This window comes from Nocardioides alkalitolerans (assembly GCA_038184435.1).
GTDB classification, from domain to species: Bacteria; Actinomycetota; Actinomycetes; order Propionibacteriales; family Nocardioidaceae; genus Nocardioides; species Nocardioides alkalitolerans_A.
Genome location: CP116227.1, coordinates 2,149,326 through 2,205,155 on the forward strand (window position 1 = coordinate 2,149,326; position 55,830 = coordinate 2,205,155).

57 protein-coding genes and 1 pseudogene (1 of these 58 cut by a window edge) are annotated in these 55,830 nt (G+C 74.8%); 30 read left to right on the forward strand and 28 right to left on the reverse strand.

What is annotated here, in order from left to right; genetic code table 11:
- Positions 1–2 precede the first annotated feature (2 nt).
- Positions 3–1,604 carry a molybdopterin-dependent oxidoreductase gene (locus tag PIR53_10315; GenBank protein WZH54364.1) on the reverse strand — a complete coding sequence of 534 codons (1,602 nt, stop codon included), beginning with the start codon at positions 1,602–1,604 and terminating at the stop codon, positions 3–5.
- Positions 1,605–1,694: 90 nt separating this feature from the next.
- Between PIR53_10315 and ispF the strand changes: the two genes are divergently transcribed.
- Positions 1,695–2,159, forward strand: coding sequence for a 2-C-methyl-D-erythritol 2,4-cyclodiphosphate synthase (gene ispF / locus PIR53_10320; protein ID WZH54365.1), 465 nt, complete (start codon positions 1,695–1,697; stop codon positions 2,157–2,159).
- A 3-nt stretch (positions 2,160–2,162) separates the two neighbouring features.
- On the opposite strand, the gene PIR53_10325 is transcribed toward ispF, so the two are convergent.
- Entirely contained in the window at positions 2,163–2,945 is a 783-nt protein-coding gene (locus tag PIR53_10325; GenBank protein ID WZH54366.1) for a MerR family transcriptional regulator, read from the reverse strand.
- A gap of 55 nt (positions 2,946–3,000) precedes the next feature.
- Positions 3,001–3,384, reverse strand: coding sequence for a nitrite reductase small subunit NirD (nirD, locus tag PIR53_10330; protein ID WZH54367.1), 384 nt, complete (start codon positions 3,382–3,384; stop codon positions 3,001–3,003).
- A gap of 158 nt (positions 3,385–3,542) precedes the next feature.
- On the opposite strand from nirD, the gene PIR53_10335 reads away from it, so the two are divergent.
- A complete protein-coding gene (locus PIR53_10335) occupies positions 3,543–4,250 on the forward strand; it encodes a 2-C-methyl-D-erythritol 4-phosphate cytidylyltransferase (protein WZH54368.1) in 708 nt (235 codons plus the stop codon).
- A gap of 309 nt (positions 4,251–4,559) precedes the next feature.
- Complete coding sequence (locus PIR53_10340) at positions 4,560–4,742, forward strand: hypothetical protein (protein WZH54369.1); 183 nt, start codon at positions 4,560–4,562, stop codon at positions 4,740–4,742.
- Between the two features lie 15 nt (positions 4,743–4,757).
- On the opposite strand, the gene PIR53_10345 is transcribed toward PIR53_10340, so the two are convergent.
- Both PIR53_10345 and PIR53_10350 read right to left on the reverse strand, forming a co-directional pair.
- Positions 4,758–5,354, reverse strand: coding sequence for a 2-C-methyl-D-erythritol 4-phosphate cytidylyltransferase (locus tag PIR53_10345; GenBank protein WZH54370.1), 597 nt, complete (start codon positions 5,352–5,354; stop codon positions 4,758–4,760).
- Between the two features lie 75 nt (positions 5,355–5,429).
- Positions 5,430–5,915: a CarD family transcriptional regulator gene (locus PIR53_10350; protein WZH54371.1), complete on the reverse strand. Its 486-nt coding sequence runs from the start codon at positions 5,913–5,915 to the stop codon at positions 5,430–5,432.
- 251 nt (positions 5,916–6,166) lie between these two features.
- Here PIR53_10350 and PIR53_10355 point away from each other — a divergent pair, with 251 nt between their 5' ends.
- The 4 genes from PIR53_10355 (at position 6,167) to PIR53_10370 (ending at position 9,637) form a co-directional block, all read left to right on the forward strand.
- Positions 6,167–6,988, forward strand: coding sequence for a UbiA family prenyltransferase (locus PIR53_10355; GenBank protein WZH54372.1), 822 nt, complete (start codon positions 6,167–6,169; stop codon positions 6,986–6,988).
- Between the two features lie 124 nt (positions 6,989–7,112).
- Positions 7,113–7,802, forward strand: a complete 690-nt coding sequence (locus PIR53_10360) for a hypothetical protein (protein ID WZH54373.1) — start codon at positions 7,113–7,115, stop codon at positions 7,800–7,802.
- 4 nt (positions 7,803–7,806) lie between these two features.
- A complete protein-coding gene (locus PIR53_10365; GenBank protein WZH54374.1) occupies positions 7,807–8,550 on the forward strand; it encodes a phosphoglyceromutase in 744 nt (247 codons plus the stop codon).
- 142 nt (positions 8,551–8,692) lie between these two features.
- Positions 8,693–9,637 carry a hypothetical protein gene (locus PIR53_10370; GenBank protein ID WZH54375.1) on the forward strand — a complete coding sequence of 315 codons (945 nt, stop codon included), beginning with the start codon at positions 8,693–8,695 and terminating at the stop codon, positions 9,635–9,637.
- Here the strand turns inward: PIR53_10370 and phoU are convergent.
- A complete protein-coding gene (gene phoU / locus PIR53_10375; GenBank protein WZH54376.1) occupies positions 9,624–10,277 on the reverse strand; it encodes a phosphate signaling complex protein PhoU in 654 nt (217 codons plus the stop codon). The two genes, PIR53_10370 and phoU, sit on opposite strands and share 14 nt — an antisense overlap.
- Positions 10,278–10,399: 122 nt before the next feature.
- Between phoU and PIR53_10380 the strand changes: the two genes are divergently transcribed.
- From PIR53_10380 to PIR53_10390, 3 genes are all read left to right on the forward strand, one after another.
- A complete protein-coding gene (locus PIR53_10380) occupies positions 10,400–11,662 on the forward strand; it encodes an ATP-binding protein (GenBank protein WZH54377.1) in 1,263 nt (420 codons plus the stop codon).
- A complete protein-coding gene (locus PIR53_10385) occupies positions 11,659–12,336 on the forward strand; it encodes a response regulator transcription factor (protein ID WZH50435.1) in 678 nt (225 codons plus the stop codon). The genes PIR53_10380 and PIR53_10385 overlap by 4 nt, the downstream gene beginning before the upstream one ends.
- Before the next feature lie 122 nt (positions 12,337–12,458).
- Positions 12,459–13,445 (forward strand): DMT family transporter, encoded by a 987-nt coding sequence (locus PIR53_10390; protein ID WZH50436.1) that lies wholly within the window; start codon positions 12,459–12,461, stop codon positions 13,443–13,445.
- Between the two features lie 432 nt (positions 13,446–13,877).
- On the opposite strand, the gene PIR53_10395 is transcribed toward PIR53_10390, so the two are convergent.
- Both PIR53_10395 and mshA read right to left on the reverse strand, forming a co-directional pair.
- Complete coding sequence (locus PIR53_10395; GenBank protein ID WZH50437.1) at positions 13,878–14,432, reverse strand: YbjN domain-containing protein; 555 nt, start codon at positions 14,430–14,432, stop codon at positions 13,878–13,880.
- Complete coding sequence (mshA, locus tag PIR53_10400) at positions 14,429–15,691, reverse strand: D-inositol-3-phosphate glycosyltransferase (protein WZH50438.1); 1,263 nt, start codon at positions 15,689–15,691, stop codon at positions 14,429–14,431. Before mshA ends, PIR53_10395 begins: the two co-directional genes overlap by 4 nt.
- Before the next feature lie 143 nt (positions 15,692–15,834).
- Here mshA and PIR53_10405 point away from each other — a divergent pair, with 143 nt between their 5' ends.
- The 4 genes from PIR53_10405 to PIR53_10420 all read left to right on the forward strand — a co-directional run bounded on the left by PIR53_10405 (position 15,835) and on the right by PIR53_10420 (position 20,042).
- Complete coding sequence (locus PIR53_10405; protein WZH50439.1) at positions 15,835–16,599, forward strand: SDR family NAD(P)-dependent oxidoreductase; 765 nt, start codon at positions 15,835–15,837, stop codon at positions 16,597–16,599.
- 137 nt (positions 16,600–16,736) lie between these two features.
- Positions 16,737–17,933 carry an iron-containing alcohol dehydrogenase gene (locus tag PIR53_10410; protein WZH50440.1) on the forward strand — a complete coding sequence of 399 codons (1,197 nt, stop codon included), beginning with the start codon at positions 16,737–16,739 and terminating at the stop codon, positions 17,931–17,933.
- A 13-nt stretch (positions 17,934–17,946) separates the two neighbouring features.
- Positions 17,947–19,365 (forward strand): histidine kinase, encoded by a 1,419-nt coding sequence (locus PIR53_10415; protein ID WZH50441.1) that lies wholly within the window; start codon positions 17,947–17,949, stop codon positions 19,363–19,365.
- On the forward strand, positions 19,362–20,042 hold the full coding sequence (locus PIR53_10420; GenBank protein WZH50442.1) for a response regulator transcription factor: 681 nt from the start codon (positions 19,362–19,364) through the stop codon (positions 20,040–20,042). Before PIR53_10415 ends, PIR53_10420 begins: the two co-directional genes overlap by 4 nt.
- A gap of 61 nt (positions 20,043–20,103) precedes the next feature.
- Here the strand turns inward: PIR53_10420 and mftM are convergent, their stop codons facing one another.
- The 5 genes from mftM to PIR53_10445 all read right to left on the reverse strand — a co-directional run bounded on the left by mftM (position 20,104) and on the right by PIR53_10445 (position 26,191).
- The gene (gene mftM / locus PIR53_10425; GenBank protein WZH50443.1) at positions 20,104–21,039 is read right to left on the reverse strand and encodes a mycofactocin oligosaccharide methyltransferase MftM; all 936 of its coding nucleotides are present in this window, start codon (positions 21,037–21,039) and stop codon (positions 20,104–20,106) included.
- Entirely contained in the window at positions 21,036–22,577 is a 1,542-nt protein-coding gene (locus PIR53_10430; GenBank protein WZH50444.1) for a VWA domain-containing protein, read from the reverse strand. The genes mftM and PIR53_10430 overlap by 4 nt, the downstream gene beginning before the upstream one ends.
- Positions 22,578–22,580: 3 nt before the next feature.
- The gene (locus PIR53_10435) at positions 22,581–23,822 is read right to left on the reverse strand and encodes a MoxR family ATPase (GenBank protein WZH50445.1); all 1,242 of its coding nucleotides are present in this window, start codon (positions 23,820–23,822) and stop codon (positions 22,581–22,583) included.
- Between the two features lie 122 nt (positions 23,823–23,944).
- Positions 23,945–25,237, reverse strand: a complete 1,293-nt coding sequence (gene mdo, locus PIR53_10440) for an NDMA-dependent methanol dehydrogenase (protein WZH50446.1) — start codon at positions 25,235–25,237, stop codon at positions 23,945–23,947.
- A gap of 168 nt (positions 25,238–25,405) precedes the next feature.
- On the reverse strand, positions 25,406–26,191 hold the full coding sequence (locus PIR53_10445) for an IclR family transcriptional regulator (GenBank protein WZH50447.1): 786 nt from the start codon (positions 26,189–26,191) through the stop codon (positions 25,406–25,408).
- 148 nt (positions 26,192–26,339) lie between these two features.
- Here PIR53_10445 and PIR53_10450 point away from each other — a divergent pair, with 148 nt between their 5' ends.
- The 6 genes from PIR53_10450 (at position 26,340) to PIR53_10475 (ending at position 31,457) form a co-directional block, all read left to right on the forward strand.
- On the forward strand, positions 26,340–27,143 hold the full coding sequence (locus tag PIR53_10450) for a CoA transferase subunit A (GenBank protein WZH50448.1): 804 nt from the start codon (positions 26,340–26,342) through the stop codon (positions 27,141–27,143).
- A 1-nt stretch (position 27,144) separates the two neighbouring features.
- Positions 27,145–27,774 (forward strand): CoA transferase subunit B, encoded by a 630-nt coding sequence (locus tag PIR53_10455; GenBank protein ID WZH50449.1) that lies wholly within the window; start codon positions 27,145–27,147, stop codon positions 27,772–27,774.
- A gap of 70 nt (positions 27,775–27,844) precedes the next feature.
- Positions 27,845–28,030 (forward strand): hypothetical protein, encoded by a 186-nt coding sequence (locus PIR53_10460; protein WZH50450.1) that lies wholly within the window; start codon positions 27,845–27,847, stop codon positions 28,028–28,030.
- Complete coding sequence (locus tag PIR53_10465; protein ID WZH50451.1) at positions 28,027–28,338, forward strand: hypothetical protein; 312 nt, start codon at positions 28,027–28,029, stop codon at positions 28,336–28,338. The genes PIR53_10460 and PIR53_10465 overlap by 4 nt, the downstream gene beginning before the upstream one ends.
- Positions 28,339–28,424: 86 nt before the next feature.
- On the forward strand, positions 28,425–31,007 hold the full coding sequence (locus PIR53_10470; protein ID WZH54438.1) for a SpoIIE family protein phosphatase: 2,583 nt from the start codon (positions 28,425–28,427) through the stop codon (positions 31,005–31,007).
- A gap of 45 nt (positions 31,008–31,052) precedes the next feature.
- Positions 31,053–31,457 carry a secondary thiamine-phosphate synthase enzyme YjbQ gene (locus tag PIR53_10475; protein WZH50452.1) on the forward strand — a complete coding sequence of 135 codons (405 nt, stop codon included), beginning with the start codon at positions 31,053–31,055 and terminating at the stop codon, positions 31,455–31,457.
- Here PIR53_10475 and PIR53_10480 read toward each other — a convergent pair.
- The 4 genes and pseudogenes from PIR53_10480 to idi all read right to left on the reverse strand — a co-directional run bounded on the left by PIR53_10480 (position 31,438) and on the right by idi (position 33,863).
- On the reverse strand, positions 31,438–31,899 hold the full coding sequence (locus PIR53_10480) for an ATP-binding protein (GenBank protein ID WZH50453.1): 462 nt from the start codon (positions 31,897–31,899) through the stop codon (positions 31,438–31,440). The two genes, PIR53_10475 and PIR53_10480, sit on opposite strands and share 20 nt — an antisense overlap.
- A 40-nt stretch (positions 31,900–31,939) precedes the next feature.
- A pseudogene (locus PIR53_10485) lies at positions 31,940–32,536 on the reverse strand (dienelactone hydrolase family protein).
- 65 nt (positions 32,537–32,601) lie between these two features.
- The gene (locus PIR53_10490) at positions 32,602–33,288 is read right to left on the reverse strand and encodes a GAF and ANTAR domain-containing protein (GenBank protein ID WZH50454.1); all 687 of its coding nucleotides are present in this window, start codon (positions 33,286–33,288) and stop codon (positions 32,602–32,604) included.
- A 38-nt stretch (positions 33,289–33,326) separates the two neighbouring features.
- The gene (gene idi / locus PIR53_10495; protein WZH50455.1) at positions 33,327–33,863 is read right to left on the reverse strand and encodes an isopentenyl-diphosphate Delta-isomerase; all 537 of its coding nucleotides are present in this window, start codon (positions 33,861–33,863) and stop codon (positions 33,327–33,329) included.
- Positions 33,864–34,283: 420 nt separating this feature from the next.
- Between idi and PIR53_10500 the strand changes: the two genes are divergently transcribed.
- Genes PIR53_10500 through PIR53_10510 form a run of 3 tightly spaced genes read left to right on the forward strand, consistent with a single transcriptional unit; the run spans position 34,284 to position 37,584 of the window.
- Complete coding sequence (locus tag PIR53_10500; protein ID WZH50456.1) at positions 34,284–35,228, forward strand: squalene/phytoene synthase family protein; 945 nt, start codon at positions 34,284–34,286, stop codon at positions 35,226–35,228.
- Entirely contained in the window at positions 35,225–36,874 is a 1,650-nt protein-coding gene (gene crtI, locus PIR53_10505) for a phytoene desaturase family protein (GenBank protein WZH50457.1), read from the forward strand. The genes PIR53_10500 and crtI (PIR53_10505) overlap by 4 nt, the downstream gene beginning before the upstream one ends.
- On the forward strand, positions 36,871–37,584 hold the full coding sequence (locus tag PIR53_10510) for a CDP-alcohol phosphatidyltransferase family protein (GenBank protein ID WZH50458.1): 714 nt from the start codon (positions 36,871–36,873) through the stop codon (positions 37,582–37,584). The genes crtI (PIR53_10505) and PIR53_10510 overlap by 4 nt, the downstream gene beginning before the upstream one ends.
- Positions 37,585–37,693: 109 nt before the next feature.
- Here PIR53_10510 and crtI (PIR53_10515) read toward each other — a convergent pair whose 3' ends face one another.
- From crtI (PIR53_10515) to PIR53_10535, 5 genes are read right to left on the reverse strand one after another with little or no spacing between them, the layout of a single operon-like run.
- Entirely contained in the window at positions 37,694–39,211 is a 1,518-nt protein-coding gene (gene crtI, locus PIR53_10515; GenBank protein ID WZH50459.1) for a phytoene desaturase family protein, read from the reverse strand.
- Complete coding sequence (locus tag PIR53_10520; protein ID WZH50460.1) at positions 39,208–40,359, reverse strand: glycosyltransferase family 2 protein; 1,152 nt, start codon at positions 40,357–40,359, stop codon at positions 39,208–39,210. The genes crtI (PIR53_10515) and PIR53_10520 overlap by 4 nt, the downstream gene beginning before the upstream one ends.
- On the reverse strand, positions 40,356–41,309 hold the full coding sequence (locus PIR53_10525) for a carotenoid biosynthesis protein (protein WZH50461.1): 954 nt from the start codon (positions 41,307–41,309) through the stop codon (positions 40,356–40,358). The genes PIR53_10520 and PIR53_10525 overlap by 4 nt, the downstream gene beginning before the upstream one ends.
- The gene (locus PIR53_10530; GenBank protein ID WZH50462.1) at positions 41,306–41,998 is read right to left on the reverse strand and encodes a hypothetical protein; all 693 of its coding nucleotides are present in this window, start codon (positions 41,996–41,998) and stop codon (positions 41,306–41,308) included. The genes PIR53_10525 and PIR53_10530 overlap by 4 nt, the downstream gene beginning before the upstream one ends.
- Positions 41,995–42,903 carry a YihY/virulence factor BrkB family protein gene (locus PIR53_10535; GenBank protein WZH50463.1) on the reverse strand — a complete coding sequence of 303 codons (909 nt, stop codon included), beginning with the start codon at positions 42,901–42,903 and terminating at the stop codon, positions 41,995–41,997. Before PIR53_10535 ends, PIR53_10530 begins: the two co-directional genes overlap by 4 nt.
- 15 nt (positions 42,904–42,918) lie before the next feature.
- Between PIR53_10535 and PIR53_10540 the strand changes: the two genes are divergently transcribed.
- The gene (locus PIR53_10540) at positions 42,919–43,260 is read left to right on the forward strand and encodes a lycopene cyclase domain-containing protein (GenBank protein WZH50464.1); all 342 of its coding nucleotides are present in this window, start codon (positions 42,919–42,921) and stop codon (positions 43,258–43,260) included.
- Complete coding sequence (locus tag PIR53_10545) at positions 43,257–43,616, forward strand: lycopene cyclase domain-containing protein (protein WZH50465.1); 360 nt, start codon at positions 43,257–43,259, stop codon at positions 43,614–43,616. The genes PIR53_10540 and PIR53_10545 overlap by 4 nt, the downstream gene beginning before the upstream one ends.
- A 32-nt stretch (positions 43,617–43,648) precedes the next feature.
- Here the strand turns inward: PIR53_10545 and PIR53_10550 are convergent, their stop codons facing one another.
- Positions 43,649–44,767 (reverse strand): polyprenyl synthetase family protein, encoded by a 1,119-nt coding sequence (locus PIR53_10550; protein ID WZH50466.1) that lies wholly within the window; start codon positions 44,765–44,767, stop codon positions 43,649–43,651.
- Positions 44,768–44,899: 132 nt separating this feature from the next.
- Here PIR53_10550 and PIR53_10555 point away from each other — a divergent pair, with 132 nt between their 5' ends.
- Together PIR53_10555 and PIR53_10560 are read left to right on the forward strand one after the other, a co-directional pair.
- On the forward strand, positions 44,900–46,702 hold the full coding sequence (locus tag PIR53_10555; GenBank protein ID WZH50467.1) for a thiamine pyrophosphate-requiring protein: 1,803 nt from the start codon (positions 44,900–44,902) through the stop codon (positions 46,700–46,702).
- 58 nt (positions 46,703–46,760) lie between these two features.
- On the forward strand, positions 46,761–47,519 hold the full coding sequence (locus tag PIR53_10560; GenBank protein WZH50468.1) for an IclR family transcriptional regulator: 759 nt from the start codon (positions 46,761–46,763) through the stop codon (positions 47,517–47,519).
- 9 nt (positions 47,520–47,528) lie between these two features.
- On the opposite strand, the gene PIR53_10565 is transcribed toward PIR53_10560, so the two are convergent.
- From PIR53_10565 to PIR53_10580, 4 genes are read right to left on the reverse strand one after another with little or no spacing between them, the layout of a single operon-like run.
- A complete protein-coding gene (locus tag PIR53_10565; GenBank protein WZH50469.1) occupies positions 47,529–48,530 on the reverse strand; it encodes a cyclase family protein in 1,002 nt (333 codons plus the stop codon).
- A 2-nt stretch (positions 48,531–48,532) separates the two neighbouring features.
- A complete protein-coding gene (locus tag PIR53_10570; protein WZH50470.1) occupies positions 48,533–48,841 on the reverse strand; it encodes a hypothetical protein in 309 nt (102 codons plus the stop codon).
- Positions 48,838–50,178: a TRAP transporter large permease subunit gene (locus PIR53_10575; GenBank protein ID WZH50471.1), complete on the reverse strand. Its 1,341-nt coding sequence runs from the start codon at positions 50,176–50,178 to the stop codon at positions 48,838–48,840. The genes PIR53_10570 and PIR53_10575 overlap by 4 nt, the downstream gene beginning before the upstream one ends.
- On the reverse strand, positions 50,178–51,554 hold the full coding sequence (locus PIR53_10580) for a DUF1932 domain-containing protein (protein WZH50472.1): 1,377 nt from the start codon (positions 51,552–51,554) through the stop codon (positions 50,178–50,180). The genes PIR53_10575 and PIR53_10580 overlap by 1 nt, the downstream gene beginning before the upstream one ends.
- A gap of 179 nt (positions 51,555–51,733) precedes the next feature.
- Between PIR53_10580 and PIR53_10585 the strand changes: the two genes are divergently transcribed.
- The 3 genes from PIR53_10585 (at position 51,734) to PIR53_10595 (ending at position 54,676) form a co-directional block, all read left to right on the forward strand.
- A complete protein-coding gene (locus tag PIR53_10585) occupies positions 51,734–52,744 on the forward strand; it encodes a DUF1731 domain-containing protein (GenBank protein ID WZH50473.1) in 1,011 nt (336 codons plus the stop codon).
- A 213-nt stretch (positions 52,745–52,957) separates the two neighbouring features.
- Positions 52,958–53,173 (forward strand): cold shock domain-containing protein, encoded by a 216-nt coding sequence (locus tag PIR53_10590; GenBank protein WZH50474.1) that lies wholly within the window; start codon positions 52,958–52,960, stop codon positions 53,171–53,173.
- Between the two features lie 30 nt (positions 53,174–53,203).
- Positions 53,204–54,676 (forward strand): amidase, encoded by a 1,473-nt coding sequence (locus PIR53_10595; GenBank protein WZH50475.1) that lies wholly within the window; start codon positions 53,204–53,206, stop codon positions 54,674–54,676.
- Between the two features lie 6 nt (positions 54,677–54,682).
- On the opposite strand, the gene PIR53_10600 is transcribed toward PIR53_10595, so the two are convergent.
- On the reverse strand, positions 54,683–55,830 hold the end of the coding sequence (locus tag PIR53_10600; protein ID WZH50476.1) for a transketolase C-terminal domain-containing protein. It continues 1,195 nt past the right edge of the window; the window shows 1,148 of its 2,343 coding nt (coding positions 1,196–2,343); the start codon falls outside the window, past its right edge; it ends in the stop codon at positions 54,683–54,685.

Consider the following 55,830-nt stretch of genomic DNA (forward strand, 5'->3'; position numbering starts at 1 on the left):
GCTCAGCCCTCGTCGTCGGCGTCCGCGTCGACGGTGAGCGTGACCTCGTGGAGCCCCGTGGCGCCGGCGCCGTCCTCGAGCGGGTCCGGCTCCTGCTGGGTGCCCACGCGGTCGCGGGCACGCACCCGCACGCGGTGCTCCCCCGGCTCGAGGTCGAGCGTCGCGCTCCACTGCGCCCAGGCGTCGTGCTCCCGCGCGACCCCGAGGTTCGCGAGCCGCCAGCCGTCGTCGTCGACCGCGATCTCGACGGCGCCGACCCCGATGGGCGGCGCCCAGGCGACCCCGCCGACGGTCACGGAGCCGGGCGGCAGGGTGGTGCCGTCCTCCGGCACGTCGATGCGCGCGCCGATCCGCACGGGCGCCTGCAACGGCCGGTCGGCGAAGTCCTCGGCCACGGTCTCGAGCCGGGTGACCTCCCACTCGACGACCCACTTGCAGGCCGACACCCCGCCGTAGAGACCCGGCACCACCGTGCGGGCCGGGAAGCCGTGCTCGAGCGGCAGCGCCTCGCCGTTCATCGCGAAGGCCAGCAGCGCGCGGCGACCCGGGTCGCCCAGCACCTGGGTGGTCGTCACGCAGCGCCACCCGTCCGCGCCGGTCTGCACGACCGCGTCGGCGCCGGTGAGCACGCCGGCACGCGCCAGCAGCGCGCTCGTGGGCACGCCCGACCACCACGCGTTGCCGACCTGCTCGCCGCCCACCTCGTACCTGAGACCCACGAGCGTCGCCCACTGCTCGCGGACGGTCATCTCGATGAGCTCCTCGTAGGTCACCACCACCTCGCGCTCCACCTCGCCGTGGATGCGGAGCGTCCAGTCCTCGGCCGCGATCGTCGGCACGACGACCGCCTGGTCGACCCGGTAGAACTCGGCCGCCGGCGTCGTCCACGGCGCGACGCCCTCGACGCCGACGCCGACCCCCGCCGGCTCGGTCGGCGGGGTCACCATCGTGAGCCGCAGCAACTGGCGCCCCTGCTCGACCGCGCGACGGCCCCGACCGACGACCTCGCCCACGACGGCCGCGGCCACGCCCGCGAGCGCCACACCGGCTGCGGCACCGATGAACGCGCGGCGGGTCGTCGCCGGGAGCGGGTCCGCCGCGGCGTCCGGCACCGCTTCCGCCTCCACCCCCTGGCGGCGCAGGAGGCCGGCGAGCAGGACGAGCCCGAGCGCGAAGCCCAGCGTGCCGGCCACCACCGGCGCCAGCTCGAGGAGCGAGGGCTCGGGGCGCAGCAGCACCGAGACCGCCCCGAGGGCCAGCACGACCCCGCCGACGACCACCGGACGGCGCCATCCTCGCGCGGCGCCCACGCCGGCGACCGCCGCCAGCACGACGAGGAACAGCGCGAGCAGGACCACCAGGGGCGCACCGGTCAGGAGGGGGACGATGTCGATGCCGTCGCGGATGACGAACTCCGACGGGAGCACGACGGTCATCGCCTCGCGCGCGCCGACGACCGGGCCGAGGTGGAGCGTGAGGGCACCGGCGGCGAGCTCGCCGAGGCCGGCGCCGAGCACCGCCGCGGCGACGCCGGCGGAAGCCCAGAGCAGCCGCCCGGGCAGCAGGCGCGGCGGGGCGTCGTCGGTCACCCGCGCGTCGCTCACCGCTGCCCCTCCCGATCGGTCCGGCATGATCCTCCCGTGACCGTACCGGGCCCCACCCCCACTCCTCCGCCCCCCTCCGCCGTCCCGCGCGTGGGGGTCGGCACGGACGTCCACCGCTTCGCCGAGGGCCGCCCGATGCACCTCGCCGGGCTCCACTTCCCCGACGAGCCGCGGGGCCTCGAGGGCCACTCCGACGCCGACGTCGCGGCGCACGCGGCCTGCGACGCGCTGCTGTCGGCCTGCGGCCTCGGCGACCTCGGCAGCAACTTCGGCACGTCGGCGCCCGAGTGGGCCGGCGCCGCGGGCGTCGCGCTGCTCGCCGAGACCGTACGGCGCGTGCACGCCGCCGGCTTCGTCGTCGGCAACGTCGCGGTCCAGGTCATCGGCAACCGCCCCCGGCTGGGCCCGCGGCGGGCCGAGGCCGAGGGTGTGCTGTCGGAGGTGACCGGTGCGCCCGTCACGCTCTCGGCCACGACCACCGACGGGCTCGGCCTGACCGGACGCGGCGAGGGCGTCGCGGCGATCGCCACCGCGCTCGTCGTGCCGGCGTCCTGAGGGTCAGTCGGGGGTGCCGCTCTCGCCGAAGAGCTGCTGCGCCTGCTCGCCCGTGAGCTGGCCGAGCTCGGCGGCGAGGACCTTCTCGATGGACTGCGCCAGCTCGTAACGGAACGACGCCAGCACCGCCTGGCTCACGACCGGGAGCAGCGCCTCGATGCTGGAGACGAGCACCGGCCACTGGTCCTCGGGCATGCCCTCGTCGAGGAAGCGCTGCCAGACGTCGTCGCGGAAGGCCCCCACGTAGGCCTCCGCCATGTGGCCGAGCTGCGTGGCCGCCTGGTCGAAGAGGTCGAGCACCCGCTCCTTGCCGAGCCCCATCCGCATCGCCTGCGCACCGGCGCGCACGAGGGCGGGGCGCAGCATCCGCACCGTGTCGGGGTCGACCCGCACCAGCAGGCCGCGCTCGGCGAGCGCCGCCACGAACTCCTCGTCGTGCTCGACGCCGGCGAGCTCGGCGAGCGCCTGCACGGAGGTCTCCTCGGGCTCGACGGCACCGCCGATCGGCCGCGTCAGCAACGTCAGCAGGTCGAGGGCGTGGCTCTCGGGCACCTGGGGGTTCTCCGCCAGCGCCTTCTCGACGGCGTTGAGCGTGTAGCCCCGGTCGAGGAGGTCGCGCACCAGGGAGAGCCGGGCGGCATGGTCCTCGTTGTAGTAGCCCTTGCGCCCGATGAGGCGCGGGGCCGCGATGAGCCCGCGGGTCGCGTACGCGCGGACGTTCCGCACGGTCATCCCGACCCGTGCGGCCAGCTCGTCGATCGTCATCTCGCCCCGGCGTCCACTCATCGCCCGGCCATCATCGCAGGCGGGCCCCACCCGCAGCGTCATCGGCGCTCGCGGCTCACCCCGTGCGACGGGCGGAGGACTGCCCGCCGTCCGGCCGCGCGTCCTGCTTGCGGGCCCCCACGAGCACGACGCCCTCGACGACCTGCACCTCGTAGGCCGGTACGCCGACGGTCTCGTCCTCGAGGCAGCGACCGTTGCGGAGGTCGAAGGAGTGGCGGTGGACCGGGGAGGCCACGAAGGGAACGCCGTCGCGCGAGCCGACGATGCCCCGGGCCATGACGGAGGCGTGGGCGAAGGGGTCGTGGTTGCCCAGCGCGTGGACCGTGTCGTCCGCGAGGCGGAACAGCGCGACCGCCTGACCGTGCACGAGGGCCGTCGCCCCCCGCTCGACCTCGAGCTCGACCACGCGGCAGACCGGTCGCCACTCCTGCCCGCCCATGGGTCGTCCCTTCGCCGGCCGGACCGTCCAGGCGGCCACGGCAGGGCTGCCCGGGCGAGGCCCGAGATCTCGCTGGTGCGGTGGAAACTAGGCTGCGCGTGTTGACGTGGCGTGACGCCGTGTAACGCCCGTGAAAATCGTCCGCCCGAGGAGGGCCGTTGAGCTCCGCGATCGTCCTGCTCGCCGCCGGCTCCGGGACCCGCGTCGGCGCCGGCACCAACAAGGTGCTGCTGCCGCTCACCGGTGTCCCCGTGCTCGTGCGCTCCCTGCGCACGGCGCTCGCGGTGCCCGACGTGGCCGCCCTCGTCGTGGTCGTGCGCCCCGGCGACGAGGCCGAGGTCGCGGCGCTGCTCGAGCCGGAGCTGGGCGACCGCGAGGTGCGGCTCGTCGCGGGCGGCGCGACGCGGCACGCCTCCGAGGCGGCCGCGCTCGCCGCGCTCGCCGACGTGGCCGACGACCTCGACGTCGTCGCCCTCCACGATGCCGCGCGACCGCTCGCCACCGTCGACCTCTACGAGCGCGCGATCGTCGCCGCCCGCGAGCACGGCGGCGGTGTCCCGGCGGCGCCGGTCCCCCCGCTGGTACGCCGCGCCGGCGGCCCCGTGCCCGGCGTGGGCCGCGACGTCCACGCGGTCGGCGTGCAGACGCCCCAGGCGTTCCGGGCGCCGGAGCTCCTCGCCGCCTACCGCTGGGCCGCGGCGCACGACTTCGACGGCACCGACACGGCCGCGTGCGTCGACGCGTGGGCCGGCGCGACCGGTGCGGCTGGTGGGGGGCTGCGGATCGTGGCGGTGGAGTCGACGGCGCCGAACCTCAAGGTGACCTACGCCGAGGACCTCCGGGTCGCGGCGGCGCTGCTCGACTGACCCCTGCGGAAAACGCCGCGGGAACGCCCGTCCTGGGCCATGATCCAGGGGTGTTCTCCGCTCCCCCGGTGCGCCTCTCCCGCCCCGCCGTCGCCCTCGTCCTGGTCCCGGGCGTGCTGGCCGTCGTCGGACTCGTCGCCCTGCTGCTCTGGTCGGCTCCCCGGGCCGACGTCGCCGTCCCCGGCCCCGACGCCACGGCCGAGGAGGCCGTGGTCGCCTACCTCGAAGCCGTCGTCGCCCGCGACTTCGCCACGGCGAACGCGGATCGACGGGCGCCCGGGCGACGACCTGCGTCGCTTCAGCCACCCGATGGAGATGCACCTCGTCACCGTGGAGGGCACGGTCTCCGACACCTGCGGCTCGAAGGTCCTCTTCACCGCCGACGTCGAGAACGGCGACGTGAGCATGCCGGACGGTCGCACCTTCTGGGGCATGTGCGTCTCCCGCGACCACGACGGGATCTGGCGGATCACCGACGAGGGCGTCGCCTGAACCGGCACGCCCGGCTCAACGCTGCGTGAGCGCCTCGAGCACGCGCACGTCGTCGAGCGACGTGACCCGGCGAGCGGCTGCGGGCACCTCGACCAGCTCGACGTCGTAGCGCGCCTGCAGCACCGTCGCGAGCGCCGCGAAGTCGAGGCTGGGCAGCCGCTCGAGGTCGGCGACCACGGCCGCGGGGAGCACGACGGGCGACGCCACCGCGGCGAGCGCGTCCCGGTCGAGCGTCTCGCCGAGCGCGCCGTCGCGCACGAGCTTGACGGTGTCGGTCACGGGCCGCACGCCCACGACCACCGCGCCCGTGGCCATGGCCCGGCGCACCAGGGCCGCGATCGTGCCGGGGTCCAGCAGCGGGCAGAGGGCGTCGTGCAGCACGAACGGCTGCTCCGACTCCTGCACGTCCGCCCACGGTGTCCCGAGTGCGACGGCCTCCACGCCGGCCGCCCCGAGCGCCCACGCGGCGGCGGCGACGAGCGACTCGCCGTGCACCAGGGCGAAGGGCAGCGAGCCGCGCTCCTCCTCCACCACGGCACCGAGCACCGGCTCGTCGAGGGTGTCCACCTCGTCGTACGGGTCCGGGAGGTCGGGCGGCAGCACAGCACTCACGCTGCGAACCTAGTGCAGACGCAACGGACCCCGGGAACCGTGGGGTTCCCGGGGTCCGGTGGTGGTGCAGGAGCGTCAGGAGGCGAGCACGTCGTCCAGGATCGTCTCGGCCTTGTCCTCGTTGGTGCTCTCCGCGAGCGCGAGCTCCGAGACGAGGATCTGGCGGGCCTTCGCCAGCATCCGCTTCTCGCCGGCCGAGAGGCCGCGGTCCCGCTCACGACGCCACAGGTCGCGCACGACCTCGGCGACCTTCATGACGTCGCCGGAGTGCAGCTTCTCGAGGTTCGCCTTGTAGCGCCGCGACCAGTTGGTCGGCTCCTCGACCTGGTCGGCACGGAGGACGTCGAACACGCGGTCGAGCCCCTCCTTGTCCACCACGTCCCGGACACCCACGAGGTCGAGGTTGCACGCCGGCACCCTCACCACGAGGTCCTGCTGGGCAACGATCCGCAGCACCAGGTACTGCCGGTCCTCTCCCTTGATCTTCCGCATCTCGATGTCCTCGATGACTGCGGCCCCGTGATTGGGATAGACGACCGTTTCGCCGACGGTGAAAGTCATATGTCAGGTTCCCCTTCCTCGACTGCCTAGTCTAACACGGCTCTCATCCCCCTCTCAGGCGCGTTTGCGCAGGTCAGGAGCCTCGCGGAGGGTTGACAAGAGCACAGAACGTGTGCCGCGACCGCCGCAAGACGTCCGGTCGCCGGGCGTCGGGGACGGACGACCGGCCCCCGGCGACGACGCCGCGACGGTTCGTCCCGGGGCGCCCGCACCCCTCGCGGACGGGGGCCGCGTGACCGATACTGCGGGGCATGGCCGCAACGACGGAGGCCGAGGCGCACGAGCGCTCGGACGACACCCCGGACGACGACTCGACCCCTGCCGCGGCTCCCGAGCCGGGCGACGGCGGACGGCGGCTGCGACTCCCGGGCGGGGTACGCCGCGCGTTCGCCCTCGTCGTCGCCGCGCACCCCCGGCAGCTCGTCGTCACGGCGGCCGCCGTCGCCCTGGCCGCCTTCGTCGGCGGCCGCCCGATGAGCGAGGTCGGCCTCGTCGCCCTGACCGTGGGGCTCGGCGAGGCGATCCTGGGCTGGCACAACGACATCGTCGACCGCGACGCCGACCGCGCCGCGGGCCGCACCGGCAAGCCGCTGGCCACGGGCGTCCTCGAGCCCGGGACGGTCTGGTTCGCGATCGCGTGCGCGACCCTCGCGCTCGTCCCGGTGGCGGTCGCCAACGGCTTGGTCGCCGCCGCGGCGTACCTCGTCGGCCTCGGGATCGCGCTCGTCGGCAACCTGGTGCTGCGCGGGGGCGTGCTGTCGTGGCTGCCGTGGGCGCTGTCGTTCGCGACGTACCCCGTCTTCCTGTCCTACGGCGGGCTCGGCGGGCAGCACCAGGGCGAGCCGCCGGTGGTGGAGATGGTCGTGCTGGCCGCGCTGCTCGGCGTCTGCGTCCACGTGCTCCGGGCGCTCCCGGGGCTGGTCCAGGACAACCGCGACGGCCGCCGCCACCTGGCGCTGCGGGTGGCCGTCAGGACCGGCGCGACGCGCCTGCTCCTGCTGACGAGCGTCGCCACCGCGGCCGTGCTCGTCGGCATCGCGATCACCGCCGGCACCGTCGGCCTGACGCGCTGACGCCCCCGGTGGACCCCGTGAGCGACCCGACCCCCGCACCGGGGTCCACGAACGCTAGGCTCGACCCCGCTCGTGGTCTGCCGCGAGCGCCCTCGCCCATCGCCGATCGACGAAGGTAACCACGATGCAGCGCAGCACCTTCTCCCCCGCCTCCACGCGCGGCCGCCGCCGTGCGGGCCTCCTGATCGCCGGTGCGGTCCTGGCCGTGCCCGCGCTCACGGGGTGTTCCAAGCTGACCGGTTTCGACGTCGAGACGGACCGGCCCTACGTGCCGGCCCACGGCGCGAACTACCGCGTGGCGTCGCTGGACGCCCCCGTCGCGGTCACCGGCGTCGTCATCGTCTCGGGGCAGGACGGCAGCGGCACGCTCATCGCGACGTTCGTCAACAAGACGATCGACCCCGCGGAGACGCCGAGCATCACGACCGAGGCGGTCACCCTCGAGGGCTACGAGCCGACCGAGCTCCGCGGCAACGAGATGGTGAACCTCGCGTCCGACGAGGCCGTCGCCGAGTACGCGCCGATCATCGTCGAGGGCGACCTCGTCGCCCAGGGCGCCTCGATCCCGATGACCTTCGGTGAGGGCGACGTGGCCCGCGAGCTGTGGGTGCCCGTGGTCCCCAACGAGCCCCGCGAGATCGCGCCCCCCGTCGGCGCCCACGAGGGCGAGGAGGACGGGGAGGGCGGCCACGGCGAGGCCGTCACCATCCCGACCTGGTGGGAGGGCCTCGACCGCAGCAACGAGCCGCAGCCGACGCGCCCCACGGTCACCCCCGACGCCAGCAACGGCGCCGACGAGAGCACCGAGGGCTGATCCGGTGACCTACACCCTGGTCCTGCTCCGCCACGGCGAGAGCGAGTGGAACGCCAAGAACCTCTTCACCGGCTGGGTGGACGTCGCGCTGACCGAGAAGGGCCGCGGCGAGGCGGTCCGCGGCGGCGAGCTGCTGCGCGAGGCTGGCGTGCTCCCCGACGTGGTGCACACGTCCCTCCAGCGTCGCGCCATCAACACGGCGGCGCTCGCGCTCGACGCCGCCGACCGGCACTGGATCCCCGTCCGCCGCTCGTGGCGCCTCAACGAGCGCCACTACGGCGCGCTGCAGGGCAAGGACAAGAAGCAGACCCTCGAGCAGTACGGCGAGGAGCAGTTCATGCTCTGGCGCCGCAGCTTCGACGTCCCGCCGCCGCCGATCGACCCGGACGACGAGTTCTCGCAGAGCGGCGACCCGCGCTACGCCGACCTCGGCGACGAGGCGCCCCGCACGGAGTGCCTCAAGGACGTCATCGCGCGCCTGCTGCCCTACTGGGAGTCCGACGTCGTCGCCGACCTGCGGGCGGGCAAGACGGTGCTCGTCGCCGCGCACGGCAACAGCCTGCGCGCGATCGTCAAGCACCTCGACGGGATCTCCGACGACGACATCGCCGGGCTCAACATCCCGACCGGCATGCCGCTGGTCTACCGCCTCGACGACGACCTGCGCCCGACGGTCCCCGGTGGGGAGTACCTCGACCCCGAGGCCGCCGCCGCTGCCGCCGCCGCGGTCGCCAACCAGGGACGCTGACCCCACCACCACACAGCTGCACGACCGAAGGGCCCGGAACCATCCGGGCCCTTCGTCGTTCCCGGCGACCGGTGGCCGCACTACCCTGGGGCGTCCGAGGTCGTCGTACCCCGTCGGCGGCCGCCGACGTCGAGGAGAGGACGTGTCGCTGGCCGCCGTCGAGACCGATCCCCCCGAGGAGTTCGCGCCCGCCCTGCGGGCCGCGGTCGACGCGAGCGGGCTCGGCCTCGAGAGCATCCAGCGGCGACTCGCGCAGCGGGGCGTGCGCATCAGCGTCGCGACGCTGAGCTACTGGCAGACCGGGGCGCGCACCCCGGGCCGGCGCGCGTCGCTCGAGGTGGTCGCCCAGCTGGAGTGCCTGCTCGGGGTCCCGCGCGGCTCGCTGGTGGCCCTGGTGCCCCCGCCCCGTCCGCGGGGGCCGGTGCAGCGTCGTACCGACGAGGTCACCGTGCCGCGGTTCACCGAGCGGGAGGCCGTACGGCGCGTGACCGAAGCCGTCGAGAACCCCGACAGCCTGCTGCTGGGCCGCCTGTCGCACCACGACGACGTCGTCGTCGGAGCCGACCGCCGGCTGGCCGCGGCCCGCACCCGGATCGTGGGCCGGGCCGAGGCCGACGGGCTCACCGGCATGGGCATCACCCAGTTCCTCGACGACCGCACGGCCGGCACGCCGCGGCTCACCGTGCGGTCCGGCGGGCAGGTCGCCCACGAGGTGCTCGACGCGGACCACCGGGTGGTCGGGGTGGCACTGCGCTACGACGAGCCGCTGCAACGGGGCGACAGCGTGCTCATCGACTACGAGCTGACGACCGACGGGCCCGGCCCGCGGGACGCCTCGTACGACGCGAGCTGCAGCCTCGCGGTGCGGGAGTACGTGCTCAGCGTGCAGTTCGACCCCGACGACCTGCCGAGCCGGTGCGAGGCCTACCAGCTGCAGCGGGACGGCACCCCGGTGCGTCCGCGCCGGCGCCTCCGGCTCGACCGCCGGGGGCAGGCGCTGCTCGTCGCCCTGGACTGCCCGCCCGGGACGGTCGGCATGGCCTGGGAGTGGGACGCCCCGCCGGGCGAGCGGCTCAGCGAGCGCTGACCGGCTGCTCCCCCGTGACCACGAAGACGACGCGGTTGGCGACGGAGACGGCGTGGTCGGCGATCCGCTCGTAGTAGCGGCCCAGCAGGGCGAGGTCCACGGCCGCCTCGATCCCGTGGGGCCAGTCCTCCTTGAGCATCGCGGAGAACGTGTCGCGGCGCAACTGGTCCATCTCGTCGTCGATGAGCACGAGATCGGCCGCGGCGCTGGCGTCGCGGTTGGCGATGACGTCCTGCACGCGGGCGGTCATCGTCGTCGCCACGGTCGCCATGCGGCGCAGCGTCGGGCGCACCGACTCGGGCACGGCGATCTCGGGCACGCGCAGGCGCGCGATCTTGGCGACGTGCACGGCCAGGTCGCCCATCCGCTCGATCTCCGCGACCATGCGGAGGGCGGCGACGACGACGCGGAGGTCGCCTGCCACGGGGGCCTGGAGGGACAGCAGGGAGAACGCCTTCTCCTCGACGACCTCGCGCAGCAGGTCGATCTCGCGGTCGCCCGAGATCACGTCCTCGGCGACGGCGACGTCGCCCTCGAGCAGAGCGGTGGTCGCCTGGCCTACCGAGTGGCGGGCGAGGCCGGCCATCGTGGCCAGGTCGTCGAACAGCGCGTCGAGCTGTTCGTGGAAGAGTTCGCGCATGGGCCGGACGCTACGCGTCGGCGGCACCCCGCGGCGCCCCTGGCGTGAACGACCGGTGAACAGTCCCCTGCCGCGCGTCTTCGTGGTCGGGGGCACCGGAGAGCGCCACGTACGATCGGCGGGTGGACCCGACGACCCAGGCCTTCGTGGCGGCGCTGCTCGGCGCCCTCGTCGCGGGCTCGGCCGTCTTCGCCTGGCACGTCAGCGACCGGCTCCAGCGCTCCGCGCCGCCCGCGCAGGAGGCGCGGATGCCTCCCGGTGTCGCCAACGTGCTCTCGGTGCTCCGCAGCAGCGCGGTCGTCGTGGACGAGGACGGCACCGTCCTCAAGGCCTCCGCCCCGACGTACGCGCTCGGGCTCGTGCGCGGCCGTGAGCTCGTCGACCCGGTGCTGTGCTCGATGATCGACGACGTGCGGCGCGACGGGCAGATCCGTGAGCAGGAGATCTCGATGACGCGGCCGGGGTACCCGACCCGCACGGTCGTCGCGCGCGTCGCGCCCCTGCGGTCCCGCCTGGTGCTGGCGCTCATCGAGGACCGCACGCGCGAGCACCGCGTCGAGGCGGTACGGCGCGACTTCGTCGCCAACGTGAGCCACGAGCTCAAGACGCCCGTGGGGGCGATCCGCCTGCTGTCCGACGCCGTCGTCGAGGCGTCGGACGACCCGGAGGCGGTCGAGCGGTTCGCCATGCGCATGAAGAAGGAGAGCGAGCGGCTCTCCGTGCTCGTGCAGCAGATCATCGAGCTGTCCCGCCTCCAGGGCGACGACCCCCTCGAGCAGGCCGACCCGGTCTCGGTCCAGGACGTCATCGAGACCGCCATCGACACGAGCTCCATCGACGCCAGCGCCCGGTCGGTCACGCTGTCGGTGCAGTGCGACAGCGACCTCGTCGTGCTCGGCAACGAGGGCCAGATCGCGATGGCGGTCGGCAACCTGGTCAAGAACGCGGTCACCTACAGCCCCACCGGTGCGACCGTGGCCGTGACCGCCCGCAGCCTCGACTCCTTCGTGGAGATCGCCGTGACCGACCAGGGCATCGGCATCCCCGCCGCCGACATCGAGCGCATCTTCGAGCGCTTCTACCGCGTCGACCCCGCCCGGCACCGCTCGACCGGCGGCACGGGCCTCGGCCTGTCGATCGTCAAGCACATCGCCGCCGTGCACGGCGGCGAGGTGCGGGTGTGGTCGGTCGAGGGCCAGGGGTCCACGTTCCGCCTGCGCCTGCCCCGCAGCCACGACCTGCCCGACGAGGACGAGGCGCTGGTCGCGCCCTCGCCGTCGCGCGCCCCCGAAGAGCCCCGCGCGCTCGTGTCGACGACCCCGTCGACCGAGGCGCGCGCCACCCCCACGGCCCTCGCGGCCCAGCACCAGGAGGAACGCCCGTGACGCGGGTACTCGTCGTCGAGGACGAAGAGAGCTACAGCGATGCGCTCGCCTACATGCTCCGCAAGGAAGGGTTCGAGGTGGCCATCGCCGCCGACGGGAACACCGCGCTGACGGAGTTCGACCGCAACGGCGCCGACATCGTGCTCCTCGACCTCATGCTCCCCGGCATCCCCGGCACGGAGGTGTGCCGCCAGATCCGGCAGACCTCGAGCGTGCCGGTCATCATGGTCAGCGCGAAGGACGACGAGGTCGACAAGGTGGTCGGCCTCGAGCTCGGCGCCGACGACTACGTGACGAAGCCCTACTCGCCCCGCGAGCTGGTCGCGCGGATCCGCGCCGTGCTGCGCCGCGGCGCGGAGCCCGACCTCTCCCCCAGCACGCTGGAGGCCGGCCCCGTCCGCATGGACGTCGAGCGCCACGTCGTCACCGTCGACGGCAACGAGCAGCGGCTGCCGCTCAAGGAGTTCGAGCTCCTCGAGATGTTCCTCCGCAACCCGGGGCGCGTGCTGACCCGCGGGCAGCTCATCGACCGCGTCTGGGGCTCCGACTACGTCGGCGACACCAAGACGCTCGACGTGCACGTGAAGCGGCTGCGGGCCAAGCTGGAGCCGGACCCGAGCGAGCCGAAGTACCTGGTGACGGTGCGCGGGCTGGGCTACAAGCTCGACCTCTGAGGCTTCCCGGGGCTTCCCGGGGCTTCCCGGCGGGGTCGCCGGCGGGGTCGCGGCAGGGGTTCGACGGAGGCTGACGTGAAACTCGGTGCCGTCCTGTCGGTGCCGTGCCCTACGTTTCCCGGGTGACCACCTCGGCCCGCCGCTCCGCGCCCTCCGGCGCCGCCTCCTCGCCCGGCTCCCGGGGTCCGGCGGTGCCCTGGCTCCCCGCCGCGGCGGGGGCGCTCACCCTGGTGCTCTGGGCCTCCGCCTTCGTGGGCATCCGCCACCTCGGCAGCGACGTGCCGCCCGGCGCGCTGTCCCTCGGGCGGCTGCTGGTCGCGGCGATCGCGCTCGGGGCGCTGCTGCTCACGCGTCCGGCGGGCACGCGGCGGTGGCCGGCGCGGCGCCACGTGCCGCTCCTGCTGCTCTGCGGCGCCGCCTGGTTCGGCATCTACAACCTCGCGCTCAACGCGGCCGAACAGCGCATCGACGCGGGCACGGCGGCGCTCGTGGTGCAGGTCGGCCCGATCCTCGTCGCGCTCCTCGCGACCGTCTTCCTCGGCGAGCAGCTGCACCGGTGGCTCGTCATCGGCATGGGCGTCGGGTTCGCCGGCGTCGTCGTCATCGCGCAGGCCTCGTCCGGCCACGAGAGCGGTGACCTGACGGGCGTCGTGCTCGCCGTGGTCGCCGCCGCGACGTACGCGGTGGGGGTGCTGAGCCAGAAGCCCGTGCTGGGCTCCGCGGGCCCGCTCGAGACCACCTTCCTCGCCTGCGTCATCGGCGCCGTCGTGTGCCTCCCCTGGGCCGGCGAGCTCGTCGACGTGGCCGGCACGGCGTCGGTCGGCACCGTGCTGGGGGTGGTCTACCTCGGCCTGCTGCCGACGGCGGTGGCCTTCACGACGTGGGCCTACGCGCTGTCGCACACCGACGCGTCCAGGCTGGCGCTGACCACGTTCCTCGTGCCGTTCCTCGCGGCGGCCCTGGCGTGGCCGCTGCTCGACGAGGTGCCCCCGCTGCTCGCGTTCGTCGGCGGCACGCTGTGCATCGGCGGCGTGCTGCTCACCCGCCGACGCCCCCGCGCCGAGGTCGCGGCGCCGGTGCCGGACGCTGCCGGCGACGTGCGGGCGTAGCGCTCTCACACCCCGGGCCGCGGTGGGAGGCCACCACTTCCCGCAGGCCTGGCACCACGACCGGGTGGGAGTGTGCCGCGCCGGCTCAGGCAGGGGCCCGAACTGGGACGTTGGTACGTCGGCCACCCGGCCCGCGCCGTACCAACCGCACAATTCCGCGCGGCCGGGCCGAAGCCCGCGCCGCCCCACCCCGGGTCGCGGTGGGAGGCCACCACTTCCCGCAGGCCTGGCACCACGACCGGGTGGGAGCGTGTCGCGCGGGCTCGGACAGGGGCCCGAACTGGGACGTTGGTACGCCGGCCACCCGACTCGCGCCGTACCAACCGCACGATTCCGCGCGGCCGGGCCGAGCCCGCGCCGCCCCCACCCCGGGTCGCGGTGGGAGGCCACCACTTCCCGCAGGTCCGGCACCACGACCGGCGGAGGCAGGAGCTAGTTGGGGTTGCTCGCCCCGCCGGTGTCGAGGTCGCCTGCCTCGAGCCAGCCGCGGAACGCCTCGAGGTTGCGGGTCGACTCGCCGCGCTCGCGACGCCACTCCCACTCCTTGCGGATGGACGAGGCGAAGCCGAGCTCCAGGATCGTGTTGAACGACTCGTCGGCGTAGGTCAGCACCGAGCCCAGCAACCGGTCGAGGCCGGCGGGCGTCACGGCGTCGAGCGGGAGCCGGGCGTCGAGGTAGATGTCGCCGGTGCGGTCGATGGCGAACGCGACGGCGTACAGGCGGAGGTTGCGCTGCAGCAGCCAGCGGTAGACGCCCTCGTGGTTCTCGTCGGGGTTGCGGCACACGAAGGCGTGCACGCCGAGCGCGTGCCGTCCGACGTCGATCCGCACGGGGATGGTGAGCTTCCGCTCCCCCGGCAGCGACAGGGAGAACACACCGGGGCTGAGCTCCTCGTGCTCGACCTCCTCGGCGACCAGGTGCGCCCGCACCAGCTCGACGATGGGGTGCTCGACCTCGGGCTCGGGATGCTCGGGGCTGTCGGTCACGCGTGTCCTCCCGACGTCGTGGTGCGTAGGACGCGGCGGGCGTCCTCGTACGCCGCGAGCGTGGCCTCGGCGCTCCGCTCCCAGGCGAACCCGCGGGCGTGCTCCAGCGCCCCGGCCGACAGCGCGAGGCGCCGACGCTCGTCGCGCAGCAGGCCGCGGAGGGCGTGGGCCCAGTCGCCCGGCTCGTGGGTGTCGACGAGGAGACCGCTGCGCTCGTGGCGCACGGCCGTCACGAGACCGCCGACGCCGGCCGCGACGACCGGGGTGCCCGCCGCCTGCGCCTCGAGGGCGACGAGGCCGAACGACTCGTTGTGGGACGGGACGGCGACGAGGTCGGCTGCGGCGTACCACCACGCCAGCTCCGCCTGCGCGACCGGCGGGACGAAGCGGACGACGTCCTCGAGGCCCAGCGTGCGGACCAGCTCGGCGAGGGCCTCGGGGCGCTCGCGGCCGGAGCCCGAGGGGCCGCCCACGATCGGCACGACGAGGCGGTCGCGCAGCCCGGGATCCCGCTCGAGCAGCACCCCGACGGCGCGCACGAGCACGTCGGGGGCCTTGAGCGGCTGGATGCGGCCGGCGAACAGCACGACGAGCGCGTCGACCGGCAGGCCGAGCGCAGCCCGCACCGTCGGCCGGTGCTGGGGCCGGAAGCGCGCCAGGTCGACGCCCGGGTGGACGACACGGACGCGCTCGGGGGCCGCGCCGTACAGGCTCACGAGCTCGTCGGCCTCGCGGTCGGTGTTGGCGACGAGGAGGTCGGCGGCGTCGACCACCTGCTCCTCGCCGATGACGCGCATCGCCGGCTCGGGCTCGTCGCCCGCGGCGAGCGCGCTGTTCTTGACCTTGGCCATCGTGTGCATCGAGTGCACGAGCGGCACCGCCCAGCGGTCCCGCGCCAGGGCGCCGACCTGGCCGGAGAGCCAGTAGTGGGAGTGCACGACGTCGAAGTGGCCGAGCGGCGCGGCGGCCTCCTTGCGGAGCACCTCGCGCGCGAACGAGCACAGCTGAGCGGGGAGGTCGGCCTTGTCGATGCCCTCGTAGGGCCCCGCCACGAGGTGGCACACGCGCACGTTGTCGGCGACGTCGACCACGGGGGCGAGCCGCGAGGAGGTGGCCCGGGTCATCACGTCGACCTTGACCCCGAGGGCGCCGATGCGGCGGGCGAGCTCGAGGACGTACACGTTCATGCCGCCCGCGTCGCCCGTGCCCGGCTGGTCGAGCGGCGAGGTGTGGAGACTGATCATCGCGACGCGATCCATGCCGCCACCTCCGTCCTGTCGTTCCCCGCACGTGCGTCCCCGCGCGGGGGCCGTCCGCCATTGTCCACCTCCGGCCCAACCGCCCGGCACACGGCTGCTCCGGTGCCGGGCCGCCGCCGGGCCGGGGCTGCCAGACTGCGGGCATGAGCGTCGAGACCACCCCCCGCCCCCGTCGTACCGCCGTCGTCACCGGCGCGAGCAGCGGCATCGGTGCCGCCACCGCCCGCACCCTCGCGGCCTCCGGCTTCCGGGTCGTGTGCGCGGCCCGTCGCGCCGACCGCGTCGCCGCGCTGGCGGCGGAGATCGACGGCCTGGCCGTGGCGTGCGACGTCACCGACGCCGACCAGGTCGCCGCCCTCGCCGAGGCCGCCGGCGAGGTCGTGCACGTGCTCGTCAACAACGCCGGGGGCGCGTTCGGCAGCGACCCGGTCGAGAGCGCGGACGCGGAGCAGTGGAAGGCGATGTACGACGTCAACGTCATCGGCCTCCTCCGCGTCACCCAGGCGCTGCTGCCCGCCCTGCGGGCCAGCGGGGACGCCGTCATCGTCAACGTGGGGTCCACTGCCGGACGGGTGGCCTACGAGGGCGGGGGCGGCTACACGGCCGCGAAGCACGGGACGAAGGTGGTCACCGAGACGCTGCGGCTCGAGCTCGTCGCCGAGCCGATCCGCATCTCCGAGATCGCGCCCGGGATGGTGCACACCCCCGAGTTCTCCCTCGTGCGCTTCGGGGGCGACCAGGCGAGGGCGGACCAGGTGTACGCCGGCGTGCGCAACCCGCTCGTCGCCGAGGACGTCGCCGACGCGATCGCGTGGGTCGCGACGCGCCCCAGCCACGTCAACATCGACCAGCTCGTCATCCGGCCCCGCGCGCAGGCCGCGCAGCACAAGGTGCACCGCGAGGGCTGAGCCCGCCGGGGCCTGTCGGGGCCTACCCGCTCCCGCCCGGCCCGCCCGGTCCGACGGGCAACGTGGTTGCAACCTGCCTCGACGGAGGGTGTGGCCGGTGGAGTGACGCCGGTCACTCCACCGGCGAGGAGGACCCCGTGGCACCAGTCGGAGTGATCGAGCCCCCGTCGGTGGACTGCCGCAGCGCGGCGCTGGTCAAGTTCCACGCCCCGGAGATCGTGCTCGGCGTCGGCTCGCTCGCCGAGGCCGGCTTCGCCGCCGCCCGGCTCGGCGCGCGACGCCCGTTCGTCGTCACCGACCCCGGGATCCTCGCCGCCGGCTGGGTGGACGAGCTGCTCGGCCACCTGCGGGACGTGCGCCTGCGCCCCGTGGTCTTCCACGCGCTCACCCCGAACCCCAAGGACCACGAGGTCCGCGCCGCACACGACCTGTACGTCGCGAGCGGGGCCGACGTCATCATCGGCATCGGCGGCGGCTCGGTCATCGACGCCGCGAAGGGCGTCGCCATCCTCTCGGGCAACGGCGGCGACATCCTCGACTACGCCGGGGTGGACCGGGCCACGCGGCCGATCCCCCCGATGCTGATGATCCCCAGCACCTCGGGCAGCGGCGCCGACGTCAGCCAGTTCTGCATCGTCACCGACACCGCACGGTCGGTGAAGCTGACCATCATGGGTCGCGCGCTGGTGCCCGACATCTCGGTCACCGACCCGCGCCTGCTCGTCACCATGCCCGACGACCTCAACGCCGCGACCGGGCTGGACGCACTGACGCACGGCATCGAGTCGTTCGTCTCCCTCGCCCACAACCCGCTCGCCGACGTGCACGCGCTCAACGCCGTCGGGCTCGTCTGCCGCCACCTCCGTCGCACGCTGACCGACCCGACCGATACCGAGGCCCGGAGCCGGATGGCCCAGGCGAGCCTCGAGGCCGGACTGGCCTTCACCAACGCGATCCTGGGCGCGACCCACGCCATGAGCCACCAGGTCGGCGGCCTGCTCGACGCGCCGCACGGCGTCGTCAACGGCGTGCTGCTGCCCCACGTGATCCGCTACAACGCGCGGGCCGTGCCCGACCGGTTCGTCGACCTCGCCGGGGCCGCCGGGCTCGACGTCGACGACGCGGACGGCGAGAAGGCGGCGGAGCTCCTCGCCGAGCACGTGCGGCGCCTCGCCGACGACGTGGGGGTGCCCTCCGGGCTCGCCGCGCTCGGGGTCCGGGAGGGCGACGTCCCCGTGCTGGCCCGCACCACGCTCGACGACGCCTGCCTCACGACCAACCCGCGCCCCGCGACGGAGACCGACGTCCTCGACCTCTTCCGCGCGGCGCTCTAGGGCAGGCGGTGACGTGAGCCTCGACGTACCGGCCCCCGGGGCGCGGCCCGACCTCGCCACCCTGACGGGGGTGCGGTCGGGGAAGGGGTCGTACTACCGGGCCTACGTGCGCTCCGACGAGCGCACCCAGCGGGCCGTGCGCGCCATGGACTCGATCTCCCGCGCCCTGGTGCGCACGGTCGAGGGGCCGCGCGGGCTGCTCGAGGAGGTCGTGCGCGCGGCCGCCGCCCACCTCGAGGCCGAGTGGACGCTGCTCGCGGTCTCCGACGGGCACCTGCCCGGCGCCCGCCCCCGGTTCCTCGCCTGCTCCGGTGCCTCCGACGGCGCAGGGCTGCAGGTCGTCGACGACGAGACGCTGCTCCCCGCGTTCGTGCGGCGCGAGCTCGGCGCGGTCCGCGCCGGCCACGCCACGCGCACCGCGGACGACGGCCGGTGGGTGCGGGTGCCCATGTCGCTGGAGGGGCGCCACATCGGGGCGCTCGTCGGGCTGCACGGGCTCCCCGTCGAGCCCGAGCCCGGTGACCTGTCCGTGCTGCGGATCCTCGCCAACCAGGCGGCGGTGTCGCTGCACACCTCGGAGCAGTACCACGCAGGACTGGCGCTGCACCGGCGAGCACAGCGGCTGTACGACGAGGCGCAGGCCCAGCGCCGCGACCTCGAGGCCCGCACGGCCGAGCTCCGGCACGCCGAGCAGCGCCTCCTCGTGGCCCACCAGCGCGAGCTGGTCGACACCGAGCGGCACCGGATCGCGCGGGAGCTGCACGACTCCGTGACGCAGTTCGTGCTGTCGGCCGGCATGGCCGTCGAGGTCGCCCGCGGCGAGGCCGCGGCGCTCGGCGTGGAGCAGGTGGCCGCACCGCTGTCGACGGCGAAGGACCTCACGCGGGAGGCGGTCGACCAGCTGCGGCGGGCCATCTATGCACTGCACCGGCCCCACAGCGACACCGTCGCCACGCTCCCCGAGCTCCTCCACGAGCTGACCGCCCACCACCGGCCGCACCTCGCCGTGCAGATCCGCGTCGAGGGCCGGGTCTCGGAGCTGCCCGCCGACGCCGACCACGAGCTGGCCCGCGCCGTCGGCGAGGCGCTCTTCAACATCGTCAACCACGCACGCGCCACCCGGGCCGTCGTGCGCATCCGCTACCGGCCCGACCAGCTCCGCGTCACCGTGGCCGACGACGGCTGCGGCGACCCCGCCGAGCTGGCCCGGATGCTGCGGCTCGAGCGCGGCACGACCGCCGACGGTCGCCACCGCGGGCTCGCCAACATCGAGGCCCGCGTGGCCGACCTCGGCGGGACCCTCGCGTTCCGCCGGGCGCGGTTGGGCGGCGTACGCGTCGAGCTCACCGTGCCCCTGCCCATCGTCAGCCGCGGGTCGTCGCTCATCTCCGACCTCGTCGGCGCCGCACCCCCACGAGAGGAACCGTCATGACGCTCAGCCCACTGGACACCGCACCCGCGCGTGCGTCGGGGACCGTCGGGATCATGCTCGTCGACGACCACGCCATCGTGCGGCAGGGCCTGCGCTCGATCCTCGAGCGCGAGCCCGACCTGACGGTGCTCGGCGAGGCGTCCACGGCGGCCGAGGCGCTCGCCGTCGTGGCGCGGGTGCGGCCCGACATCGTGCTGCTCGACCTCAAGCTGTCGACGTCGTCGGACACCGAGGGGCTCGAGCTGTGCGCGCGTCTCGTGGCCGAGCACCCCGGGCTCGGCGTGCTGGTGCTGACGACGTTCCTCGACGACCAGCTGGTGCTGCGCGCGATCCGGGTCGGGGCGCGGGGCTACGTCGTCAAGGACGTCGACACGTCCGGGCTCATCCGCTCCATCCGGGACGTCAGCCGCGGCGGGAGCGCCTTCGACGCGCGGAGCGCCGCCGCGATGGTGCGGGGGCTGAACGCCCCGGAGTCGGTCGCGAACCAGCACCTGACCGAGCGCGAGCAGGAGGTGCTGCGGCTGCTCGCGCGAGGTCACTCGAACCGCGCGATCGGCGAGCGGCTCTACATCTCGGAGACGACCGCGAAGTTCCACGTCGGCAACATCCTGCGCAAGCTCGGCGTCTCCCGCCGCGCCGAGGCCGTGTACGAGGCGGGGAAGCTCGGGCTGCTCTGACGTCGCGCCGAGTTGGGGTGTTCGGTACGGCGCTCGCGTCGAACAACCCAGCTCGACGCGATCAGGCCACGTCGACGACCAGCCACCCGCCGTGGAGCTCGTGGACGTCGTGGGGGTGGCCGGTGGCGGCGCCCCAGGCGCGGAGGTCGTCCAGCGAGATCGTGCGCACGTGGCCCCACGTCTCCTCCGCCACGTCCTCGAGCGGCACCGCCACGACCACGCGACGCCGCGCGAGCCGCAGCGCCTCGGCGAGGATGCGCTGGCCGTGCTCGGCGTCGACGTGCTCGAGAAGGTGCAGGACGAGGACGGTGTCGACGGAGCGGTCCGCGCCGGGGTGGTGGGCGGCGTCGGCCGCGACCGTGTCGAGCCGTACGCCGCGACGCCGCGCCACCTCGCCGAGGAGGCGCACCGTGCCGGGCGCGACGTCCGAGGCGGTCACGGTGCGACCGGACGCGGCGAGCCGCAGCGGCAGGAACCCGAAGCAGCACCCCACCTCCAGCACGGAGCCCGGCGCGAGGAGGCGCTCGGCGTGGGCGTAGACCGGCGCGTACTCCGCGATCGTGCCGTGCCCGGAGCCGCCCGACCCGGGCGAGGTGTCGCGGCACCGGTCGAGCTGCGCGAGCGTGTTGCCGTAGAACAGGTCCCACGACGCCAGCGGGTCCGGGTGCATCGAGCGCACCACGCCGGTGAACACCCGCTCGAAGAGCCCGACCCCGCGCAGCCAGCCGGCCCCGAACAGCTCCGTCGCGACGAGTCCGGCGACGTCGTCGTCGATCTCGTGGGGGCCCAGCACGTGGTCGACGCGCACCTGGCGTCCGCCGCTGGCCGGCGTGAGGTCGAAGTGCGGCGTGCGCACGGTCGCCAACGCGCGGCGCGACCGGCGCTCCCCCACCGCGCGCACCTCGACGACGTCGTCCCGGTAGAGGCCGGCGACCGACGGCCGGAACGGGTCGAGCGGCGCCGGGGACAGGTCCGCGGGCGTCACCTGGGCGGTCATCGCGGGCGTCCCGTCGGCAGCAGCTCGGTGACCTTCTCGAGCCCCGCGAGGTTGCGCACGACCTGCACCCGCGAGCAGTGCTCGGCGTACGCCGGCAGGTCGCACCGCCCCAGGGCCCACGAGTAGCGCGGCTCCGGCGTCAGCCACACCGTCTCCCGCGCGCGCCGCGCGAGCTCGGCGAACGAGCCCAGGCCCGGATCACGGCCGTTGCTGCGGCCGTCGCCGAGCACCACCAGCGTCGTACGGCGCGTGATCGCCCCGCCGTGCGTCTCGAGGAACGCGTCGAACACGTTGCCGTAGTCGGAGTCAGCGTCGACGTCGAGCACGCCCCCGGCGGGCAGGCCGGAGAGCACCAGCGACAGCGCCTCCTCCGTGCGGTGCTCCGCGAACAGGTCGGTGGTCTCGACGATGTCGGAGACGAAGGCGAACGTGCGCACCGAGGCGGCCACGGCCTGCAGGCCGTGCACGAGGTGCAGGGTGAACCGCGCCGTCGAGCGCACCGACAGGGAGACGTCGCACAGCACCATCAGCCGGGGCCGGTCCTCGACCTTGGCGACGGTGACGGGACGGAACGGCACGCCGTCGTACTTCATGTTCGAGCGCATCGTGCGCCGCCCGTCGACGGTGCCGCGCGCAGAGGCGCGACGGCGCGGGCGGGGTGCCCCGTGCAGCGAGCGCAGGAGCCGTCGCAACGCCTCCTCGAGCGCCGCCCGCTCGGCCTCGTCGACCGTCTCCGCCTGCCGCGCCTCGATCTCCTTGCCCTCGAGCTCGACGTCCATCGCCATCAGGGCCTCGAGGTGCTGCTTGAGCTTCTCGGGCAGGGCGGCGAGGAACGGCGCCAGCGCCTCGCGCAGCGCCGCCAACGTGGCCGCCTGCTCGGGGTCGTCGGGCGGCTCCCCCGCCTCGGCCTCCGCCAGCCAGGAGAGCAGGGTGAGCTCCTCGGCCACGCTGAGCTCGGTCTCCAGGTGGAGGCCCGGGCTGCTGGCCAGCTCCCCCGGGTTCCCGGGGTTGTGCAGCCGTTGCGTCGAGATCTGCACGCGGGCGGCCTCGCCGATGGTGCCCTGCTTCTCGTTGGACAGGATGATCTCGTCGGTCATCGCGGCCATGTCGATCTTGTTGGCCTCCTGGTGCAGGTTGTACTGCTGCGCCAGGTCCTCCGGCTTGAAGAACTCCTTGATGTCCTTCGGCTTGTCGTGCGAGTGCCCGTCCTGCGGCAGGTCGCCGGGGGCCTCGGACAGCGTGAACTGCTCGAGCGTCCCCGTGTCCTCGAGGTCGTCGTGGGCGTGGGAGTGCCCGTGGCCGTCGGCCTCCGCGGCGAGCGCCCGCAGGCCGAAGAACCGGTCGAAGACCCGCTCGAAGGCCGGCAGGTCGCGCCGGTCCTTGACGAGGCACACGGCGAGGGCCGAGCGCAGCACCTCGCGGTCGTCGAGCACGCCGGGCGTGCTCACCGCGTGCATCGCGTCGATCGCCTCCGCGGTGCTGACCCGCACGCCGGACAGGCGTAGGAACCGGATGAAGCGGTGCAGGGCGCCTTCCATCGCTCAGACCGGACGCTTCCGCGAGCCCGCGGCGAACGAGCGCGCCCCCTGGCCGCTCGGGACCGACCGGCCGTTGACCGACATCGTGCCCTGCGCGCCGTAGTAGTTCTCGTCGTGCCGCCCCGGCTGGTCCTTCGCGGCGCGCACGTCCTTGCCGCTCGGCCCGTCGGCGGCGTCGCGCGCCGGTGGGGCGGCCGGGGCGGCCGGCTTGTCGTCGTGACCGTGCCCGTGACCGTGACCGTGCCCGTGACCGTGGCCGTGCCCGTGCAGGCTCTCGGGCACCGTCGCGTTCGGGTCGACGAGCCGCGGCACCTCGCGGAGCGCGCGGGCGAGGTCGCGCTCGTACTTCACGACGACGTTGAGCGTCGACGACAGCACCTCGGCGGACAGCTCGGAGACCCCCAGCACGGCGAGCGTGCGGGCCCAGTCGATGGTCTCGGAGATGCTCGGCGCCTTGCGCAGGTCGAGCTCACGGAGCTGGCGCACGACCTCGACCAGACGGGTCGCCAGCGACGCCGACAGCCCGGTGTCCTTGCTCGCGATGATCTCCAGCTCGCGCTGCGCGTCGGGGTAGTCGAGGAAGAGGTGCAGGCAGCGCCGCTTGAGCGCCGCCGACAGGTCGCGCGTGTTGTTGGAGGTGAGCACGACGTAGGGCTTGTGGGTCGCCACGACGGTGCCCACCTCGGGGATGGAGACCTGGTACTCCGCCAGCAGCTCCAGCAGCACGGCCTCCAGCGCCTCGTCGGCCCGGTCGACCTCGTCGATGAGCAGCACCACGGGCTGCGGCGAGGTGATGGCCTCCAGCAGCGGCCGGGGCGCGAGGAAGCGGTCGGAGAAGAAGACGGAGTCCTGCGCCGCGATCCGCTCGACCGCCTCGGTCAGCGTGGAGGTGTCGGCGACGACCTGGCCGATCTTCTCGCGGAGGATCTGCGTGTAGAGCAGCTGCTTGCCGTAGTCCCACTCGTAGAGGGCCTTCGTCTCGTCCTGGCCCTCGTAGCACTGCAGCCGCAGCAGCCGCCGGCCCGTGACCTCGGCGAGCGTCTGCGCCAGCTGGGTCTTGCCCACGCCCGCCGGTCCCTCGAGGAGCACCGGCTTGTCGAGGCGCGTCTGCAGGAAGACGGTCGTCGCGAGCCGGTCGTCGGCCAGGTAGCCGGCGTCGGCGAACCGTTCCTTGACGGCGGCGACGGAGTCGAGCTCGGGCTCCTCGACGGTCGGGGTCTCACGGTCGGTCGGCATGGCGGTCATCGACGGCTCCTCGCTGAGCAGGGCTGGACTCGGTCTCGGGCCCGGGACGTCATGCGGACCGGCGGCCGGGGGCGGCGGTCCGCATGACGTCCCGGAGGGGGTACGGCGCGGGGAGGCGCCGATCAGGACAGGAGGTCGTCCAGGTCGCCCGTCATGCAGTGCTCGACGACGGGACGCACGGTCTCGAACGTGCACTCCTTGGCGTTGCCCGGCGTGCAGGCGTCGCCGAGCACGTGGTTCGTGATCCGGTCGACGTCGTCGGCGTCGCCCTTGATGACGGGCGCGTTCTCGTAGTACTTCGTCGGGCCCGTGCCGAGGCGGTTCTTCGAGTACGAGTCCGCCGTGACGTCGACGAACCGCTCCGGGATGCCCACGTCGCGGAGCAGGCGGATCGCGGCGGCGAGCGCGGCGTCCGCGGCCTGCGGCTTGGTCATGCCGTGGGTGTCGATGCCCATGGCCTCCGCGATGTCCGCGAAGCGGCCGTAGGCGGCGGGCATGTTGAAGGCCCACACCCGCGGCAGGGCGATCGCGTTGTTGAGGCCGTGGTGGGTGTCGTAGAACGCCGACACCGCGTGGCTGATCGAGTGGATGATGCCGAGGCCGCCGGAGTTGAACGCCTGGGCGGCGATGTACTGCGCGTACATCATGCCCTCGCGACCCTTCAGGTCCTGGCCGTTCCAGGTGGCCTCGCGGAGGTTCTCGGCGGTCAGCTTGATGGCGCGGATCGCGTTGCCGAGGCTGGGCTCGAAGTTGAGGCGCGAGACGTACGGCTCGGAGGCGTGCGCGAGCACGTCGAACCCGCACTGGGCCGTGTAGTCGACCGGGCAGTCGAAGTAGAGCACCGGGTCGTCGATGGCCAGGGTGGCCACGGAGGCGTCGTCGAACGCGACGTACTTGTGCGGGTTGTCGGGATCGGTCGTCGTGTCGGTGATGACGTAGGCCCACGACGTCTCCGAGCCGGTGCCGGCCGTGGTGGAGACCGCGATGTGCGGCGGGTTCTTCGGGTTCTCGGACATGTTGAAGCCCTCGAACTCGTTGACGTTGCGGCCGTCGTGGGCGACCGAGACCCGGGCGCCCTTGCAGGCGTCGTGGGAGGAGCCGCCACCGATGGAGACGAACGAGTCGCACTCGTTCTCCTGGTAGAGGGCCACGGAGTCCATGACGTTGTAGTCCTTGGGGTTGGACTCGACCTTGTCGTACACGACGACCTCGAGGCCGTGGTACTTCATCGACTCCACGATCTTGTGCACGATGTCCGTGCCCCGCAGGCCCGACGTCATCACGAGGGTCTTGCGGAAGCCCAGCTTGAGGGCCTCCGGCCCGATCATCTCGTGGGCGCCCGGGCCCATGAGGGCACGCGGGAACGGGTGGAACTCCTTGATCGGGAACGGCTTGAGCAGCTCGTCGACCTGCATGGCAGACCTCCTGTGGGACGGGGATGTGGCGCTCGTCACGAGACGCTAGGTCCGTCGTCACGGGGTCGAACAGGCGAGGATCCGGATCCCGCCAGGCAGGTCAGGGGCCCGTCCCGGCCGTTCGGAGAGGTGCCCTGGCAGGTCGGCGCCGGAGGCCGTGGCGGTCGGTCAGCGCGGCGGCGCCGCGGCGCTCGGCCCGGCGGAGAGCCGGCCCGTCAGGGCGTGCGCCTCCCGGAGCAGCAGCGCACCGAGCTCGGCGCGCCGCGGCTGCGCGAACCGGGACTCGATCCCCGTCAGCGTCAGCGCCCACGAGGGCCGACCCGCGCGGTCGAAGACGGCGGCGGCCAGCCCCCAGCTGCCCTCGACGTTGAGCCCCGGGTTGGTCGCGTAGCCGTCGGTGCGCGTCGTCGCGATCCGCTGCCGCAGCGGCTCGGTCGCGTGGGGACGCCCGTAGGCCGGCACCAGGTCGACGCGCGCCAGGTAGTCCTCGACCTCGCGGTCGGGGAGGTGGGCGAGCAGCGCCAGGCCGGCGGACACGACGCCCAGCGGGAAGCGGGACCCCTCGGTGAGCACGTGCGAACGGATGGGGAAGTCGCCGTCCTCGCGCAGCAGGCACACCGTGTCCTCGCCCCGGCGCACGGAGAAGAACGCGCTCTCCCCCGTCAGCTCGGCGAGCCGGCGGACGGTGGGGTGCGCGACCTGCGCGACGTCGTAGCGACGGGCCGCCGCGGCTCCCAGCACGAAGAGCTCCGGCCCGAGGTGCCACCGACCCGTCTCCTGCACGCGGTCGACGAGGCCCTCGTCGAGCAGGGCGGTGAGCACCCGGTGGATCGTCGGCCGGGGGAGGTCGACCGCGCGGGCGACGTCCGCCGTGCGGGCGCCGTCGGTGTCCAGCTCGGCGAGGGCTCGCAGCACCCCGGCCGCGCGCCCGACCATCCCGACCGTCTCGCTCACGGGGGTCAGCCTAGCGCCGCGTTCGGTGAGTGAACGGCGGGTCCGACCTCCGGTCGCGCTGCGAGCAGTCCGCCGCGGGGCGTTGACCCCTCCGCCCGCCAGCCGGTTGTGTCGGGGCCCACAGACCGGCAACGGAGGGAGATCGAGCGTGGACAAGGTCGTGGCGTCGGCTGCGGAGGCCGTGGCGGACATCGGGTCGGGATCGCGGATCGCGGTGGGAGGGTTCGGGCTCTCCGGCATCCCGTCGGTGCTCCTGGCGGCCCTGCTCGACCAGGGAGCGGACGAGCTCGAGGCCTTCTCCAACAACGCGGGCGTCGACGGCGCGGGCCTCGGGATGCTGCTCGGCGCGGGCCGCCTGCGGCGGATGGTCGCGTCCTACGTCGGGGAGAACAAGGAGTTCGCCCGCCAGTACCTCTCGGGCGAGCTCGAGGTCGAGCTCACCCCGCAGGGCACGCTCGCCGAGCGCATGCGCGCCGGCGGCTCCGGCATCCCCGCCTTCTTCACCGCGACCGGCGTCGGCACCCAGGTGGCCGACGGCGGTCTGCCCTGGCGGTACGACGCGGAGGGCAACGTCGTGAAGGCCTCCCCCGCGAAGCAGACCCAGGTGTTCGCGACGGCCGAGGGCCCGAAGGAGTTCGTGCTCGAGGAGGCGATCGTCGCCGACTTCGCCCTCGTGCGCGCCCACCGCGGCGACCGCCACGGCAACCTCGTCTTCCGCCGCGCGGCCCGCAACTTCAACCCCCTGGCCGCGATGTGCGGCCGCACCACCATCGTCGAGGTCGAGGAGCTCGTCGAGCCCGGCGAGATCGACCCGGACCACGTGCACCTGCCGGGTGTGTTCGTGCACCGCGTCGTACCCCTCACCCCCGAGCAGGCCGCCGACAAGCGCATCGAGAAGCGCACGGTGCGGCCCGCGTCCCCGACCGCCACGACCCGCGAGCAGGAGGCCTGAGATGCCCTGGAGCCACGACGAGATGGCCGCGCGCGCGGCGGCCGAGCTCAGCGACGGGTCCTACGTCAACCTCGGGATCGGGCTGCCGACGCGGGTGCCGAACTTCGTGCCCGACGACGTCGAGCTGGTGCTGCAGTCGGAGAACGGGATCCTGGGCGTGGGCGCCTACCCCCTCGAGGGCGAGGAGGACCCCGACCTCATCAACGCGGGCAAGGAGACGGTGACCGTACGACGCGGGGCGTCCTACTTCGACTCGGCGACCAGCTTCGGGATGATCCGCGGCGGCAAGGTCGACGCCGCCATCCTCGGCGCCATGCAGGTCTCGGCGGCGGGCGACATCGCCAACTGGATGATCCCCGGGAAGATGGTCAAGGGCATGGGCGGGGCGATGGACCTCGTCCACGGCGCCGACAAGGTCGTGGTACTCATGGAGCATGTCGCCCGCGACGGCTCCTACAAGATCGTCGACGAGTGCTCGCTGCCCTACACGGGGCGGGGCGTCGTGCAACGGATCATCACCGACCTGGGCGTCATCGACGTGACGCCCGACGGCCTCCGGCTCGTCGAGCTCGCACCCGGGGTGAGCGAGGACGAGATCCGCGCCGCGACCGAGCCGCCGCTGCTCCCCTGAGCGCCCGGCCGGCGGGTACCGCTAGGCGGGCCGACGTAGCGTCGTCGGCACACCTACCGAGGAGGTCCAGATGGGTCCACGGCGATGGATCGTCGCGGCAGTGATCGTGCTCGTGGTGGTGGTCGGCGGCACGCTGCTGATCATCGGGCTCACGACGGCCGACGAGGCCGAGGGCTCCGCCCCCGCCACGCCGATCGAGACGGTCGACACGGGCGGCACGGGCGCCCGGCCGCTCACGGGACCGAGCGCCGCGTGAGCACCGTCGACGACGAGCGCTGGCTCGTCGTCGACGGGCGCCGCTGGCGGCGCACCGACCCGTCCCTGCCGGACGACGTGCGCGCTGCTCTGACGTCCCACCTGGGCCGCGCACGGTCCGCGGTGGGCGTCGCGAAGCGCCGGGGGGACGACGACGCGGTCGCGGCGGCCCGACGTCGCGTCGGCCTCGCCAAGCACGGTCTCGGCGAGCGCGGTCCACGGTGGTGGGACCGGCCTGAGGCCGAACGGGTGGCCGCGGCCCGCACGGCGCTCGACGAGCTCGACACCCTCGCCCCGCCCGACGCCTGACCGCGCTTGGCCGTCGTGGGAGGATCACCGGACGACGCCGCGACACCGGTCGCGACCATCGGCAGATCGGAGCCCGGTTGAACCGCGTGCCGGTCGAGCCCGAGCGCCCCGCCTCCGCGTCGCGCAGTCCCTTCCGCGGCCCCGAGGCGGCGTCAGCACGGGTGGAGCGGGCGCGCAGCCTCTCAGCGCGCACCGACGGGCTCCCGTCGCTCAACCGTCTGGCCGAGCTCGCCGCGCAGCTCCTGGGCACCGGGTCCGGCCAGGTCTCCGTCATCGCGGAGCGCCAGCGGGTGATGGGGGGTTCCGGGCTGGCCGCCGCGACGGTCGGCGCCGAGTCCGACGCGTCCGACTCGCTCTGCCTCCTCCCGGTCGAGGCCGACCAGCCCGTCGCCATCCCCGCCACGCGGGACGACCCGCGGTCCCAGCACCTGCCTCCGGTCGTCGCGGGCGCGGCTGCGTCGTACCTGGGGGTGCCGCTGCGCTCCGGCGGTCACGTGGTCGGGTCGCTGTGCGTCTTCGACACGGCCGAGCGCACCTGGTCGGCCGAGGACGTGCGGCTCCTCGAGCAGCTGGCCGAGCCGGCGCTGGCCGAGCTCGAGCTGGCGGCCCTGGAGTCGACCTACGCGGAGGACCGCGTCGTCTGGCAGCTCGCGGTCGACGCCGCCGGCGTGGGTGCCTTCGACTGGGACCTCGTCACCGGGAGGCTCCGGTGGGACGAGCGGCTCCTGGAGGTCTTCGGCATCGACCGCTCCTCCTTCGGCGGCACCATCGAGGCGTTCAACGCGCTCGTCCACGCCGACGACCGCGACTGGGTCGGCGCCGCGCTCGACCAGGCCATCACGACCTGCGGCGGGTACGCCGCGGAGTACCGCGTCACCTGGCCCGACGGCACGCTCCGGTGGGTGGCCGCCCGCGGGCACGCCATCGCGGGGCCCGACGGCACCGCCGTGCGGGTGGTCGGCGCGGCCTACGACACGACAGCCGTGCGCGAGGGCGAGGCGCGGGTGGCGCGCACCCTCGAGGCGATGCCGACGGCGTTCTACCACCTCGATCGCGACTGGCGGTTCACCTACGCGAACCCCGAGGCCCGCCGGCTGCTGGGCGGCATCAGCAGCGACCCGGTCGGCCACGTCGTGTGGGAGCTCTTCCCGGCCACGGTCGGGTCCGACTTCGAGCGCTACTACCGCGGCGCGGTCGAGAGCGGTCGGCCTCGGTCGTTCGAGGCCTACTACCCGCCGCCGCTCGACGGCTGGTACGAGGTGCGCTGCTGGCCCACCCCCGACGGGCTCTCGGTCTACTTCATCGAGGTCAGCGAGCGGCGCGTGGCGCAGGAGGTGCTCGCCCGCGCGGCCGGCCGGGCCGAGCTGCTCGCCGACGTGACCCGCACCCTGACGGACACGCTCGAGGCCGACGAGGCCGTCGAGCGGCTCGCCCAGATCCTCGTGCCCCGCCTCGGCGACTGGTGCGTCGTCACCCAGGTCGACGGCCGGCTCACGCACGACCCCCTCGTCGACCGCACCTGGCGTCGCCGACTGCGCGACATCGGCTGGTGGCACGTCGACCCCGCGCGGCGGTCGCTCGTCGAGCAGTACGCCCAGGTGCGCATCCCCGCCCTCACCAACGGCTCGATGGTCGCGCGCGCCCTCGCCGGCAAGGAGCCGGTCGTCGTGCAGGAGGGGGCAACCGAGCACATCGTGTCGGTGCTCGAGCCCGGCCCGGCCACCGCGGCGTGCGAGGAGCTCGCCCCCGCCGCTGCCGTCGTCGTGCCGCTGCCGGGCCGCGGACGCACCGCCGGCCTCCTCACCGTGTTCCGCGGCCCGGAGCGCGAGGCCTTCTCCCCCGAGGACCTCGTCATGCTGAGCGAGGTCGCCGACCGCGCCGGGCTCGCCCTCGACAACGCGACGCTCTACGCCGGTCAGCGCGACATCGCGGAGGGCCTGCAGCGCAGCCTGCTGACCGCGCCGCCGCACGTCGAGCACCTCGACGTCGTCGTGCGCTACGAGCCCGCCGCCGAGGCGGCGCAGGTGGGCGGGGACTGGTACGACGCGTTCCAGCAGCCGGCCGCGGACGCCCTCACGCTCGTCATCGGCGACGTCATCGGGCACGACGCCCGGGCCGCCGCCGCGATGGGCCAGGTGCGCACGCTGCTGCGCGGGATCGCCGTCACGACCGACGGGGGCCCGGCCGAGGTGCTCCACCGGGTCGACGCGGCTCTCGCGACCCTCCGGGTCGACACGATGGCGACGGCGATGATGGCGCGGCTCGAGCAGAGCCCCGCCCAGCGCGACGCCGGCACCGCGACGCTGCGGTGGAGCAGCGCCGGGCACCCCCCTCCGGTCGTGGTGGTCGACGGCGTCGCCCAGCCCCTGTGGCGCGGCGACCCGAACCCGATGCTGGGGCTCCTGACGGAGGCCTCCGTCGCCTCCTCCCGCAGCGAGTCGTCGGTGGAGCTGCCCCCGGGCTCGCTGCTGCTGCTCTACACGGACGGGCTCGTGGAGCGGCGCGGCGAGGTGCTCGACGTCGGGCTCGAGCGCCTCTGCGCGGCGCTCACGGAGCTGCTGGCCGAGGACCCGACCACGGAGGACCTCTGCGACCGCCTGATGGCGCGGATGCTGCCGGGCTGGACCGAGGACGACATCGCCCTCGTCGCCGTGCGCCTGCGTGGCTAGGGCGCGACCGGGCCTCCGCGTCCCCTCGCCTGCCACGATGGGCGGATGGACAGCGAGACGCACCGCTACCGCACCGGCGACCGGGAGGTCGTGCTCGACCTCACCGACGACTGCCGCTCCTGGGTGACCGGCCGGGGCGACGGGCTGCTCCACGTGTTCGTGCCCCACGCCACCGCGGGCCTGGCGATCCTCGAGACGGGCGCCGGGAGCGACGACGACCTCCTCGCCGCGCTCGGCGACCTGCTGCCCGCGGACGACCGGTGGCGCCACCGGCACGGGAGCCGCGGCCACGGCCGCTCGCACGTCATGCCGGCCCTCGTGCCGCCGTACGCCACCGTCCCGGTGATCGACGGGCGCCTCGCGCTCGGGACGTGGCAGAGCATCTGCCTGGTCGACCTCAACGTCGACAACGGGGAGCGCGAGGTGCGGTTCAGCTTCCTGCAGGGCTGAACGGCGGGGTGGACCCGGCGGGACCGATCGGCACCACCGCGCGCACCGTCGTGCCGGCGCTCGTCGTCTCGACGGTCCAGGACCGGCTCAGTCCGTCGACGATGTGGAGGCCGCGGCCCCGGTCGGCCATCGGGTCGGCGGGGCGCAGACGGCGCTCCCGCCAGGCCTCGGCGCCGCTGCCCGGCGGCCCGCCCACGGGGAGGCCGCCGTCGGTGACGGCGAGGTGGACGAGGTCGCCGTGGACCTCCCAGCAGACCCCCAGGGACCCGTCGGGACGGGGCGCGCCGTGCTCGACGCCGTTCTGCAGCAGCTCGTAGAGCACGAGGGCGGCGTCCTCCGCGACGTCGAGGGAGGTGCCGCGGGCGAGCAGTGCCTCGAGGAACCGGTGGCGGGTCTCCGTCGCTGCCGGCTGGTCGCACCGGATCGACCCGTCGAAGTCCACCGCACGATGGTGGCACGGGGCCGGTGAGGTCCCCACGGCCTCAGTCGTCGAGCGCGTCGAGACCGCCCAGGAAGGCGAGCACGCGGTCGAGCAGCAGGGCGGCGGCTCCCGCGTCGTACGACGCGAGCGTGGGGTCGGCGAAGAGGTGGGCCTCGCCCGGGTAGAGGAAGAGCTCGCCCCGTGCCTCCTGCTCGGTGAGGGCACGAGCGACGTCGAGGTCGCCCTCGCCCGCGAAGAACGGGTCGTCGCTCATGCCGTGCACCTGCACGGGCAGCCCCTCGGGCCAGCCGGGGCCGAACTCGCTGGGCGGCACGCACGCCTCCATCAGCACCGCCCCACGAGCCCCGGGGCGGCCCTGCGCGAGCATCTGGGCGGGCAGCACGCCGAGCGAGAACCCCGCGTAGACGACCTCCTCCGGCAAGCCCTCCACCGCGGCGGCGCCGCGCTGGAGCAGAGCCGGGAACCCGATCTCGCCGACGTGGCCGACACCGGTCGTGAGGTCGTCGAACGTGCGTCCGTCGAAGAGGTCCGGGGTGTGCACCTCGTGCCCGGCGTCCCGCAGCCGCTCGGCGAAGGTCCGCACCCCCTCGGTGAGGCCCTGCGCGTGGTGGAACAGCACGACGGTCGCCATGCGGGTCTCCTTCGGGGTCGAGTCGCTCCGACCACCCTAGGGCCGACCGGCACGGGTCGGTGGGACCACCGCTAGCGGGCGTCCGCGGGTGGCGCGAGCAACGCCTCCGCGACGTCCCGCAGCTTCCGGTTGCCGTGCTGCGACGCGCGCACGAGGTAGTCGAACGCCCGCTCGCCGTCGAGCCCGAAGCGCTCCATCACCACCCCGACCGCCATGCCGATCCGCTCGCGGGACTCCAGGGCCGTGTGCAGCTGCTCCCGCTCGCGGACCCCGCCGAGGGCCGTCGCCGCCGCTGCCGCGAGCAGCTCGGCCAGCTCGAGGCTTTCCTCGCCGATCTCGTCGGTCCGCAGGGCGTAGAGGTTGAGGGCGCCGAGCGTGCGGTCGTCGACGTGGAGCCGCAGGCCCACCTGCGCGCGCACCCCGCGCCGTACGGCGATCGCCACGTAGGCCGGCCACCGCTGCTCGTGGCGCGCGTGGTGGACGACGACCGTCTCCGTGGCGAGGGCGGCGTGCAGGCAGGGACCCTCCCCGAGCTCGTGCTGCACCCGGTCGAGGTCGCGCACGAGGTCGTCGGTCGCCGCCACCGTCTCCAGGCTCCCGTCCCGGCCCGCCAAGGAGACGCTGACGTGGTCGACGTCGTCGAGGGAGAGGCGTGCGACCTCGACGACGGCCGCGAGCGTGGCCGCGACGTCCGCGGGGCGGTGCAGCGCGCGGATCGCCTGGGCTGCGGCGGTGAGGGTGGAGCGGGACGCGTCCATGGGGGTCCGGTACCCGGCCCCCACCGGCCCACCGGGCGTCAGAGCCCGAGCACGCCCCGCATGCCGGTGCTCTGCTCGACCGCCCAGGGGCTGAGCGCCCACGGCGTGCGAGCGGCCAGGTCGAGCAGCGCCCGCGGGTCGGTCCAGGCGTGCTCGGCGACCTCGTCGGGGTGGGGCGCGGGCACGTCGTCGGTGCGGGCGAGCCACACCGGACAGATCTCGTTCTCGACGACCCCGCTGGCGTCGACGGCGCGGTAGCGGAAGTCCGGCAGGGCGAGCCGCAGGTCGGTCACCCGCAGGCCGAGCTCGTGCGCGGCGTACCGCTCCACGGCCGCCACCGGCTCCTCCCCCGGGCGCGGGTGGCCGCAGAACGTGTTGGTCCACACCCCGGGCCACGTGCGCTTCGTCAGGGCACGGCGGGTGACGAGCAGGCGGCCGTCCGGGCCCAGCACCCAGCAGGAGAACGCGAGGTGGAGCGGCGTGTCCGTGGTGTGCACGCCACCGCGCGGAGCCGTGCCGCACGGCTCGCCGCGCTCGTCGAGCAGCACCACGAGGTCCTCGGTGGCGACGGTCATCGGGGCTCCTCGATCGGCGACGGGCGCAGCGGCGGACGCTCCGCCGCCACCCATCGTGCCCGGCGGGCGGTCGGGCGGCGGGAGCGGGGCCGGCCGGGGCGGGCAGAGGGCTGCCCCCGTGGGCCCCTGGGTACCGGATCGGCATCCCACCCCGAGGAGCACCGTGCCCGTCCCGCGCCGCCGCCTCCCGCGCCGCCGCCTCCCGCACCGAGCCGTGTGCGCCGTCGTCGCCCCGGCCGTCGGGGCCGCCCGCTTCGCGTGGCGTCTCGCCCACGGCGCGGTCGCCGCCGGGCGAGCCCCCTCGGGCGCACGCCTGCCGCCCGTTCCACCTCCTCCCGTACGTTCTCCCCAGACGGAGGGCGAGCGCCCGACGGCCACCACCCACGCCCTACCCGCGGCATCGTCAGCGAGGAGCCGACCTTGAACCTCTGGTTGCACGGCCCGTCCCGGCCGCCGGCCTCCGCGCGACCGCGGCCCCACCAGCAGTACGACGACGTCGCCGAGGCCAGCGCCTCCCTCGTCATCCGGGCCTACTCGTCCTCCTTCGGCCTCGCGTCCCGCCTCCTCGGCGGTCAGGTGCGGGCCGACGTGCGCAACGTCTACGCACTCGTGCGCGTGGCCGACGAGATCGTCGACGCGCCCCGTCCCGAGCACGACGACGCCGAGCGCCGCGCCACCCTCGACGCGCTCGAGCAGGCGACGGGCACCGCCCTGCGCACCGGCTCCAGCAGCAACCTCGTGGTGCACGCCTTCGCCCGCACGGCGCGCCGCTGCGGCATCGACGAGACGCTCGTCGCCCCCTTCTTCGCCTCGATGCGCACCGACCTCGACCGCACGGAGCACGACGAGGCCAGCCTCGCGACCTACGTCTACGGATCGGCGGAGGTCGTGGGCCTCATGTGCCTGCGGGCCTTCCTCGCGGACGAGCCGCAGCGCGAGAGCCAGTACGACGCCCTCGGCCCCGGCGCCCAGCGCCTCGGCGCGGCCTTCCAGAAGGTGAACTTCCTCCGCGACCTCGGGGAGGACGGCGACGATCTCGGCCGCCGCTACCTCGTCGGGCTCGACCCGGCCGACCCCGACGAGGCGGCGTGGCTGCGCTGGCTCGACGACGTCGACGCCGACCTCGCGGCGGCGGCGGCCGTCGTCCCCGCCCTGCCCCGCAGCAGCCGCGTCGCGGTGTGCACGGCGCACGACCTGTTCTCCGAGCTGGCGGTCCGCCTGCGCCGTACGTCGCCGGTCGAGGCGCGCGACCGCCGGGTCCGCGTGCCGGGTGCCGTCAAGGCCCGGCTCGCCGCTGGCGCGCTCCTGCGCGACGGGCTCCCCCGCACCGCGACCCCGGTCCGCGGCTCGGGAGCGGCCGCGTGAGCGCCCCGCTGCGGCGCGTGGTCGTCGTGGGCGGCGGCGTCGCCGGCCTCGCGACCGCGGCCCTGCTCGCCGCCGACGGGCACGACGTGGAGCTGTTCGAGAAGAACGACGCCCTCGGCGGGCGCGCCGGCTCGTGGGAGCAGGACGGGTTCCGCTTCGACACCGGTCCGTCGTGGTGGCTGATGCCCGAGGTGTTCGACCACTTCTTCCGCCTCCTCGGCACGACGACCGAGGAGCAGGTCGAGCTCGTGCGCCTCGACCCGGGCTACCGCGTGTTCTTCGAGGGCGTGCCCGGCAGCATCGACGTCGCCGCGGACGAGCAGGGCAACCGCGACCTCTTCGAGAGCATCGAGCCGGGTGCCGGCGAGCGGTTGGGCGACTACCTCCGCTCCGCCCGCGAGGCCTACGACCTGGCGGTCGACCGCTTCCTCTACACGAGCTTCGAGACGCCCGCCGCCTTCCTCGGCCGGCGGGTGCTGGCCCACGGCCCGCGGCTGACGGGACTGCTGGCCCGCAGCCTGGAGTCGTACGTCGCGGCGCGGTTCTCCGACCGCCGCCTGCGGCAGGTGCTGGGCTACCCCGCCGTCTTCCTGGGCTCGTCGCCCGACCGCACCCCGGCGATGTACCACCTCATGAGCTGGCTCGACCTCGCCGACGGCGTGCGGTACCCCTCCGGCGGGTTCACCCGGCTCGTCGAGGCGCTCGCCGACCTCGCGCGCCAGCGCGGCGCACGCCTGCACACCGGGAGCGCGGTGACCGAGGTGCTGACGTGCCGCCGTACGCCGGGGCGCGGCGACCGGCGACGGGTGCGGGTGACCGGCGTCCGGGTCGTCGACGCCGACGGCACGACCCGCGAGGTGCCCGCCGACGTCGTCGTCGGCGCCGCCGACCTCCACCACGTCGAGACGCGGCTGCTGCCGGAGGACCTCCAGACCTACCCGCAGCGCTGGTGGGACAAGGCCGTCTCCGGACCCGGCGCGGTGCTCGTGCAGCTGGGCGTCACCGGCCGCCTGCCGGAGCTCGAGCACCACTCGCTGTTCTTCACCGAGGACTGGCACGCGAACTTCGACGCCATCTTCGGCACGCCCACGCGGGTGCCCGACCCGGCGTCGATCTACGTGTGCAAGCCCTCGGCCACCGACGACACCGTGGCGCCTCCCGACCACGAGAACCTCTTCGTGCTCGTGCCCGTGCCGCCCGACCCCGACATCGGACGCGGCGGGGTCGACGGAGCCGGTGACCCGCTGGTCGAGGCGATTGCCGACCGCGCGATCGACCTCGTCGCGCGCTGGGCGGACGTGCCGGACCTGGCCGACCGCGTCGTCGTGCGCCGCACCGTCGGTCCCGCCGACTTCGTGGCCGACGTCAACGCGTGGTGCGGCGGCGCGCTCGGCCCGGCGCACGTGCTCAAGCAGAGCGCGTTCTTCCGGGCCGGGAACGTGTCGCGGAAGGTGCGGGACCTCTACTACGCCGGCGCCAGCACGGTGCCCGGCATCGGCCTGCCGATGTGCCTCATCAGCGCCGAGCTCGTGCGCAAGCGCCTCGCCGGGGACACGTCGGTCGGTCCCTCGACCGAGCCTCCCGCGGGTCCCCCCGCCGGCGCGGTGCCCGACGGGACGGTGGACGCGGCCGCAGGCGTGGCGTGACCGGCGGCGCCCGGTCCCCGCAGGACGAGGAGTCGTTCGACCACTGGTCGCGGCTCCACGGCGGGCTCGACCCGCGGGAGTCGTCCTGGGTGCGGGGCTGGGTGCGGCTCACCCACGCCGGGGCACGACCGCTCGCGCGGTGGGGCGTGCACCCCGACGCGGTGACGCTGGCGGCAGTCGTGCTCACCGCGGCGGTCCCGCTGCTCGCCGCGCTCGGCGCCGCGTGGCCGCTCGTCGCGGTCGTGCCCATGGTCGCCGCGGCGGTCCTCGACGGTGTCGACGGCGCCCTGGCCGCGCGCACCGGCACCGACTCGGCGTGGGGCCGCGTGCTCGACGGCCTCGCGGACCGCTGCGCCGACCTCCTCCTGCTGCTGACGCTCGTCGTGCTGGGCGCGCCCGCGTGGCTCGTCGTGGCCGTCGCCGTCGCCACGCTGCTCCTCGAGCAGGCCCGCGCGCTGGGTCAGGCCGCCGGGATGCCCGGCCCCGGGGCCGTGACGGTCTGGGAGCGCCCCTCCCGCGTCATCGTCGTCGCGTTCACCGCGGCCGCGTGCGCCGCCGAGTGGGCGGCGCGGTCGGCGGGCGTCGGCGTGCTGCCGGCGGCTGACGGCGACGTGCTGGCGACGATCGGCGCCGGGATCGGCCTCGCCCTCGCGCTCGTGGGCCTCGCGCACGTCACCCGCGCCGTACGGCGTGCCCTCCCCCGGGCGTAGCCCCCTGGGGATGGTGAGCGGGTTCTGGGGGCTGGTCGGTTCCCCGGTCAGCCGGGGAACACGCCACTTTGACCATCAAATTTGATGGTCAAAGTGGTTGGTTCCCCGGTCAGCCGGGGAACCGACCGCCCCCGTCATCCACAAGCCCGGCGACGATGCGCGCCGAGAGCAGCACGAGCGGGAGGCCGCCGCCGGGGTGGGACGAGCCGCCGACGAGGAACAGCCCCGGGACGGGCGACGCGTTCGCCGGTCGCAGGAACGCCGCCCGCGGGCCGTTCGACGACGAGCCGTAGATCGACCCGCCCGGGGTCCAGGTGCGTCGTTCGAGGTCGGCCGGGCTGACGAGGGTGCGGTGCCGCACGCGGTCGCGCACGTCGGTGCCCCGCTCCGCGAGGAGGTCGAGCACGGTGTCGGCGGTGCGCTCGGCCAGCCCGGGGGCGTCCCAGTCCGTGCCGCGGACCGGGTCGTGCGGCGGTGCGTTGACGAGCACGAACCACGCCCCCGTCCCGGGGCCGGGCACGACGGCGGGATCGTCGGGCGCCGCGACGTACACCGTGGGTCGCGCGACCGGCCGCGGCCGCCCGCGCCGGCCGAAGACGGCGTCGAACTCCGCGTCGTAGTCCTCCGCGAAGTAGACCGCGTGGTGCGGCTGGTCGGGCGGCGGGCCGTCGACGGCGAGCAGCAGCGCGAGGCCCGACAGCGACGGGGTCGTGCGCCCCACCCGGGCCGCCGCCCGGCGCGCCGTGGGGGTGCGCACGAGGTGGCCGTAGACCTGGCGCGCGTCGGCGTTCGCGACGACGACGTCCGCGGCGAGACGGCTGCCGTCCGCCAGCGCCACCCCGTCGACCCGGCCGTCGGCACGGGTGGTGACCTCGGCGACCGCGGCGCCCGTGACGACCTCGCCGCCGAGCAGCTCGAGCCGCTCCCGCAGCGCGGTGGCGATGCGGCCGAGACCACCGGGGACGTACCAGGAGCCCCACCGCTGCTCCGCCCACGGCACCGCGGCGAGGGCGGCGGGGGCGCGCCGGGGGTCCGACCCCGTGTACGTCGCGTAGCGGTCCAGCAGCATCACCAGGCGCGGGTCGTGCAGGTGCCGCCGGCCCAGCCCGCGCAGGGTGCGCCAGGGAGCCACGGTGCGCACGTCGTCGAGCCGTCGCGAGAGCCGGACCATGTCGCGCAGGCCGATGGGCGACTCGAGGAACGGCTCGTGCGTGACGTCCCAGATCCGCTGCGCGCGGTCGAGGAAGGCGCTCCACTGCGCACCCCGCCCGGGGCCCAGCGCCGCGTCGAGGGCGTCGGGGATCGCGGCCACGTCGCCGGGCAGGTCGAGCACGGTGCCGTCGGGGAAGCGGTAGCGGCAGGCGACCTCCAGCCGTTCGAGCGGCAGCACCTCGGCCAGCGGCGCACCCGTCGCCGCGAAGAGCTCCTCGAGCACGTGCGGCATCGTCAGCAGCGACGGGCCGGTGTCGAAGAGGAACCCGTCCTGCTCGTGCACGCCGAGCTTGCCGCCGATCCCCGGCGCCTGCTCGAGCACGGTCACGCGGTGGCCCCGTGCGGCCAGCCGCACCGCGGCGGCGAGACCGCCGACGCCGGCCCCGACGACGAGCACGGCGCGGGCCCCGCTCACCGCTCCACCTCCACGGGACGCCCGCGCCACCGCAGCTCGCCGCGGCGACGCGCCACGAGCGAGTCGAGGGTGAGACCGGTCAGCACGAGCACCGAGGCCGGGTGGGCCAGCGCGTCGGGCAACGCCCGGCCCCGGGTCCGACGGGCGACGAGGACGCGGGAGGCGACGCCCGCGGCGTACCCGAGCAGTCCGGTACGCGAGCCCCGCAGCGCGGCGAGCGGGGGCACGACGTAGGCGAGCAGCAGCATGGCCAGCACCCCGAGCGCTCCCACCGGCGACCCGAACGCCGACCACAGCGACTTGCGGTAGCCGGCGCGGAGGGCGGGCCAGCCGGCGTACATGCGGCACGTCGCCAGGTCGCTCCCGTCGACGACGCCGCCGTGACGACCGACGGCCTTCAGCGCGCGCAGCAGCGCGATGTCCTCGAGCACCGCCGTGCGCACGGCGGCGTGGCCGCCGGCGTCGTGGTAGGCCATCGCGTCCACGACGAGCAGCTGCCCGTTGGCCGCGCTGAGGGACGGCCGGGACGAGCGCTCCGCCAGGCCGAGGGGCAGGGTGCTCATCCACGACCACTGCAGGAGCGGCTGCACGAGGCGCTCGGCGACGCCGTGGGCCCGCTGGCGCGGGTAGGGGCTGACGAGGTCGAGGCCGCTGGAGCGCAGCAGGTCGACCGAGGCGACCAGCGCGTGGGCGGCGAGGCGCACGTCGGCGTCGACGAAGACGAGCACCCCCTCCGTGTCGACCGCCTGGGCGCCCTGGTGGCAGGCCCAGGGCTTGCCCAGCCAGCCGCGCGGGGTCGGGGCGCCGGCGCGCACGACCACCCGGGGGTCCTGCTCGGCGAGCTCGGCGGCCACGGCGAGGGTGCGGTCGGTGGAGCGGTCGTCGACGACGACGAGGCGCCCCCGGCCCGGCCACGCGTCGAGCGCCGCGAGCACGCTGGTGGCGCAGGCCCGGAGGTCGCCCTCCTCGTCGCGCACCGGCAGCACCACCGTGACCGGCTCGGTCGGACGGCTGCCGGTCGGTGCGCCCGCCGGGAGCGCGGGCGTGCGCAGCCGCCGCAGGTTGTCGACGGTCAGCGCCAGGCAGCCGAGCGCGACCGCGGACCCCGCGGCCACCGCGGCGCGACCGGCGCGGGCGGGCCGGCTCACCGCTGCCCCACCCCGCCGTCCCGGCCGGTGCGCTCGCCGGCGCGGCGGCCGGCGGGCTGCTCCCGCAGCAGCCGTACGACGAGGGGCACAGCCACGAGGCCCATCACGAGCCCGCCGACGAGCGCCACGGGCGGGCGCCCGAAGAAGACGGCGTGGGCGAGCACCGAGGAGGAGTAGGTCCACAGGTAGACCGCGAGCGGCACAGCGTCGACCGGGAGGCCCCGGCCGCGCGGCCCGGTCCGAGAGTCGGGCGCCGCGCGCGGCACCAGCCGGTCGAGCACGCCGATCATGAGGAACGAGACGAGCAGCCAGCCGGCGTAGTTGGTGAGCGGCACGTCGTCGATGCCGGGCAGCCCGGGTGACGGGTGGGCCCACGTCCAGTGGCCCTGGTCGACCATCTGGGGATCGAGGAAGACGTCCCACGCGGTGAGCGCGGCGGTCCCGACGAGCGCCACCGTCCAGCGGCCCCGCGCCCCGCCCTGCGCCCCACCCCGGGCCCCGCCGAGCCGCCGCGCGACGGCGAGGGCCGGCCAGGCCATCATCGTCCAGGCGAGCGGCACGAGGGCCGGCACGCCGAGCACCTCGAGACCCAGCGTGCCCGTGTAGGTGTACTCGCCGAACGGGAAGCCGGTGCGCACGCCGACCGCCTCGGCGACGAGGCCGCCGAGGCCCGCCACCCCGGCGAGGGTCGCGGCCGCGGCCGGACCCCGGGTCGCCCAGGCGTCGGTGAGGGCGGCCGCGGCGAGGAGCACGACGCTCGCGGTCGTGAGGCCCAGCGTGCCGCCGTCGGTGAACGGGAACGCCATCTGCGCGAGCACGCCGCCCGCGGCGAGCACCAGCGCGGGCCAGCGGTGCGGCGCGACCGCGCGGCCTCCCCGGTGGGTGCTGCGGTGGGCGCTGCGGTGCGCACGGCGCGGCACCACCGCGAGCGGCTCGGACGTGCTGGTCACACGGTTCTCCCCTCGTAGGTTCCCTCGACGTCGAGCACGGCGAGCCGGGCGAACAGCTCCTCGGCGTACCACCGCTCCGGCTCCGTCCGCCGCACCGCCGAGCGGTGGGCGGCCGAGCCGTGGGCGAACGCGCGGAGCGCCTCGTCCGAGTCCCACAGCGAGAACGTGCCCTGCAGCCCGATCGGCGCCTCGCCGATCCCCAGCGCCAACCGCAGGCCGGACGTGGCCGCGAGGTCGTCGACGACCGGCGGCACCGCCCGCCAGAACGACAGGGCCCGCGTGGGTCGCAGCCGGGCACGCGTGATCGATGCGATGGCCCCGGTACCCACCGGGGTCTCCCCCACCGGCTCGAACGGCTCCCGCCGCGACCAGCGCCCCCGCGAGCGCACCGGGCTCATCGCGACGCGCAGCTCCTCGTGGCTGGCGCGCGACCAGGCGCGCAGCACCGGGGACGCGGCCGCCGCCGCGGCCGCCGCCCGGTCGTCCCACACGGTCAGCAGCGCCCAGTGGTGGGGGTCGGCGTCGCGCGGCGTGAAGGTGCGGGCCGACCCGGTGCCGAGAAGCTTGGCGAACCGCAACCCGGGCGTACGGCGGAGCCGCGGTCCGCCGGTCGCCATCCGTCCCAGCGCGGGCAGCACCCGGTCGGTGCCCCAGACCCGGAGCTCGACGTGGGGCACACCGGGGCTCACCCGGGCACCCCGTCCGCCGTCGACGGGCCGGCCTCGAGGGCGTCGCCGCGGCGCACCCGCTGCTCCAGGGCCCGGGTCACCGTCCACCCGAGCAGCACGAACACGTGGAGCACGTAGAGCCACAGCCCCACCGCCACGACGCCGCCCACCACGCCGAGGCCGCCGAACGGCAGCCCCACGTCGACGGGGATCGCGAGGAAGAGCTGGAAGCCGTGGAGGAAGCCCGCCAGGAACGACCCGGTGCCCAACGCGCCGACGGCCGCCACCCACCACCGCAGCGGCTCCGGCATGACGGCCACGAACACCCAGGCGAGCAGCACGGACAGCACCAGCCAGGCGGCGACGAACCCGAGCACGATGCGCAGCAGCCGGTCGCCCACGCCGGTCCCGCCGCCCTCGGGCGCGAGCGGCACGAGCAGGTCCCCGGTGGCGAGGAACGCGCCGGTCAGCACGGGCAGCGGCACGAGCGCGACGAGCACGAGCAGGCGCGCCCGCCACCCGGTGAACCGGTCGGGCCGCGGCGCGAGGACGAGTCCGGCGCGACGCAGGCCCTCGCCGTAGAAGGACGCCGGGAACAGCAGCACGAGGGCGGCCACCACGCCGAGGTGGACGGCCGTGTCGACGAGGAGGTCGTAGGGCAGGCGCGCGCCCATGTCCGGCGGCACCAGCACCCGCAGGCCGAGCAACCGCACCTCGGCGGCGTCCGCGCCGGCGCCCCAGGTGGTCGACCACAGCGCGAGCAGCAGCCACGGCACGACAGCGATGCCCGCGAAGTAGGTGAGCGTCGCCGCCGCGGCCGACAGGTCGCGCCCTTCGAGCAGCCGGCCGGTCCCCCGGAGCAGGCCCCGGGCCTCCGCGACGACGCGGCCCCTGGTCACCACGTCGGCACCGGCTTGGGCGCGCATGCGGAGAATGGCGGCATGGGCACCCTGACGTACGTCGCCATGCTCGTGTTCGTCCTCGTCGCCACCCTCCCGCTCGAGCTCGTGCTCCGCACCCGCGTGTACGCCCGGATCAAGCGCCTCGCGCTGACGATCGTCTGCGTCGGCGTGCCCTTCGTGATCTGGGACATCGCCGCGACGCACGCCGGGCACTGGTGGTTCGACCTCGACCTGACGCTCGGCATCGAGCTCCCCGGCGGCCTGCCGCTCGAGGAGTGGATGTTCTTCCTCGTCGTGCCGATCGCCTCGGTGCTGACCCTCGAGGCCGTGCGGAGCGTGCGCGGCTGGACCGTCGGCGACGAGCAGGAGGAGCGCGCGTGACGCACACCGAGGCCTCCCTGCTGGGCATCGCCGTCACGGTGGTGCTCGACCTCTGGGTGCTGCGCACCCGGCTGCTGACGCGCAAGGCCTACTGGGCGTCCTACGGCATCGTGCTGTTCTTCCAGCTCATCACGAACGAGTGGCTGACGTGGCAGGGCGTGTTCCAGTACGGCGAGGACGCCATCCTCGGCTGGCGCATCGGCCACCAGCCGGTCGAGGACGTGTTCTTCGGCTTCAGCCTCGTCACGCAGTCGATGATGTGGTGGGTGTGGTGGGGTCGCCGGGGCGTGCAGCGCGAGCTCGGCCCCGGTCCCGTGCCGGCGGTGGCGCGCAGGCTCGGACGCCGCGACGCCTGAGTCGTCCGCCCGGACCCGACCCGGTCGCCCGGTCACCGCGAGCGCCACGCGGCGCCGTCCGCGAGGTCGTCGAGCGCGGTGCGGGTGCCCCGGTCGAGGCGGAGGGCGGCCAGCGCGCGGCGGGCATCGTCGACGAGCGCGGAGATGCGGTCCTCGACCCGCGCGACGGCCCCGGTCGCGATGAGCACGTCCCGCACCTCCGCGATCCCCGCTGCGTCGAGCGTGGGGTCGCCGAGGTGCCGGTCCAGGACGTCGCGCTGCGCAGCGGTGCCGCGCTCCAGGGCGAGGGCGACGAGCAGCGTGCGCTTGCCCTCGCGCAGGTCGCCGGCCTCCGCCTTGCCGGTCGCCCGCGGGTCGCCGAACACGTCGAGGACGTCGTCGCGCAGCTGAAACGCCTCGCCGACGGCGAGGCCGAACGCGGCGTACCCGTCCAGCAGGTCCGGAGCGGCGCCCGCGAGCGTGCCGCCGAGGCGGAGCGGGTGCTCGACGGTGTACTTCGCGCTCTTGAACTGCAGCATCCGGACGACGTCGGCGACGTCCACCCCGGTCCCTGCGCCGAGGTCGTCCTGGAGGCGCAGGTCGAGGTACTGCCCCGCGAGCACCTGGTCGCGCATCTGCTCCCAGACCGTCCGCACGGCGGGCGCCGTCGGCAGTCCCTCGACCGACCGCGCCAGCACGTCGTCGGCCCAGGTCAGGAGCAGGTCGCCGGCGAGCACGCCGACCGCCGTGCCGTGGTCGGCGGAGCGGGACCCGAAGACCCGGTGGACGGTGGGCACGCCGCGGCGCTCGTCGGCGTGGTCCATCACGTCGTCGTGGACGAGGGCGGCGAGGTGGAACAGCTCGACGGCGGTCGCGACGCCGAGCGCACCGGGCACGGCCCCGCCGCCCGACGCGCCCGCGGCGCCCAGGAGCACGAACCCGGCCCGCAGCCGCTTGCCGCCCACCGCGAGCCGCTCGACGGCGTCGACGACCGCGCCGAGGCCGGGATCGACGTCCTCCAGCACGATCCGCCGGCGGGCGACCTCCTCGTGCAGGCGGACACCGACGACCGCGGGGTCCAGCGGCGCTCCGGTCGGTAGCGGTCGGGCCGACGCCCCGGGCAGCCTGACGACCTCGCCCCAGCCCGCCGCCTCGCTCCGCACCGCACCCATGCCCGAGACGGTACCCAGACGGGCGTCACGGGCGACCCGGACGGACCGGACGAGTCCGCATGACCGGCGCCGCCGGGGCTACCGGTCGGGTGCCCGTTCCCCGAGCCCCGTCCCCCACCCCCAGGAGCCACCGTGCCCGCCCAGGACCCGCCCCGCCCCCGCCTCGTCGCGGACCTCGTCGTCGAGCGGCTCCGCGCCTGGGGGGTACGCCGCGTCTTCGGCTACTCCGGCGACGGCATCAACCCCGTGATGGGCGCCCTGCGCCGCGCGGACGGCGACCCCGCGTTCGTGCAGGCCCGGCACGAGGAGAACGCCGCGCTGATGGCGAGCGGCCACGCCAAGTACACCGACGGCGTCGGTGTCGTGATGAGCACGCAGGGACCCGGCGCGGTCCACCTGCTCAACGGCCTGTACGACGCGAAGCTCGACCACGTCCCGGTGGTCGCGATCGTCGGGCAGCAGGCGACGTCGGTGCTGGGATCCGAGTACCAGCAGGAGATCGACCTCACGACGCTGTTCAAGGACGTCGCCGCCCAGTTCGTGCAGATGGTGGCGACACCCGAGGCAGCCGCCATGGTGCTGGACCGGGCGTTCCGCACGGCGCTGGCGACCCGTGGCCCCTGCGTGGTGGTGCTGCCGCACGACGTCCAGGCCGCCGAGGCGCCGGAGGAGCCGGCGCACGAGCACGGCGTCGTGCCGACCACGCCCGCCTGGCGCCCGCCCGTGGTGGTCCCCCACGACGACGACCTCCGCGAGGCCGCCGCCGTGCTGGATGCCGGCGACCGCGTGGCGCTCCTCGTGGGCCAGGGCGCGCGCCACGCCGAGGCGGAGGTGCGCGCCGTCGCCGAGCGCCTGGGCGCGGGAGTGACGACGAGCCTGCTCGGGAAGCCCTGGTGGGACGAGACCGCGAGCACGAGCTGCGGCGTCATGGGTCACCTCGGCACGACCGCGTCGGGCTGGCTCCTCGACTCGTGCGACACCCTGCTCATCGTCGGCAGCAACGACCCGTGGACGGAGTTCTACCCCGCGCCCGGTCAGGCCCGGGCCGTGCAGGTCGACCTCGACGGCCGTCACCTCGGCAACCGCTACCCGATCGAGGTCGGACTGGTGGGCGATGCCGCGACCACCCTCGAGCGGCTGCTGCCGCTGCTCGCCGAGCGCACCGACCGCGCCTGGGAGCAGGAGGTCGAGCGGGAGGTCCAGCGCTGGCACGACGTCGCCGACCGCCGGGCCGCCCTCACGCCGGCACGGCTCAACCCCGAGCGCGTCGTGCGGCTCCTCTCGGCCCACGTCCCGGCCGACGCCCACGTGGCGGTGGACGTCGGCTCGGTCACCTACTGGTACGCCCGCCACCTCCTCCTGCCCCGTGGCGTCCAGGCACACCTCTCCTCCACGCTCGCCAGCATGGGCTCGGCGCTGCCCTACGGCCTCGCGGCCAAGCTGGCGACGCCCGACCGCCCGGTGGTCGCGCTGCTCGGTGACGGGGCGATGCAGATGAACGGGCTCGCTGAGCTGGTCACCGTCGCCTCGCGGTGGCAGGACTGGACCGACCCCCGCTTCGTCGTCCTCGTCCTCGCCAACGAGGACCTCGCCGAGGTCACCTGGGAGCAGCGGGAGACGGAGGGCGACCCTCGCTACGACGTGAGCCAGTCGCTGCCGGCGGTGCCCTACGCCGGCTGGGCGGAGCTCCTCGGGCTCCGCGGGATCAGGATCGACGCGCCGGAGCAGGTGGACGACGCGTGGCGGACCGCCCTGTCGGCCGACCGGCCCGTCGTGATCGAGGCGGTCGTGGACCGCGACGTACCGCTGCTTCCGCCGTTCCCGGGCGGCGCCGAGAAGCTGGGGAGCTTCCGCGATGCCCTGGGCCAGGAGGGGGCGACCGGGAAGCAGGCGCGAGCACTGCTGGACGAGCACGCCGCGCACGAGGAGCGTTGACGCCGCGCGCCGCGCGCCGTACGCCCTCGCTCTCTCACTGCGTGAGAAGATGCGCGGCGTGGTGACCAACGGAGAGAGCGCGACGAGCATGCGTTCGCTGAGCCGGGCCATCGACGTGCTGGAGGTGCTGGAGTCGGCGCCGTCGGGACTCCGTCTGAGCGAGATCGCCCGGCGCGCGGACCTGCACGTGTCCACCGCGCAGCGGATCCTCGTCGCGCTCGAGCAGCGGGGGCGGGTGGAGCGCGACGACAACCGCTACCGGGCCGGTGCGGGACTGCTCTTCGGCGCCCACGCCTACCTCACCGGCAGCCCCCTCGTGATCAACGCGCGGCCGGTGCTGCAGGAGCTCGCCGCGAGCACGGAGCTGACCGCGTCGGTCTTCGTGCGCACCGGGTTCCACCGCGCCGTCATCGCCCGGGTCGTCGGGTCCGACCCGCTGCGCTACGAGCTCCCGGTCGGCGAGCGGCTGCCGCTGCACGTCGGGGCCGGCAAGACGCTCGCCGCGCAGCTCCCCGACGAGGACCGGGAGCGGCTGGTGGCCGAGGTGACGCCGTACGTCGCCGCGTCGGGCCGCGAGTGGACCGCCGCCGCCCTGCGGGAGGAGCTCGACCGGGTCCGGGCGCAGGGGTACGCCGTCGCGTCCGGCGAGCGGGTGCTCGGCACCCGCTCGGTGTCGGCGCCCGTGCGCGACCCCGACGGGGAGGCCGTGGCGGCCATGCAGGTCACCGGCACCCTGGAGGCCTTCCCCGAGGGCCGCGTGCCCTCCCTCGCGGCGGTCATCCGCAACGCGGCCGACCGGCTCGGCCGACAGCTCTAGCCCGAACCGTCAGCGCAGCGCGGTCGCGTTCGCCGGGGAGCCGACGCCGCCGGTCAGGTGGAGGGGCTTGACAACCACGAGGCTGCTCCAGCGGCCGTCGGCCCTCGACGCCTGCGCGAGGTCGTGGAGGTTCCACAGCTCCCCGAGCGGCATGCCGAGACGGGCGATGAGCTCCTGGTGCACCATCCCCTCGTCGTCGACGGCCGTGGCGGCGAACTCCCCGTCGGCGACGACGGGCAGCCGCTCCACCGCGAACGTGTCGGTGGCGAAGGTGGCGACCCGGTGGTCCCACAGCCAGGCCGGCAGGGCGCGCCGCTGGGCGAAGCCGGTGGCGAGGCGGGCCTCCCGGACGCTGGTGCGACCGGGGACGTCGAGCCCGAGGTACCACGCCGCCCAGCCGGTGTGCACCAGCACGACGTCGCCCGGACGCACCTCGGCGCCCTGGTGGGCGAGCGCGGCGTCGAGGTCCTCGACCTCGAGCACCTCGCCCCGCGCGTGGTCGAGGGGGCGACCGGCGACAGCGCGGGCGCCCTCCACGTCGACGAGGACCGCCCGGCCCACGATCGGCCGCTCGGCCCACCGCTGCACGCCGAGGGTCGGCGAGCCGGTCACGATCGCGTCGTCCGGGTGCCCGTCCCAGAAGCCCTCCCCCTGGCTGCGGCGGTGACGCAGCCCGTCGATCTGGGTGCTGGACTGCAGGAAGAAGCCGTCGAGCTGGTCGTCGCGCGCCTCGGGGTGCTTGGCGGTGATCGTGTGGACGGGCAGGCCCCGGGCCCGCGACATCGGCGGGTCGAACGCGTCGAGCGCGTAGTCGAGGCTGATCGCCTGCCCGTCCACCACCGCGCCGAGGCCCGCCAGCACGGCGTCCCGCCCGGCGAGGTCGGCCATGCCGCGCTCGCTCTCCGCGGGGAAGAGGCCCCACGTGGAGCCTGCCGGCGCGTCGGTGCGCGCCAGCAGGTCCGCGTAGGTGGGGTACGCCGCGTGCGCGGCGCCCGTCGGTGCGTCGACCACGGTCAGTCGCTGCCTTCCTCGCCGGGCCCGCGCCGCACGTACTCCAGCACGAAGGCCAGGAGCCCGCAGACCGCCGACACGGCGAAGGTGGGAGGACCGAGGCGCTCCCCGATGGCGGCGACCGTCGTGCCGTCGCCGAGCACGATCTCGACGGCCTGGGCACCGACGATCACGAAGCCGCCGAGGAGGAAGACGACGAGGGTCACGACGAAGCACAGCCGGGTGATCGACGTCGAGGCCCGGGCGAGACGGCCCGGCTCCGACGCGTCGTGGGGGTTCACGGTGGGCTCGGTGGAGGGGTTCGTGGTCATACCGGCAGCACTCCAGACGCGATGAGGACGCCGACGCCCATGATCGGCAGGCAGAAGTAGGTGACGAGCGGGCGGAACATCTTGGCCGGGTCGACCTGGGCGAGGCCGGCGGCGACGTAGATGGGGGCTCCGGCCGGGGGCGAGGCACCCTCGGTCGAGGCGAAGATGAGCACGGCGACGGCGGCGGTCACCGGGTCGACGCCGACGCTCATGAGGGTGAACACGGCGACCGGGCCGATCGCAGCCATGGTGGCGCTGGCGGTGAGGGGGATGGCGATGGCCACGACGACGAGGCCGACGAGGATCGCCATGATCGGCCGCGGCGCGTCGAAGGATCCGAGGGCACTGGTGAGCGCGTCCGGCAGCCCGATCTCGGCGAGCACGTTCGACGCGGCGAACGCGGCGACGATCGTGACGCCGATGACGCCGAACCGGGGCGCCGCGCCGGCGAGCAGCTCGTACCAGCCGCTGCCGGAGCGCGGCAGGTGCTTCCGGCCGAGGAAGAGGACGATGCTGATCATCAGCACCGGGATCCAGACGATGAGGCTGATCGCCTCGCCGAGGTCGACGTCCACGTGGTCGTTGAGGCGGGCACCCGTCCAGCCCATGGTCATGAGGACCGGCACGAGCATCGCGACGAAGAGGGTGAGCGAGGTCCAGCCCCGGGCGAAGCTGCTGCGGAAGGGCAGCAGGTCGCCGGCGTCCATCGGCGCGAGGCCGTGCTTGCGCACCAGGTGGTAGTTGACGACCAGGCGGATGCCGAGGCACCAGAGCCCGCCGAGCGCCAGCGGCACCACGAGCTGGTCGGTCGTCAGCGTGCCCGTGGTCGCGAGCCCACCGACGAGGATGAACATCGTGGCGCTGAACGGGAAGGTGACGCCCATGCCGGCGCAGCCGGCGGTGACGCTCGCGGCGATCTCGGGCTTCACCTGCGCCCGCTTCATCCAGGGGATGGTCACCGAGCCGACGGCGGCGGTGACCGCCGCGCCGACGTGGGCCACGGAACCGAACGCGCCCGCGGCGACGGTCGTCGTGTAGACCGGACCGCCCTTGAGGCGTCCGAGCATCGAGTTCAGGATCTCGATGAGGTTGTCGAGGATCGGCGTGCGTCCGAGCACGTAGCTCATGAACACGAACGCCAGGCCGGCGAACATGACCTGCTCCTGCATCGCCTCCCCCACCGCGTGCGGCAGGATCGCCAGCGCGTCGGTGCCGGCGAACGCGGTCACGACGAGGAGGCCCACGAGCATGGCCTCGCCGATGTTCCGCTTCAGCAGGAAGTTCCAGACGATGATGGTCGCCATGTAGACCAGCAGCGCCACGATGGGCAGCGACATCACGCGGCTCCCGTCCCGTGGGCGGCGCGGTACGCCGCGACGTCGGCCTCGATGCCACGCCGGCGGCGCGCCTCCTCCTCCTGCACGGCACGGCCGGCAGCGAGGACGGCGGGCGCCTCGGACGGGCGCACGAATGTGACGCCGTCGCCGTCGGCGACCACGAGGTCGCCCTCCATGCAGACGACGCCGCCGATCGCGACGGGCACGCCGTGGCGGAACGGCCCGTTCTTGTAGGGGCCGGCGGCCGAGCGACCGCGCGCCCAGATCGGGAAGCCCATCTCCTGCAGGTCCTCGGCGTCGCGCACCGCGCCGTCGATGACCATGCCGCGCACGCCCTTGGCCTGGAGGCGGCCGGCGATGAGCTCGCCGACCAGCGCCCGCGCGACGTCAGCCTGGCCGTCGACCACGATGACGTCGCCCGGACGGGCCTCGTCGATGATCCGCTGGATGCCGACGTTGTCGCCGCCGGCCACCTGCACCGTGCGGGCGCGCCCCACGAGGTGGGCCCCGGGCCACGGCGCGACGAGCCCGGTGGTGATGCCGAGACGCTCCCGCGCGTCGCCGATGTTGGCGACCGGCAGACCCGCCCACGCCTCGAGGACCTCGCTGGTCACCAGGGCCTGGTTCTCGGCGAGCTGCTCGTGCAGCGCCGTCGTCGCCCGCGACATGATCGGCAGGACTCCCAGGTCCTCCAGCTGCGCGGTGGCGTCGGCCATCTCCCGGGAGCGGCGGGCGGCGTGCTTCAGCGTGCTGGCGTGCAGGCGCTCGGCCGATGCCTCGCCGTCGGCGAGCTCGGCGGCGATCTGGGCGCGCGCCCAGTCGCCGAGGCCGGCCGCCTCACCGGCCTCGACCGTCTCGACGATCAGTGCGCCCAGACCCTTCATCCACCCGCTCCGCACCAGCTTGCGCGTGGCGGCCTCCCCCGGCTCGCCACCGAGGTCCTCGACCGCGGCGCCCAGCTCACGGAACGCCTCGGCCGCCACCGACGACCCCGCGCCGCTGACGATCAACGGCGTGCGGGCACCGTACGCCGGGACCGAGCCCATGACCGCCACGTCGGCGACGGCCACCCCGTCGAGGGCTCGGGCGACCTCGCGCTTGAAACGCGCCGAGCCGGAGTTCATGTCGGCCAGGACGGCCGCGGCGCCCATGAGCGGCGCGAGGTCGGACGCGATCGCCCGGGCGGCCTTCGCCCCGGTCAGACCGAGGACGAGGGTCGCCCCGTCCACCGCCTCCGCCAGGGTCGCCGCACGCTCGACGCCATCGGGGGTGGGCACGTCGAACGGGTCGAAGCCCGCCACGTCCCACCCCTGCCGGACGGCAGCGGTCGCGTAGATCGCACCCGCCTCACCGAGACCGATTACCGCAATGCGCATTAGTTTCTCATTCCGTGAGAGGTCTTGTCAGCACGTAGAGTGCGCCCCGTCACACGGGTTCGTCAAGCCGTGGCGGCGAGGAAGAAGCGGAAGCGCGCCGCCGGCATGCCGCGCGGCCGTCCCGCCATTCGCGACGGCCCAGAATTGAACGTGTTCAAAACCCGGCGTACGCTCGCGCCATGCGGATCGTGATCCCCGGTGGCACCGGGCAGGTGGGAGGCGTCCTGCGGCGCGCGCTGGCGGCCGAAGGCCACGATGTCGTCGTCGTGAGCCGGCGGCCGGAGGCGCTCGAGCCGGGGGTGCGGCATGCAGTGTGGGACGGGCGGAGCCGGGGTCCGTGGGAGGCCGAGATCGACGGTGCCGACGCGGTCGTGAACCTCGCGGGACGGTCGGTGAGCTGCCGCTACACCGACCGGAACCTGCGGCAGATGATGGACTCGCGGGTCGACTCGACCCGCGCCGTCGGCGCAGCGATCGCCCGGGCCGCCCGCCCGCCGGCGGTGTGGCTGCAGATGAGCACCGCCACGATCTACGCCGACACCCGCGGGCCCGCCCACGACGAGGCGACGGGCGTGATCGGCGGCGAGGAGCCGGACGTGCCGCTCTACTGGGAGTACAGCGTGCGCATCGCGCGGCGCTGGGAGGAGGCGCAGCAGGAGGACGACCTCCCGAGCACCCGTCGTGTCGCGCTGCGCACCGCGATGGTGATGAGCCCCGACCGCGGTGGCGTCTTCGACTACCTGTCGTGGCTCGCCCGGCTCGGCCTCGGCGGGCCGGTCGCGGGCGGCGACCAGTTCGTGTCGTGGATCCACGCCGACGACTTCGTGCGTGCCGTCACCTTCCTCCTCGCCCGCGGGGACATCGAGGGGCCGGTGAACGTGGCCGCACCGGGGCCGCTCCCCCAGCGCACCCTGATGCGCGACCTGCGCCGCGCCTGGGGCGGGCGACCCGGGCTGCCGGCCACCCGGTGGATGGCCGGGCTGGGGGCCTTCGCGCTCCGCTCCGACCCCGAGCTGCTCCTCAAGAGCCGTCGCGTGGTGCCGGGCCGGCTGCTCGGCGCGGGGTTCACCTTCGAGCAGCCGCGGTGGGACGCAGCCGCCGCCGACCTGGTGCGACGCCGGCGGGCGGGGGCGGTTCCCTCGGCCCGCGGTCTGGACCTCGGGAACCGGGAGACCCCGCTCGGGGGATGACGCGGCCTCCACCGAGGAACGTACGAGGCCGCCGACCCGGGCGGGAGAGGCTTGTCGGCACCTTGTGCGGCCCTGGCAGGCTCGGGAGGCCGACCCTTCCCACCCCTTGAGCATCCCCCGCCCCCGCCGAGGCCCGCTTGAGGATCGCGCGCGTGGGTACCGGGCGGGACCCGTCCTCGTGGGCGGGCAGGATCTCGGAACGGAGCGGCACCCATGGCAGCAGGCACCATCACGTGGTTCGACGAGGGTCAGGGCTACGGCTACATCACGCAGGACCACGGTGACGCGCCCGTGGTCGTCCACGGTCGCGACCTCTGGGACGCGGGGCGCCCGGTCGCCGTCGGCGACCGCGTCGAGTTCGCGCTCGACCGCGGCGTGGCCGGGGCGGAGGCCAGCGGCGTCCGGGTGATCGGCGTGCCGACCGCCTGAGGTGCCCGTGTCCTGCGCCACACTGCGGGCATGGACTACGAGGAGTACCGCCGCCACGACGCCACCGGTCTCGCCCGGCTGGTCGCCGAGAAGCAGGTCACGCCGGCCGAGCTGATGGCCGTCGCCCGTGCCCGGGTGGCCGAGGTGAACCCGCAGCTCAACGCGGTCGTCCGTGACGTGCCGTGCGACCCCGACGAGCCGCGCACCGGCCCGTTCGCGGGCGTCCCGTTCCTCATCAAGGACCTCGGGCAGGACTACGCCGGCCTGCCCAGCTCTCAGGGGTCCCGCGCGCTCCAGACGACACCGGTCGCGGAGCACTCCACGATCGTGCAGCGGTGGCTCGACGCCGGTCTCATGATCTTCGGCAAGACCAACCTGCCCGAGTTCGGCGCCAAGGGCATCAGCGAGTCGGAGGCCTGGGGACCGGCCCGCAACCCGTGGAACCCCGAGCGCACCCCCGGCGGCTCCTCCGGGGGTTCGGCCGCCGCGGTGGCGGCCGGGATCGTGCCCGTCGCCGGCGCGAACGACGGCGGCGGCTCCACCCGCATCCCCGCCGCCTGCTGCGGCCTCGTCGGTCTCAAGCCCGGGCGCGGCCTGACGTCGTTCGGCCCCGGCGCCTCGGAGCTCATGCACGGCGCCGCCGTCCAGGGCGTCGTCTCCCGCACCGTCCGCGACTCCGCCGCCATGCTCGACGTCATCGCCGGCGGCGAGCCCGGCGGGCCCTACGTCCCGGCGGCACCGTCCTCGTCGTACCTCTCCGCAGTCGGCCGCGACCCCGGCCGCCTCCGCATCGGCGTGCGCGTCCCCTCGGCGATCACGCCGGACCCCCACCCCGAGGCGTACGCCGCGGTGGAGGCCGCGGTGCAGGCGCTCACCGACCTCGGGCACGACGTCGAGGAGCTGCCGGAGGCGCCGTACGACGACGCGGCCCTGGCCGCCGAGTTCCTGCTCGCGTGGTTCGTCGTCATCTCCTGGGAGGTGGCGCAGGCGAAGCGGCTCACCGGCGCCGGGGACGACGCGTTCGAGCGCGACACGCGGATCATGGCGGCGCTGGGCGCGGCGACGACGGGGCCGGAATACGTCGACGCCGTCGAGCGACGCCACCAGCACGCGCGGCGGCTGACGACGTACTTCGAGACCTACGACCTCCTGCTGACCCCGACGCTCGCGACCCCGCCGCCGCGGATCGGGGCGTTCGAGCTGCCCGCGCCCCTGAAGATGGCCTCCGACGCGCTGCTCCGCACGCGGACCGCCCGGCTGCTCAAGCACACCCCGGTCGTCGACGACATGGTGCAGAAGAACCTGGGCTGGGTCCCCTACACGCAGCTCGCCAACGTCACCGGTCGACCCGCGATCTCGCTCCCCCTGCACTGGACCGCCGACGGCCTGCCGCTCGGCGTCCAGCTCGTCGCGCCCCTGGGGGGCGAGCCGCTGCTGCTCAGCCTCGCCGCCACGCTCGAGGAGGCCGTGCCCTGGGCCGACCGGCGACCGCCGCTGGGGTGAGCGCCCTCAGCGGCCGAGCAGGGTGAGCGCGGCGTCGACGATCGAGCCGACGTCGATGCCGTGCAGCGCGTAGCCCTCCTCGAGCCCCGTGGACTGGCCGAAGTCCCGCACGCCGAGGCAGCGGATCCGGTCGCCGCGGGCGCCCGCGAGGAACGACAACGTGTGGGGGTGGCCGTCCAGCACCGTCACGAGCGGAGCGGGGTGCTCCGGCGGGAACAGCGCGCCGAGGATGTCGTCGCCCCGCACGGAACCGACGCGACCCCGCTGGTCGAACGACCGGAAGACGAGGTCGGGGCTGGTCAGGCAGACGACCCCGGCCGTGATCCCGTGCGTGGCGAGCGTCGCGGCGGCCGCGACGACCTCGGGGAGCATCGCCCCCACGCCCACGAGCGTGACCTGCTCCTGCGCGGGGTCGTGCGTGGTGATGCGGTAGCCGCCGGCGACCGCCTGCCGGCGCCGCCGCTCGACGAGCGTCCGGTCGTCCGGGAGGGCGGCCAGGGACTGGTCGACCGGCCGGGTCGAGAGCCGGAAGTACGACGAGGTGCCGCCCTCGATCCCGACCTTCGACATCGCCTCCAGGAGGCACCACTCGAGGTCCTGGGCGAACGCGGGCTCCCAGGCGATGCACTCCGGTTGCTCCAGCCCGATCGACGGCGTCGTGATCGACTGGTGCGCCCCGCCCTCGGGGGCGAGCGTCACGCCCGAGGGGGTGCCCACGATGATCGACTGCCCCCCGGCGTAGATCCCGTACGACCACGGCTCCAGCGCGCGTGGGACGAACGGGTCGTAGAGCGTCGCGATCGGGATGAGGCGCTCCCCCCACCGCGACCACGTGGTGCCGAGCTCCCCGAGCAGGCTGACGAGGTTGACCTCCGCGATGCCCAGCTCGATGTGCTGTCCCCCGGTCACCTCCGACCACCGCAGGATCCGCTCGGCGTCGTCGGCGAACCAGTCCTGGCGGTCCGCGACCGACCAGACCCCGGTCTTGTTGATCCAGCCGCCGAGGTTGGTCGACGACGCCACGTCGGGGCTGCAGGTCACCACCCGCTCCGCCACCTGCGGGGCGACCCGCTTGAGCTCGACGAGGAACCGGCCCAACGAGGCCTGCGTGGAGATCGGCGCCTTGTGCGACCGGCCCAGGTGGTCCGGCACGC

What these genes read in the sequence shown, in the direction of transcription:
- PIR53_10325 (WZH54366.1), bottom strand. Translation starts at nt 2,945, where the DNA reads ATGAGTGGACGCCGGGGCGAGATGACGATCGACGAGCTGGCCGCACGG.
- nirD (WZH54367.1), bottom strand. Translation starts at nt 3,384, where the DNA reads ATGGGCGGGCAGGAGTGGCGACCGGTCTGCCGCGTGGTCGAGCTCGAG.
- PIR53_10340 (WZH54369.1), top strand. Translation starts at nt 4,560, where the DNA reads ATGGAGATGCACCTCGTCACCGTGGAGGGCACGGTCTCCGACACCTGC.
- PIR53_10350 (WZH54371.1), bottom strand. Translation starts at nt 5,915, where the DNA reads ATGACTTTCACCGTCGGCGAAACGGTCGTCTATCCCAATCACGGGGCC.
- PIR53_10355 (WZH54372.1), top strand. Translation starts at nt 6,167, where the DNA reads ATGGCCGCAACGACGGAGGCCGAGGCGCACGAGCGCTCGGACGACACC.
- PIR53_10360 (WZH54373.1), top strand. Translation starts at nt 7,113, where the DNA reads ATGCAGCGCAGCACCTTCTCCCCCGCCTCCACGCGCGGCCGCCGCCGT.
- phoU (WZH54376.1), bottom strand. Translation starts at nt 10,277, where the DNA reads ATGCGCGAACTCTTCCACGAACAGCTCGACGCGCTGTTCGACGACCTG.
- mshA (WZH50438.1), bottom strand. Translation starts at nt 15,691, where the DNA reads ATGGATCGCGTCGCGATGATCAGTCTCCACACCTCGCCGCTCGACCAG.
- PIR53_10405 (WZH50439.1), top strand. Translation starts at nt 15,835, where the DNA reads ATGAGCGTCGAGACCACCCCCCGCCCCCGTCGTACCGCCGTCGTCACC.
- PIR53_10420 (WZH50442.1), top strand. Translation starts at nt 19,362, where the DNA reads ATGACGCTCAGCCCACTGGACACCGCACCCGCGCGTGCGTCGGGGACC.
- mftM (WZH50443.1), bottom strand. Translation starts at nt 21,039, where the DNA reads ATGACCGCCCAGGTGACGCCCGCGGACCTGTCCCCGGCGCCGCTCGAC.
- PIR53_10430 (WZH50444.1), bottom strand. Translation starts at nt 22,577, where the DNA reads ATGGAAGGCGCCCTGCACCGCTTCATCCGGTTCCTACGCCTGTCCGGC.
- PIR53_10435 (WZH50445.1), bottom strand. Translation starts at nt 23,822, where the DNA reads ATGACCGCCATGCCGACCGACCGTGAGACCCCGACCGTCGAGGAGCCC.
- mdo (WZH50446.1), bottom strand. Translation starts at nt 25,237, where the DNA reads ATGCAGGTCGACGAGCTGCTCAAGCCGTTCCCGATCAAGGAGTTCCAC.
- PIR53_10455 (WZH50449.1), top strand. Translation starts at nt 27,145, where the DNA reads ATGCCCTGGAGCCACGACGAGATGGCCGCGCGCGCGGCGGCCGAGCTC.
- PIR53_10460 (WZH50450.1), top strand. Translation starts at nt 27,845, where the DNA reads ATGGGTCCACGGCGATGGATCGTCGCGGCAGTGATCGTGCTCGTGGTG.
- PIR53_10475 (WZH50452.1), top strand. Translation starts at nt 31,053, where the DNA reads ATGGACAGCGAGACGCACCGCTACCGCACCGGCGACCGGGAGGTCGTG.
- PIR53_10490 (WZH50454.1), bottom strand. Translation starts at nt 33,288, where the DNA reads ATGGACGCGTCCCGCTCCACCCTCACCGCCGCAGCCCAGGCGATCCGC.
- idi (WZH50455.1), bottom strand. Translation starts at nt 33,863, where the DNA reads ATGACCGTCGCCACCGAGGACCTCGTGGTGCTGCTCGACGAGCGCGGC.
- PIR53_10535 (WZH50463.1), bottom strand. Translation starts at nt 42,903, where the DNA reads ATGCGCGCCCAAGCCGGTGCCGACGTGGTGACCAGGGGCCGCGTCGTC.
- PIR53_10540 (WZH50464.1), top strand. Translation starts at nt 42,919, where the DNA reads ATGGGCACCCTGACGTACGTCGCCATGCTCGTGTTCGTCCTCGTCGCC.
- PIR53_10550 (WZH50466.1), bottom strand. Translation starts at nt 44,767, where the DNA reads ATGGGTGCGGTGCGGAGCGAGGCGGCGGGCTGGGGCGAGGTCGTCAGG.
- PIR53_10570 (WZH50470.1), bottom strand. Translation starts at nt 48,841, where the DNA reads ATGACCACGAACCCCTCCACCGAGCCCACCGTGAACCCCCACGACGCG.
- PIR53_10575 (WZH50471.1), bottom strand. Translation starts at nt 50,178, where the DNA reads ATGTCGCTGCCCATCGTGGCGCTGCTGGTCTACATGGCGACCATCATC.
- PIR53_10580 (WZH50472.1), bottom strand. Translation starts at nt 51,554, where the DNA reads ATGCGCATTGCGGTAATCGGTCTCGGTGAGGCGGGTGCGATCTACGCG.
- PIR53_10585 (WZH50473.1), top strand. Translation starts at nt 51,734, where the DNA reads ATGCGGATCGTGATCCCCGGTGGCACCGGGCAGGTGGGAGGCGTCCTG.
- PIR53_10590 (WZH50474.1), top strand. Translation starts at nt 52,958, where the DNA reads ATGGCAGCAGGCACCATCACGTGGTTCGACGAGGGTCAGGGCTACGGC.
- PIR53_10595 (WZH50475.1), top strand. Translation starts at nt 53,204, where the DNA reads ATGGACTACGAGGAGTACCGCCGCCACGACGCCACCGGTCTCGCCCGG.